This window comes from Streptomyces sp. ISL-66 (genome assembly GCF_018614135.1).
GTDB lineage: Bacteria > Actinomycetota > Actinomycetes > Streptomycetales > Streptomycetaceae > Streptomyces.
Map to the genome: position 1 here is coordinate 1 of NZ_JAGGOW010000014.1, position 56,717 is coordinate 56,717.

The 56,717-nt window shown below is 71.9% G+C and carries 48 protein-coding genes and 2 pseudogenes (1 of these 50 running past the window's edge); 21 read left to right on the top strand and 29 right to left on the bottom strand.

The features are described from left to right. Positions 1-70 precede the first annotated feature (70 nt). Positions 71-2,185, bottom strand: a complete 2,115-nt coding sequence (gene glgX, locus J7E97_RS03370) for a glycogen debranching protein GlgX (protein WP_215022052.1) — start codon at positions 2,183-2,185, stop codon at positions 71-73. Positions 2,186-2,497: 312 nt separating this feature from the next. On the opposite strand from glgX, the gene J7E97_RS03375 reads away from it, so the two are divergent. From J7E97_RS03375 to J7E97_RS03395, 5 genes and pseudogenes are all read left to right on the top strand, one after another. Further along, positions 2,498-3,784, top strand: coding sequence for an SAV2148 family HEPN domain-containing protein (locus tag J7E97_RS03375; protein ID WP_215022054.1), 1,287 nt, complete (start codon positions 2,498-2,500; stop codon positions 3,782-3,784). 105 nt (positions 3,785-3,889) lie between these two features. Further along, on the top strand, positions 3,890-4,609 hold the full coding sequence (locus J7E97_RS03380) for a 3'-5' exonuclease (RefSeq protein ID WP_215022056.1): 720 nt from the start codon (positions 3,890-3,892) through the stop codon (positions 4,607-4,609). A 214-nt stretch (positions 4,610-4,823) separates the two neighbouring features. After that, positions 4,824-5,039, top strand: a pseudogene (locus J7E97_RS03385) (response regulator transcription factor); the annotation flags it as partial. 224 nt (positions 5,040-5,263) lie between these two features. After that, a complete protein-coding gene (locus tag J7E97_RS03390) occupies positions 5,264-5,656 on the top strand; it encodes a hypothetical protein (RefSeq protein ID WP_215022060.1) in 393 nt (130 codons plus the stop codon). Between the two features lie 133 nt (positions 5,657-5,789). Beyond that, entirely contained in the window at positions 5,790-6,170 is a 381-nt protein-coding gene (locus tag J7E97_RS03395) for a hypothetical protein (protein ID WP_215022062.1), read from the top strand. Between the two features lie 71 nt (positions 6,171-6,241). Here the strand turns inward: J7E97_RS03395 and J7E97_RS03400 are convergent, their stop codons facing one another. Next, entirely contained in the window at positions 6,242-7,105 is an 864-nt protein-coding gene (locus J7E97_RS03400) for a phosphotransferase enzyme family protein (RefSeq protein ID WP_215022064.1), read from the bottom strand. Positions 7,106-7,301: 196 nt separating this feature from the next. On the opposite strand from J7E97_RS03400, the gene mgt reads away from it, so the two are divergent. Both mgt and J7E97_RS03410 read left to right on the top strand, forming a co-directional pair. Then, positions 7,302-8,546: a macrolide-inactivating glycosyltransferase gene (mgt, locus tag J7E97_RS03405; RefSeq protein ID WP_215022161.1), complete on the top strand. Its 1,245-nt coding sequence runs from the start codon at positions 7,302-7,304 to the stop codon at positions 8,544-8,546. 52 nt (positions 8,547-8,598) lie between these two features. Beyond that, positions 8,599-9,153 (top strand): DUF1697 domain-containing protein, encoded by a 555-nt coding sequence (locus J7E97_RS03410; RefSeq protein ID WP_215022066.1) that lies wholly within the window; start codon positions 8,599-8,601, stop codon positions 9,151-9,153. Here the strand turns inward: J7E97_RS03410 and J7E97_RS03415 are convergent. Then, positions 9,140-10,015 carry an aldo/keto reductase gene (locus J7E97_RS03415; protein ID WP_215022068.1) on the bottom strand — a complete coding sequence of 292 codons (876 nt, stop codon included), beginning with the start codon at positions 10,013-10,015 and terminating at the stop codon, positions 9,140-9,142. The two genes, J7E97_RS03410 and J7E97_RS03415, sit on opposite strands and share 14 nt — an antisense overlap. 44 nt (positions 10,016-10,059) lie before the next feature. Here J7E97_RS03415 and J7E97_RS03420 point away from each other — a divergent pair, with 44 nt between their 5' ends. Next, a complete protein-coding gene (locus tag J7E97_RS03420; RefSeq protein WP_215022070.1) occupies positions 10,060-11,064 on the top strand; it encodes a ketopantoate reductase family protein in 1,005 nt (334 codons plus the stop codon). 115 nt (positions 11,065-11,179) lie between these two features. Here J7E97_RS03420 and J7E97_RS03425 read toward each other — a convergent pair whose 3' ends face one another. The 14 genes from J7E97_RS03425 to J7E97_RS03485 form a co-directional block, all read right to left on the bottom strand. Beyond that, a complete protein-coding gene (locus J7E97_RS03425; RefSeq protein WP_215022072.1) occupies positions 11,180-11,953 on the bottom strand; it encodes a sirohydrochlorin chelatase in 774 nt (257 codons plus the stop codon). Between the two features lie 5 nt (positions 11,954-11,958). Continuing rightward, the gene (locus J7E97_RS03430; protein ID WP_215022074.1) at positions 11,959-12,855 is read right to left on the bottom strand and encodes an ABC transporter permease; all 897 of its coding nucleotides are present in this window, start codon (positions 12,853-12,855) and stop codon (positions 11,959-11,961) included. Next, positions 12,842-13,648 (bottom strand): ABC transporter ATP-binding protein, encoded by an 807-nt coding sequence (locus J7E97_RS03435; RefSeq protein ID WP_215022076.1) that lies wholly within the window; start codon positions 13,646-13,648, stop codon positions 12,842-12,844. The genes J7E97_RS03430 and J7E97_RS03435 overlap by 14 nt, the downstream gene beginning before the upstream one ends. 24 nt (positions 13,649-13,672) lie before the next feature. Next, the gene (locus tag J7E97_RS03440; protein ID WP_215022078.1) at positions 13,673-14,797 is read right to left on the bottom strand and encodes an aliphatic sulfonate ABC transporter substrate-binding protein; all 1,125 of its coding nucleotides are present in this window, start codon (positions 14,795-14,797) and stop codon (positions 13,673-13,675) included. 214 nt (positions 14,798-15,011) lie between these two features. After that, positions 15,012-16,352 (bottom strand): sulfate adenylyltransferase subunit 1, encoded by a 1,341-nt coding sequence (locus tag J7E97_RS03445; protein WP_215022080.1) that lies wholly within the window; start codon positions 16,350-16,352, stop codon positions 15,012-15,014. Between the two features lie 2 nt (positions 16,353-16,354). Beyond that, on the bottom strand, positions 16,355-17,293 hold the full coding sequence (gene cysD / locus J7E97_RS03450) for a sulfate adenylyltransferase subunit CysD (RefSeq protein ID WP_215022081.1): 939 nt from the start codon (positions 17,291-17,293) through the stop codon (positions 16,355-16,357). Then, entirely contained in the window at positions 17,290-17,835 is a 546-nt protein-coding gene (cysC, locus tag J7E97_RS03455; protein WP_215022083.1) for an adenylyl-sulfate kinase, read from the bottom strand. Before cysC ends, cysD begins: the two co-directional genes overlap by 4 nt. A gap of 41 nt (positions 17,836-17,876) precedes the next feature. After that, complete coding sequence (locus J7E97_RS03460; RefSeq protein ID WP_215022085.1) at positions 17,877-18,590, bottom strand: phosphoadenylyl-sulfate reductase; 714 nt, start codon at positions 18,588-18,590, stop codon at positions 17,877-17,879. After that, positions 18,587-18,766 carry a DpnI domain-containing protein gene (locus tag J7E97_RS03465; RefSeq protein ID WP_214956597.1) on the bottom strand — a complete coding sequence of 60 codons (180 nt, stop codon included), beginning with the start codon at positions 18,764-18,766 and terminating at the stop codon, positions 18,587-18,589. Before J7E97_RS03465 ends, J7E97_RS03460 begins: the two co-directional genes overlap by 4 nt. After that, the gene (locus tag J7E97_RS03470) at positions 18,763-20,472 is read right to left on the bottom strand and encodes a nitrite/sulfite reductase (RefSeq protein WP_215022087.1); all 1,710 of its coding nucleotides are present in this window, start codon (positions 20,470-20,472) and stop codon (positions 18,763-18,765) included. The genes J7E97_RS03465 and J7E97_RS03470 overlap by 4 nt, the downstream gene beginning before the upstream one ends. A gap of 207 nt (positions 20,473-20,679) precedes the next feature. Next, positions 20,680-20,763 (bottom strand): putative leader peptide, encoded by an 84-nt coding sequence (locus tag J7E97_RS36940; protein WP_309550570.1) that lies wholly within the window; start codon positions 20,761-20,763, stop codon positions 20,680-20,682. Positions 20,764-20,988: 225 nt separating this feature from the next. Next, positions 20,989-21,555, bottom strand: coding sequence for a GNAT family N-acetyltransferase (locus J7E97_RS03475; protein WP_215022089.1), 567 nt, complete (start codon positions 21,553-21,555; stop codon positions 20,989-20,991). A gap of 26 nt (positions 21,556-21,581) precedes the next feature. Continuing rightward, positions 21,582-22,856: a GAF domain-containing protein gene (locus J7E97_RS03480; protein ID WP_215022163.1), complete on the bottom strand. Its 1,275-nt coding sequence runs from the start codon at positions 22,854-22,856 to the stop codon at positions 21,582-21,584. 396 nt (positions 22,857-23,252) lie between these two features. Then, the gene (locus tag J7E97_RS03485; protein WP_215022091.1) at positions 23,253-24,896 is read right to left on the bottom strand and encodes an acyl-CoA dehydrogenase family protein; all 1,644 of its coding nucleotides are present in this window, start codon (positions 24,894-24,896) and stop codon (positions 23,253-23,255) included. A gap of 17 nt (positions 24,897-24,913) precedes the next feature. On the opposite strand from J7E97_RS03485, the gene J7E97_RS03490 reads away from it, so the two are divergent. Beyond that, the gene (locus J7E97_RS03490) at positions 24,914-26,029 is read left to right on the top strand and encodes a YihY/virulence factor BrkB family protein (RefSeq protein ID WP_215022093.1); all 1,116 of its coding nucleotides are present in this window, start codon (positions 24,914-24,916) and stop codon (positions 26,027-26,029) included. Positions 26,030-26,148: 119 nt separating this feature from the next. On the opposite strand, the gene J7E97_RS35500 is transcribed toward J7E97_RS03490, so the two are convergent. Both J7E97_RS35500 and J7E97_RS36945 read right to left on the bottom strand, forming a co-directional pair. Then, positions 26,149-26,565, bottom strand: coding sequence for a helix-turn-helix domain-containing protein (locus J7E97_RS35500; protein ID WP_251053743.1), 417 nt, complete (start codon positions 26,563-26,565; stop codon positions 26,149-26,151). A gap of 155 nt (positions 26,566-26,720) precedes the next feature. Further along, a pseudogene (locus J7E97_RS36945) lies at positions 26,721-26,927 on the bottom strand (TetR/AcrR family transcriptional regulator); the annotation flags it as partial. 381 nt (positions 26,928-27,308) lie between these two features. Here J7E97_RS36945 and rsgA point away from each other — a divergent pair. Then, the gene (gene rsgA, locus J7E97_RS03505) at positions 27,309-28,415 is read left to right on the top strand and encodes a ribosome small subunit-dependent GTPase A (RefSeq protein WP_251053745.1); all 1,107 of its coding nucleotides are present in this window, start codon (positions 27,309-27,311) and stop codon (positions 28,413-28,415) included. Positions 28,416-28,683: 268 nt separating this feature from the next. Here the strand turns inward: rsgA and J7E97_RS03510 are convergent, their stop codons facing one another. The 3 genes from J7E97_RS03510 to J7E97_RS03520 form a co-directional block, all read right to left on the bottom strand. Further along, positions 28,684-29,106: a PPOX class F420-dependent oxidoreductase gene (locus J7E97_RS03510; protein ID WP_215022099.1), complete on the bottom strand. Its 423-nt coding sequence runs from the start codon at positions 29,104-29,106 to the stop codon at positions 28,684-28,686. A 107-nt stretch (positions 29,107-29,213) separates the two neighbouring features. After that, positions 29,214-29,696, bottom strand: a complete 483-nt coding sequence (locus J7E97_RS03515; protein ID WP_215022101.1) for a DUF456 domain-containing protein — start codon at positions 29,694-29,696, stop codon at positions 29,214-29,216. Between the two features lie 24 nt (positions 29,697-29,720). Further along, positions 29,721-30,698 (bottom strand): helix-turn-helix domain-containing protein, encoded by a 978-nt coding sequence (locus J7E97_RS03520; RefSeq protein ID WP_215022103.1) that lies wholly within the window; start codon positions 30,696-30,698, stop codon positions 29,721-29,723. Positions 30,699-30,900: 202 nt separating this feature from the next. On the opposite strand from J7E97_RS03520, the gene J7E97_RS03525 reads away from it, so the two are divergent. The 4 genes from J7E97_RS03525 to J7E97_RS03540 all read left to right on the top strand — a co-directional run bounded on the left by J7E97_RS03525 (position 30,901) and on the right by J7E97_RS03540 (position 38,852). Then, positions 30,901-34,707: a S8 family serine peptidase gene (locus J7E97_RS03525; RefSeq protein WP_215022105.1), complete on the top strand. Its 3,807-nt coding sequence runs from the start codon at positions 30,901-30,903 to the stop codon at positions 34,705-34,707. Positions 34,708-34,814: 107 nt separating this feature from the next. Continuing rightward, entirely contained in the window at positions 34,815-36,446 is a 1,632-nt protein-coding gene (locus J7E97_RS03530; RefSeq protein WP_215022107.1) for a protein phosphatase 2C domain-containing protein, read from the top strand. A gap of 67 nt (positions 36,447-36,513) precedes the next feature. Then, the gene (locus J7E97_RS03535) at positions 36,514-38,256 is read left to right on the top strand and encodes a pyruvate dehydrogenase (protein WP_215022109.1); all 1,743 of its coding nucleotides are present in this window, start codon (positions 36,514-36,516) and stop codon (positions 38,254-38,256) included. A 161-nt stretch (positions 38,257-38,417) separates the two neighbouring features. Next, a complete protein-coding gene (locus J7E97_RS03540) occupies positions 38,418-38,852 on the top strand; it encodes an ATP-binding protein (RefSeq protein ID WP_215022112.1) in 435 nt (144 codons plus the stop codon). A gap of 86 nt (positions 38,853-38,938) precedes the next feature. Here J7E97_RS03540 and J7E97_RS03545 read toward each other — a convergent pair whose 3' ends face one another. Together J7E97_RS03545 and J7E97_RS03550 are read right to left on the bottom strand one after the other, a co-directional pair. After that, positions 38,939-40,006, bottom strand: a complete 1,068-nt coding sequence (locus J7E97_RS03545; protein WP_215022113.1) for a DUF2637 domain-containing protein — start codon at positions 40,004-40,006, stop codon at positions 38,939-38,941. Positions 40,007-40,259: 253 nt separating this feature from the next. After that, positions 40,260-41,138 carry a (2Fe-2S)-binding protein gene (locus tag J7E97_RS03550; protein WP_215022115.1) on the bottom strand — a complete coding sequence of 293 codons (879 nt, stop codon included), beginning with the start codon at positions 41,136-41,138 and terminating at the stop codon, positions 40,260-40,262. Positions 41,139-41,246: 108 nt separating this feature from the next. Here J7E97_RS03550 and J7E97_RS03555 point away from each other — a divergent pair, with 108 nt between their 5' ends. Beyond that, positions 41,247-41,912, top strand: a complete 666-nt coding sequence (locus tag J7E97_RS03555; RefSeq protein ID WP_215022117.1) for a GntR family transcriptional regulator — start codon at positions 41,247-41,249, stop codon at positions 41,910-41,912. 362 nt (positions 41,913-42,274) lie between these two features. On the opposite strand, the gene J7E97_RS03560 is transcribed toward J7E97_RS03555, so the two are convergent. Both J7E97_RS03560 and J7E97_RS03565 read right to left on the bottom strand, forming a co-directional pair. After that, entirely contained in the window at positions 42,275-43,042 is a 768-nt protein-coding gene (locus tag J7E97_RS03560) for a hypothetical protein (RefSeq protein WP_215022120.1), read from the bottom strand. A 246-nt stretch (positions 43,043-43,288) separates the two neighbouring features. Then, positions 43,289-44,971 (bottom strand): PucR family transcriptional regulator ligand-binding domain-containing protein, encoded by a 1,683-nt coding sequence (locus tag J7E97_RS03565; RefSeq protein WP_215022122.1) that lies wholly within the window; start codon positions 44,969-44,971, stop codon positions 43,289-43,291. Positions 44,972-45,225: 254 nt separating this feature from the next. Between J7E97_RS03565 and J7E97_RS03570 the strand changes: the two genes are divergently transcribed. From J7E97_RS03570 to J7E97_RS03595, 6 genes are all read left to right on the top strand, one after another. Continuing rightward, positions 45,226-46,122 carry a xanthine dehydrogenase family protein subunit M gene (locus J7E97_RS03570; RefSeq protein ID WP_215022124.1) on the top strand — a complete coding sequence of 299 codons (897 nt, stop codon included), beginning with the start codon at positions 45,226-45,228 and terminating at the stop codon, positions 46,120-46,122. Between the two features lie 2 nt (positions 46,123-46,124). Further along, positions 46,125-46,733 (top strand): (2Fe-2S)-binding protein, encoded by a 609-nt coding sequence (locus J7E97_RS03575; protein WP_215022126.1) that lies wholly within the window; start codon positions 46,125-46,127, stop codon positions 46,731-46,733. 2 nt (positions 46,734-46,735) lie between these two features. Beyond that, positions 46,736-49,141, top strand: coding sequence for a xanthine dehydrogenase subunit D (gene pucD, locus J7E97_RS03580; RefSeq protein ID WP_215022128.1), 2,406 nt, complete (start codon positions 46,736-46,738; stop codon positions 49,139-49,141). 367 nt (positions 49,142-49,508) lie between these two features. Next, positions 49,509-50,972, top strand: a complete 1,464-nt coding sequence (locus tag J7E97_RS03585; protein ID WP_215022130.1) for an NCS2 family permease — start codon at positions 49,509-49,511, stop codon at positions 50,970-50,972. A 93-nt stretch (positions 50,973-51,065) separates the two neighbouring features. Then, entirely contained in the window at positions 51,066-52,229 is a 1,164-nt protein-coding gene (locus tag J7E97_RS03590; protein ID WP_215022132.1) for an XdhC family protein, read from the top strand. Positions 52,230-52,359: 130 nt separating this feature from the next. After that, positions 52,360-53,667: a YncE family protein gene (locus J7E97_RS03595; protein WP_215022134.1), complete on the top strand. Its 1,308-nt coding sequence runs from the start codon at positions 52,360-52,362 to the stop codon at positions 53,665-53,667. A 10-nt stretch (positions 53,668-53,677) separates the two neighbouring features. Here J7E97_RS03595 and J7E97_RS03600 read toward each other — a convergent pair whose 3' ends face one another. The 3 genes from J7E97_RS03600 to J7E97_RS03610 all read right to left on the bottom strand — a co-directional run. Then, the gene (locus tag J7E97_RS03600) at positions 53,678-54,445 is read right to left on the bottom strand and encodes a phospholipase D-like domain-containing protein (protein WP_215022136.1); all 768 of its coding nucleotides are present in this window, start codon (positions 54,443-54,445) and stop codon (positions 53,678-53,680) included. 9 nt (positions 54,446-54,454) lie between these two features. Beyond that, positions 54,455-55,048, bottom strand: a complete 594-nt coding sequence (locus J7E97_RS03605) for a phospholipase D-like domain-containing protein (protein WP_215022138.1) — start codon at positions 55,046-55,048, stop codon at positions 54,455-54,457. 104 nt (positions 55,049-55,152) lie between these two features. Further along, positions 55,153-56,717: the 3' portion of a germacradienol/geosmin synthase gene (locus J7E97_RS03610; protein ID WP_215022140.1), read on the bottom strand. 655 nt of this gene lie beyond the right edge of the window; 1,565 of the gene's 2,220 nt are visible here — the last part of the coding sequence; the start codon falls outside the window, past its right edge; the stop codon is at positions 55,153-55,155.

Here is a 56,717-nt window from a genome sequence, read left to right on the forward strand (position 1 = left end):
GCACCCACGCCCCGCCGGCCGGAACGCCGACGGGCGCGCTCCCCTCCGGCGGCGCCCTGGACGACGCCGCCTACGCCGGGCGCTGAAGCACCACCAGGCTCCGCCCCGCCAACGCCACCCGGTCCCCGGCCGCGTACTGCGGCCCGGTGCCGGGTGCCAGCACGTCCGCCCGAGCCGTGTCCACGACCAGGCGCCACTGCGCGCCGTGACCGGCCGGGACGGTGAAGTCCTGCGGCTCCGCGCCCGCGTTGAACATGAGCAGGAAGGAGTCGTCGGTGATCCGCTCCCCGCGGGTGCCCGGCTCCGAGATCGCCTCCCCGTTGAGGAACACCGCCAGCGCCCGCGCGTGCTGCGCCTGCCAGTCGCGGGCCCGCATCTCCTCGCCGTGCGGCGTGAACCAGGCGATGTCTGACAGCTCGTCGTGCGTCCCCTCCACGGGCCGGCCGTGGAAGAACCGGCGCCGCCGGAACACCGGGTGCTCGCGCCGCAGCCACACCATCTGCCGGGTGAACTCCAGCAGCGCGGGCGCCGGTTTGCCGGGCTCCGGCCAGGACACCCACGACAGCTCGTTGTCCTGGCAGTAGGCGTTGTTGTTGCCGCCCTGGGTACGGGCGAACTCGTCGCCGTGGCTGATCATCGGCACGCCCTGCGAAAGCATCAGGGTGGCGATGAAGTTGCGCATCTGGCGCTCGCGCAGCGCACCGATCTCGGGGTCCTCGGTCGGTCCCTCCACCCCGCAGTTCCAGGACCGGTTGTGCGTCTCGCCGTCCCGATTGCCCTCGCGGTTGGCCTCGTTGTGCTTCTCGTTGTACGAGACCAGGTCGTTCAGGGTGAAACCGTCGTGGCAGGTGGTGAAGTTGATGGAGGCCAGCGGCCGGCGCCCGTCGTCCTGGTAGAGGTCGGAGGAGCCCGTCAGCCGTCCCGCGAACTCCGCGAGGGTGCGCGGCTGCCCGCGCCAGAGGTCCCGTACGGTGTCGCGGTACTTTCCGTTCCACTCGGTCCACAACGGCGGGAAGTTGCCCACCTGGTAGCCGCCCTCGCCCAGGTCCCAGGGCTCCGCGATCAGCTTGACCTGGCTGACCACCGGATCCTGCTGGACCAGGTCGAAGAACGAGGACAGCCGGTCCACCTCGTGGAACTGGCGGGCCAGCGTGGCCGCCAGGTCGAAGCGGAAGCCGTCCACGTGCATTTCGGTGACCCAGTAGCGCAGCGAGTCCATGATCAGCTGGAGCACGTGCGGGGAGCGCATCAGCAGCGAGTTCCCCGTGCCCGTGGTGTCCATGTAGTGCCGGGGGTCGTCGGCGAGCCGGTAGTACGAGGCGTTGTCGAGGCCGCGGAAGGACAGCGTCGGGCCCAGGTGGTTGCCCTCGGCGGTGTGGTTGTAGACCACGTCGAGGATCACCTCGATGCCGGCCTCGTGCAGCGCCCGGACGGCCGACTTGAACTCCAGCACCTGCTGGCCGCGGTCGCCCGAGGCGTAGCCGTTGTGCGGGGCGAAGAAGCCGATGGTGTTGTAGCCCCAGTAGTTGCTGAGCCCGTCGTCGACCAGGCGGTGGTCATTGACGAACTGGTGGACCGGCATCAGCTCCAGCGCCGTCACGCCGAGCTTGGTGAGGTGCCCGATGACCGCCGGGTGCGCGAGCGCCCCGTACGTGCCGCGCAGCTCCTCGGGAAGGTCCGGGTGGCGCATGGTCAGGCCCTTCACGTGGGCCTCGTAGAGCACGGTGTGGTGGTACTCGTGGCGCGGCGGCCGGTCGTTGGCCCAGTCGAAGTAGGGGTTCACCACCACCGAGCTCATGCTCTTGGGGGCCGAGTCCAGGTCGTTGCGGGAATCGGGGCGGCCGAAGTGGTAGCCGTACACCTCCTCGCCCCAGTCGACGCTGCCGGCGACGGCCCGCGCGTAAGGGTCCAGGAGCAGCTTCGCCGCGTTGCAGCGGCGGCCGCGCTCGGGCTCGTACGGGCCGTGCACCCGGAACCCGTAGCGCTGACCCGGCATGACGCCGGGCAGATAAGCGTGCCGGACGAAGGCGTCGGTCTCGCGGAGTTCGACCGCGGTCTCCGACCCGTCGTCGTGGAGCAGACACAGCTCGATGCGTCGGGCGGCTTCCGAATAGACCGCGAAATTGGTGCCGGCGCCGTCGTACGTGGCGCCGAGCGGATAAGCCTGTCCCGGCCAGACCTGCATAGATAACGACTCTTCCGTTCTGCGTCGGGGTGATCCGGCATGGACCGTGTCACTGCCAGATCTTCCCCGAAAGAGGGGTCTCACGCGGGGACTTGGAAGGGTGCTACCGGGTGACCCGGACAACTGATAGGAGGGTCAGGGGACAATGGGGAGGTCAGATGATGTGTGCATCGGATAATGCGTCAACGGACGGCCGGTGAGCGGGCCGTCGCTCCACACGGCGGCCGCATCGGGCTGCAGGGGGTCGTGCGCGCGGAGTACCCTTCCGTGATCACTGGAGACGGGCGTCCAGACGCGGGAGGCGGTGCACGGGTGAGCTCGGGAGGTCTGGAGCTGCCCCCTGGTGACGGCGGTCACGAGGGCGGCCCGGCGGACGCCGTGGGCGCGGCTCCCGGCGGGATGCCCGCCGGAGCGGTGTCGCTGGCCCCGCCGGAGGCCGGCAGGGCCGGGAAGGCGCCGGCCGGATCCGGAGCCGAGCTGGACTGGGGCGCGGACGCCTGGAGCGAGGTCCGCGTACGGGCCCAGCGCGCCGGCCGCGCGTACATCTGGCTGAATCTCGTCGAACAGCGGCTGCGGGCCGTCGTCGGAGCCGTGCTCCGCCCGGTCTACGAACCCGTGCACTCCGGAGACGACTGGGTCGTCGCGGCCGCCGGACCCGCCGGCCAGGAGTGGGTGCAGCGCGCGGTCGCCGTACGGGAGGTCAGCCGGCGCAAGGGCTACCTGCTGGACTCGGCCGACGACAACGTGCTCAGCTTCCTCACTCTGCCGCAGCTTCGCGAGCTGATGGTCCAGCACTGGCCCTGCTTCGAGCCGTACTTCGACGACCGGCGCGACATCGAACAGGCGCTGGACGAGCTGGAGGTCACCCGCAACGTCGTCTCGCGCAACCGGGCCCTGTCGCGGGCCGTCCTGGAACAGGCGGAGCGGGCTTCGGCGCGGCTGCTGGAAGTACTGGGCGGCGGCGCGGGCTCGCCCTCCGCCGACCGGCTGCCGATCGACGCCGTCGAGGACCTGGTCGGCGACCGGTACGCGGACGTCATCTCCGTCCACCCGGACCGGGTGCGGCTGCAGCGCCAGCTCCCCGCGGAGGACCTCTTCGGCGGAGCGCGGCGCCTCGACGCCATCGGCATAGGCCTCAACCTGCTGGTCCAGAACTTCTCGGGGCGAAGACTCGTACGCCTCGCGGAGGCCGGCTGCCGGGTACGGCTGCTGTTCCTCAACCCGGCGAGCAGCGCGGTCAAGCGGCGCGAGCGCGAGCTCGGGCTGCGCAAGGGCGAGCTGAGCCGGTCGGTCGAGATGAACATCCTGCACGTGCGGCGGGTGCGGGCCGGGCTGCGGGACGCCTCGGGCTTCGAGATCCACGTCTTCGACGAGACCCCGCGCTTCACGGCCTACCTGGTGGAGGGCGAGACCTCGGGCATCGCGGTGGTCCAGTCGTACCTGCGCCGGGCACGGGGCATGGAGGCGCCGGTCCTGGTCCTGCGGGGCGGCGGACGCGGCGCGTCCCGGGAGGCCTCCCGGGACGCGGACCACGGGCTGTTCCCGACGTACCGGGAGGAATTCGAATCGATCTGGCAGGACTCCCGGCCGGTGTCCTGAAGGACGGGAGCGCACCGCGCGGCGGCCCCGGGGGCCCGGCTGTCAGTGGCCCGTGGCAGGCTGAAAGCCGTTGACCGAAGGTACGGGTAGGGGTGGGGGCGCGTGATGGGGGACTGGCACGGCGGTGTGCTGATCGGGTTCGACCTGGAGACGACCGGCACGGAGCCGGGGGAGTCGCGGATCGTGACGGCCGCGGTCGTCGAGGTACGGGACGGCGCGGTGCGCGGACGGCGGGGCTGGCTCGCGGACCCGGGGATACCGATCCCGCGACAGGCCTCCGCCATCCACGGCATCAGCACGGAGCGGGCGGTCGCCGAAGGCCGCCCGGTGCGCGAGGTCGCGGACGAGGTCGCGGAGGCCCTGGTGGACCACTGGCGGGCGGGCGCGATCGTCGTCGCCTACAACGCGGCCTTCGACCTGACGCTGCTCTCGGCCGAACTCGCCCGGCACGGACTGCCTTCCCTCGCCGACCGGTTGGGCGGAGCGGAGACCGGCCCCGTCGTGGACCCGCTGACCATCGACCGCGCCGTCGACCGCTACCGGCGCGGCAAGCGCACGCTGGAGGCGGTCTGCGGCGTCTACGGGGTCACCCTCGAAGCCGCGCACGACGCCGGAGCGGACGCGCTGGCCGCGGTCGGCGTGGCCCGTGCGATAGCCGCCCGCCACCCGGAGGTCGCCGCCCTCACCCCGGCCGCGCTGCACGCCCGCCAGGGCGCCTGGCACGAACGCTGGGCCCGCGACTTCCAGGCGTACCTGCGCGGGCAGGGCACCCCGGACGCGGTGATCGACACGGCGTGGCCGCTGCGGGGGCTCGTGGCGGCGTAGGGGCGCCCGGGTCCGGCATCCGGTGGGGACTCCGGTGGGCGCCTCCGGTGGATGCCTTTCGACACGCCGCAGATCCGTAGGAGGGAGTTGCGGGCGTCTGGCCGTCGTACAACATGGGGGGCCTCGAAGTGAGGTGGCCCGGTCACGACCTGGGGGGTCTGTGCCGGGAGGCGGCCGTTTTCCGGGGCGGGTTCCAGGAAGTGAGCGTTCGCGCATGCCCATCAGCGTGGTGATTGCAGATGACCAGGAATTGGTGCGCACGGGATTCAAGATGATCCTGGAGAACAGTCCCGGCATCGAGGTGGTGGCCGACGTCGCTGACGGCAAGGAGGCGCTGGAGGCCAGCCGCCGACTCCACCCGGACGTGCTGCTGGCCGACATCCGCATGCCGGGCCTCGACGGCCTCGAAGTCACGCGTCTGCTCTGCGGAGACCGGGACCAGCCGGCCCCCGACCAGCCGGGCCCCGAGACTGGTGCCCCGCTGCCTGCCGACGGCTGAAGCAGGGTTCGACAGGCGGTCTGACCAGGTAAAACGATCCTGCCGTCACCCGTATGGCCCACACCGAAGGTTGCTCCGTCCGGGTGGTCCTAGGGTCGGAAGCGTGGGCCGGCTCACTGCGGCGCACGAGCGTACGGCGTACGAGGGAGGCCGACATGGTGGGCTTCATCAGCAGAGCAGTCCTACTGGTAGCAGGTGGCGCCGTGCTGGCGGGTCTGACGGTCCCGGCCGGAGCCGCCGGCCGGGATCCCGCGGTCGCACCCCGGGCGGCGGCCAGCCCCTCGGCCGCCCCGTGGACCTACTGCGGCGTCGAACGGGGCGGAGGTTTGGCGGTCCATGCGAAAGGCAAGCCCGCCTGTCCCACCGCCTTGAAGGTGGCGCAGGAGTTCTACCGGGCGTCGCGGCGGGATCCCGCCACCGAGCGGCCGGTGACCGTGAAAGTCGACGGGGTGCCTTGGAAGTGCGAGAGCCGCGAGGGATCCCCCAACCCGTACATCGCATGCGTCAACCAGAACGACCGGAGCAATGAGTTCCAGCTGAACAGCTGATCCTGACTGACCGGGTGGAGGTCACGATCTCCACCCCTGGCACCGCCGCGGGCCGGCGTGACGACATGAGTGGAACCCCCACCTCCACGCCGGCCCGCGTTCCGCACCGCGCACCGAGAAGAGGAGCCCTGTGATGCGTACGTCCCCTCGGCAGCTGGCAGCCGCCGCCCTGCTGGGCACCCTCCTGGCCGCCGCACCCGCCGTTACCGCGGCCGCGGCGCCGTCGCCGACGCCTTCGCCCAAGTACGAGGTCGGCACCGTCTTCTCTGGAAACATCGAGGGCATGCCGTACTGCGGAGTCGGATACGGCTCGGTGATCATCGATCAGGACCAAGCCGTACTCGTCGCCGGCAGCGGAGACTTCATCAATGCCGTGCTCCGTCGCGGCCAGACGATGAAGGACGCGAGGGACGGCACGCTCACCTTCAACAAGGACGGCAAGAGCATCACTTACAACGACTACGAACACCACGGAGGCAAGCGCGTCACCGAAGTCTGCACACCCTACGAGTAGGCGACACGTCGTCGCGTCCCGAGCAGCCGTTCTTCTCGTCGCTAGCAACTGATCACGACATCAGACAGGCGCTAGAACGGGTGCCATCGCGATTCCGCGTCGCCCTCGCGCAGGGACGTGACCCGGCGGCGGAATTCGGCCAGGGCCTTCGGGTTGACCGGGGCGTGCTGGGAGACCCAGGCGCAGCTGGCCGTCTCGCGGGCGCCGCGCAGGACCGCGCAGCCCTCCCAGTCGCGCACGTCCCAGCCGTACGCCGTCGCGAACGCCTCGTAGGACTCGCAGGGCAGCCCGTAGCGGTCGCGGGAGAGCGCCATCACCACGAGGTCGTGCTCGCGCAGGTCGCACGAGACCGTTTCCAGGTCGACCAGCACGGGCCCCTCCGGGCCCACGTGGACGTTGCGGGGCAGCGCGTCGCCGTGGATCGGGCCCGGTGCGAGGTGCGGGGTGAGGGCGGCGACCTGGCCGGCGTACCCGTCGCGGCGGGCCCGCAGGTACGCCGCGTCCGCCGGGTCGATCGCGTCGCCCGCCAGCCGGAGCCAGCGCTCGACCCCGCCCAGCACGTCACGCGGGGGAAGTGCGAAGGGTGGCGCCGGCAGGGCGTGGATCCGGCGCAGCAGCGCCGCGAGGTCCTGGGGCCCGGCCGGGCGGACCGCCTGCGGGAGCCGGTGCCACAGCGTCACCGGGTGCCCGTCCACCAGCCGGGGCTCCGGCTCGGCCGCGCGGACCGCCGGCACCCCGGACTCGGCGAGCCAGCCCGCCACCGCGAGTTCCAGCTCGGCGCGGGGGAGCAGCGCGGCCTCCCGGCCGACCTTGGCGACGAGGCCGTCGCCGAGCGCGAAGACGGCGTTTTCGCCGAGGGCCAGCAGCTCGGGAGTCCCGGCCCGGTCGACGAGGCCCGCCGCCGTCAGCGCTCGCCTGGCCCGTGCCTCGTCCATGCCGTCCCCGTCCCCGCAGTCGTCCTTCCGCCCCGGTGCGTGCCGTGCGCGCCCGGGGCGGGCTGGTGATCGTGATCCCGCCAAGTCTCGCACCGGTCCGGTGGTGCACGCGCTATACCGGTTGCACGAGACGTATCGTCTCGTTATCGTCCATGGCGTGACCTCAGCCTCCCGAACCCCCGCCGCCCACATCGCCATGTTCTCGATCGCCGCCGCCGGCCACGTGAACCCGAGCATCGAAGTGATCCGCGAACTGGTCGCCCGCGGCCACCGCGTCAGCTACGCCATCCCCGCCGCCTACGCCGACAAGATCGCCGAGACCGGCGCCACCCCGGTGACCTGGGACTCCACCCTCCCCACGGAGGACGACCCCGACGCGTGGGGCACCGAGCTCATCGACAACATCGAGCCCTTCCTCGCCGACGCCGTCCAGGCCCTCCCGCAGCTCGCGGCCGCCTTCGAGGGCGATGAGCCGGACCTCGTCATCCACGACATCACCTCCTACCCCGCGATCGTCCTCGCCCACCGCTGGGGCGTACCCGCCGTCTCCCTCTCCCCGAACCTGGTCGCCTGGACCGGCTACGAGGAAGAGGTCGCCGAGCCGATGACCGCCGCGCTGCGCGCATCCGAGCGCGGGCGCGCGTACTACGCCCGCTTCCGGGCCTGGCTCGACGAGAACGGCATCGAGGAGGACAGCGACCGCTTCGTGGGCCGCCCCCGCCGCAGCATCGTGCTCATCCCGCGCGCCCTCCAGCCGCACGCCGACCGGGTCGACGAAGCCGTGTACACCTTCGTGGGCGCCTGCCAGGGCGAGCGCAGCGCCGCCCAGGGGACCTGGCGGCCCCCGGCGGACGCGGAGGCGGCCGGGAAGAAGGTCCTCCTGGTCTCCCTCGGCTCCACCTTCACCAAGCAGCCGGCCTTCTACCGGGCCTGCGCCGAGGCCTTCGGGGACCTGCCCGACTGGCACGTGGTGGTCCAGATCGGTAAGTTCACCGACGAGGCGGAGCTCGGCCCGATCCCCGCCAACGTCGAAGTCCACCGTTGGGTTCCCCAATTGGACATCCTGCGCCGGGCCGACGCGTTCATCACCCACGCGGGCGCGGGCGGCAGCCAGGAGGGACTGGCCACCGGCACCCCGATGGTCGCGGTCCCGCAGGCCGTCGACCAGTTCGCCAACGCCGACATGCTGGCCTCCCTCGGAGTCGCCCGGCACGTCCCGATGGCCGAGGCCGACGCCGAGACCCTGCGCGAGGCCGTGCTCGCCCTGGTCGCGGACCCGGAGGTGGCCGCCCGCGCGCGGGCCGTCCGCGCGGAGATGGCCACCGAGGGCGGCACGCGGCGGGCCGCGGACCTGATCGAGGCCGAACTGCCGGCTCCGGCCGGCCCCGCCGCCCCGAGCGCGCGGAGCGCCCCGTGCGTGCCGGGCGCCCCGACGGCCTGACCACCCCGATCACCTCGGCCGGAATGTCAGTGGACGGTCCTATTGTTCGGACATGACCAATCGGAAGTACGCGGCGCTCCTGCGGGGCATCAACGTCGGCGGGAGCAAGAAGGTCCCGATGGCCGAACTGCGCCAGGTCCTGCACGACCTCGGCCACGACGGCGTGCAGACCTACCTGCAGAGCGGCAACGCCGTCTTCGCCAGCGCCACGGACAAGGCCCCGGCGGTCCTGGCCCGCGAGCTAGAAGCCGCCATCGAAGCCCACTTCGGCTTCCGGGTCCCCTGCCTGGTGGTCGACGCCGCCTACCTGCGCGCCGTCGCCGAAGCCTGCCCCTTCCCGGCCGCCGAGCTGGAGGGCAGGCAGCTCCACGCCACCTTCTGCTCCGAGCTGCCCGCCGGGTCCCGGCTCGCCTCGATCGACGGGCCCTCGTACCTCCCGGAGGAGTACCGCCTCGGTGACCGCGTCATCTACCTCTACGCCCCGAACGGCCTGGGCCGCTCGAAGCTGGCGGAGGCCCTGGCGAAACCGGCCGTCGTCAAGGGCCTCGACGTGACCACCCGCAACTGGAACACGGTCGCCAAGCTCGTCGAGCTCACCCGGGACTGACGCGCGGGCCCGCCAGCCCGTCCAGCAGGGCGCTCTCGCGCGGAGTCAGCCGTACGGTGGCCGCGTCCAGGTTCTCCGCCAGGTGGGCCGGGGAGCCCGTGCCCGGCGAGGGGCACAGGACCGGGGAGTGGTGGAGCAGCCAGGCCAGGGCGATCTGGCCGGTGGTCGCGCCGTGTTCGGCGGCCACCGCCGTCAGCGCGGCCGCGCTCTCGCGGGTCAGGGCGCCGCTGCCCAGCGGGTAGTAGGGGAGGAAGGCGATGCCGTGCTCCCCGCACAGCGCCAGCAGGTCCGCCGAGGAGCGGTCCAGCAGGTTGTACGGGTTCTGGACCGAGGCCACCGGGACGAGGGGCAGGGCCTCCCGCAGCTGGTCGGCCGTCACCGTGTTCAGCCCGATGTGGCGGATCTTGCCCTCGGCGCGGAGCTCGGCCAGCGTGCCCAGTTGCTCCGCCATCGGCAGGGCCGGGTCGAAGCGGTGCAGCTGGTAGAGGTCGATCCGCTCGAGCCGCAGCCTGCGCAAGCTCGCCTCGCACATGGCCCGCAACTGCTCCGGCCGCCCCGCGGCGTGCCACCGGTCGGGCCCGGTGCGCACCACCCCGCCCTTGGTGGCGACCACGAGCCCCTCCCCGTACGGGTGGAGGGCCTCGGCGACCAGCTCCTCGGCGAGGGCAGGGCCGTAGTTGTCGGCGGTGTCGATCAGGGTGACCCCCCGCTCGACGGCGGTCCGCAGCAGCGCACGGGCCTGCGAACGGCTGCCGCGCGGGCCCCAGTAGCCGGCGCCGACCAGGCCGCCCGTGCCGAGCCCGAGGCGGCGTACGGGCAGGTCCCCGCCGAGGAGGAGGACGGCGTCAGTGTGAACAGACATGGCCCGACCGTAACCCGGTACCGAGGATGTGCCAGTCTCGGGGCATGCGTTACATCATCATCGGCGCCGGGGCGATCGGCGCGACCATCGGCGGACGGCTCGCGGAGTCGGGCCACGAGGTCGTCCTCGTCGCGCGCGGCGACCACGCGCAGGCCCTCCGGGCGGACGGGCTGCGGCTCACCACGGCGGACGGGGAGCGCGTCCACCGGCTGCCCGTGGCCGGCGGCCCGGCCGAGCTCGGCGAACTGCGCCCCGACGACGTGCTGGTGCTGACGGTCAAGACCCAGGACGCGATCGCCGCGCTCGACGCGTGGGGCGACGCGGAGGTCGCGGGCGGCGGCACGGCCGCGCAGCGGCTGCCGGTGCTGTGCGCCCAGAACGGCGTGGAGAGCGAACGGCTCGCCCTACGGCGCTTCGCGCGCGTGTACGGGGTCTGCGTCTGGCTTCCGGCGACGTTCCTGGAGCCGGGAGCGGTCTGCGCGCTGTGCGCGCCGCTGACCGGGATCCTGCACGTCGGCCTGGCCGCCGGGGGCTCGGACGCGCGGGCCCGGCGGATCGCCGCCGACCTGGAGGAGTCCGGCTTCGGGGCGCCGGTCGTCGAGGACGTGATGCGCTGGAAGCACGCGAAGCTGCTGGGCAACCTGGGCAACGCGATCCAGGCCACGACCGGCCCCGAGCCGGACCCGGCCAAGGCGGCGCTGCTGCTGCGGGCGATCCGCGAGGCGAAGGCCGCCTTCGAGGCCGCCGGGATCGGGTACGCCTCGGAGGCCGAGCAGACGGCGGCGCGGGACGGCATGGTGGAACAGCCGGCCGGCGGCGTGCGGGGCGGTTCGTCCTGGCAGAGCCTGGCCCGCGGGACGGGATCGATCGAAGCGGACTACCTGAACGGTGAGATCGCGCTGCTGGGCCGGCTGCACGGGGTGGCGACGCCGGTGAACGACACCTTGCGGCACGCGGCGAACATCTTCGCCCGCGAGGGCCTCCCGCCGGGCGCGATGACCATCGGGGACCTGACCGCCCTGGCCGACGAGGCCGCGGCGCGGGCGTAGCCGCCGGGTTCGGGCGGCCGCTGCGCGGAGCCTTCCCCACCCCGCCCCTTCCCGAAACCGGGCTCCGCCCGGACCCGGTCCTCAAACGCCGGACGGGCTGGAAGATCCAGCCCCGTCAGACCGTCAGGGCCGGGACGCGGGCCGGGGTCAGTGCCGCCGCGTCGAACCGGCGAAGCAGCAGGCGGGCCAGTTCCGGGGAGGGGCCCAGGACGGCGGCCACCACGTCGGCGCCGGCGGCCGCCGCGCCCGCCGCGATGCGGTCCGGGAGCCGGCCGGGGGCGATCACGTACGGGGCCACCGCGATCCGGCGGACGCCCTGCGCGCGCAGGGCCCGTACGGCGTCCTCCGTCCGGGGGAGAACAGCGGAGGCGAACGCATGCCGCACGGCGCACCAACCGGTGTGCCGCCACTCCCGCGCGGTTTCAGCGATCACTGCGATCGCCTCCGGGTCTGAGGAACCGGCGGCCGCGAGCACCACACCGGTGGTGGCGCGGTCCGCCGGGGTGAGGCCGGCCTCCCACAGGCGGCGTTCGAGGTTCGCCAGCAGCAGCGGGGACGGGCCGAGTACGTCCGCGGTCCGGACCGAGAGGCCCGGCAGATGGGACGCGGCCGCCGCGAGGACGGCCGGGACGTCGGACTTGGCATGGAACGCCCGCGTCAGCAGGAGCGGGAGGGCCACGACTTCCCGTACGCCCGCGAGGTAGAGGGAGGCGACCGCCTGGTCGACGGCCGGGCCGTCGAAGTCCAGGAAGGCCGTCTCCACCCGCAGCTCCGGCCGCAGCGCCCGTACCCGCCGGGTCAGGGCGTGCACGGTCGCCGCGTGCCGCGGGTCGCGGCTGCCGTGGGCTATGACCAGCAGGGCGGGGGAAGCGGGGGAGTGCGCGTACACGGGGATCAGCTCTTGACCAGCAGGCCGCGGGTGCGCAGCACCCAGCGCTCGACCGGGCTGAAGATCAGCAGGTCGATGGCGATGCCGACCACGAGGATCAGCAGGATCGCGAGGAACACGCCGGGCAGGTCGATGTTGTTGCGGCCGTTCTCCAGCAGCTGGCCCAGGCCCAGGCCCAGGTCCGGGGAGCTGGCGATGATCTCGGCGGCCATCAGCGAGCGCCAGGAGAAGGCCCAGCCCTGCTTGAGGCCGGCCAGGTAGCCGGGGAGCGCGGCGGGCATGACCACGTGCCGGGCGCCGCTCAGTCCGGTGGCGCCCAGGGTGCGCCCGGCGCGCAGGAACAGCGGCGGGATCTGGTCGATGCCGGACACCAGGCCGTTGGCGATGGACGGGACGGCGCCGAGCAGGATCACCGTGTACATCATGGCGTCGTCGAGGCCGAACCAGAGGACCGCCGGCGGCACCCAGGCCACCGAGGGCAGGGACTGCAGGCCCTGCAGGATCGGGCCTATGGCGGCGCGGACGAACTTCACCCGCGCGACGAGGAGTCCGAGCGGGGTGCCGATGGCGAGGGCCAGCAGGAAGCCGAGCAGACCGCGGGAGACGCTGGTCCAGATGACTTCCACCAGGGTGCCCTTGAGCCACATGCCGGACAGGCTGTCCCAGACCGCGGACGGGGCGGGCAGCTTGGTCTCGTCGGTGACCTCCGCCGCGACGAGGACCTGCCACACGATCAGCACGAGGCCGACGGCCAGCAGCGGGGGCAGCACCTTCTGGGTGAAGACCTCGCGCAGCGAGGCGCGGTGGGTCTGGACCGCGTCGAGGGCGTCCAGCCCGGCTTCCAGGCCGGCCAGGTCGTCGTTCTTGGCCGAGGCCTTGGGAGTGGTGTCAGTGCTGGCCATGGCGGCGGATCTCCCCACGCAGGTGTTCAGTGATCTCAAGGGACAGCTCCGCGACGTCCGCGTCCTCGATGCGGCGCGGCTGCGGGATGCCCACGGTCCACTCCTTGGCGACCCGGCCGGGGCGCGAGGAGAGCAGGACCACGCGCTGGGCGAGCCGGACGGCCTCGCGCACGTTGTGCGTGACGAAGAGGACGGACAGCCCCGTCTCGGCCCAGATGCGGGTGAGTTCGCCGTGCAGCACGTCGCGGGTGATGGCGTCGAGGGCGGCGAAGGGCTCGTCCATGAGCAGCAGCCGGCTGTCCTGGGCGAGGGCCCTGGCCAGGGCCACGCGCTGGCGCATGCCGCCGGACAGCTCGTGGACGCGCTTGCCGTACGCACCCCCGAGCCGGACCAGCTCCAGCAGCCGCTCCGCCTCGGGCTTGCGCTCGGCCTTGGCGACCCCGCGCAGGCGCAGGGCCAGTTCGATGTTCTTGCCCGCGGTCAGCCACGGGAAGAGGGCGTGCTCCTGGAACATGAGGGCCGGCCGGCCGCCGGGGGTCCGGATCGACCCCACGGACGGCTCGTCCAGTCCCGCGACCAGGTTGAGCAGGGTGGACTTGCCGCAACCGGAGGCCCCCAGGATGGTGACGAACTCGCCGGGAGCGACATCGAGGCTGATGTCGTCCAGGACGAGCTGCGTTCCGGCCGGGCCGGAGAAGGACTTCGAGACGTGCTCGATGCGCGCGGCGTGCTGGTGCTGCTCCGCTGCGATGCCCTCGGCAGCCTTGGCGAGCGTGGTGGCCATGGTCGTCACCTCCTGGGTTGCTGGGTTACGGAGTTACTTGGCGCCGAGGCCGGCGTCGGAGACTTCGGGCTTGCCGGCGGCCTTGAGGACCTTGTTCAGGAGCGACAGGTCGTAGATGCCCGCGAGTTCGGGCTGTGCGATGAGCTTGGCTTTGACGGCCCAGTCGGATTCGGTCTTCAGAGTGGAGGCCAGCGGGTCGTCGGTGACGAGGATGGACTGCCAGGCCGGGTCGATGACCTGCGCGTCGAGGGGCTTGCCGCCCTCGGCGGCCAGCTTCGCGTTGGCGGAGGCCTTTGCCTCGTCGGGGTTGGCGTTGATCCACTCGTTGGTCTTGACCGTGCCCTTGAGGACGGCCTCGACCACGTCGGGGTGCTCCTTGAGGAACTTCTGGGACACGATGACGTTCGTGATCACGAACTTCTTGTCGGGCCACAGGGAGGTTTCGTCGAGGAGGACGGCGCCGCCTTCGGTGACGAGCTTGGAGGCCGTGGGCTCGGGTACCCAGGCGCCGTCGATGGAGCCCTGCTTGAAGGCGTCGGGGGTGACCTTGTTGTCGGTGCGGACGACGGAGACGTCGCCCTTGCCGGACTCGGGGTCGACCGACCAGCCCTTCTCGGCGATCCAGTTGAGGAACGCGACGTCCTGGGTGTTCCCCTTCTGCGGGGTGGCGATCTTCTTGCCCTTGAGGTCGTCGAGCGTCTTGATCTTGTCCGGGTTCACGACCAGCTTGACGCCGCCGGAGGCGGAGCCGGAGATGATGCGGAGGTTCTTGCCCTTGGACTTGACGTAGGCGTTGATCGACGGCGAGGGGCCGATGAAGCCGATGTCGAGAGAGCCGCCGTTGAGGGCTTCGATCTCGGAGGGGCCGGCGTTGAAGGCCTGCGGCTTGATCGTGGTGGAGCCGAGTTCCTTGGCGATCAGGCCTTCCTGGAGACCGACCAGCGCGGTGGCGTGCGTCAGGTTCGGGAAGTAGCCGATGCGGACCTCGGAGGCCGACAGCTTCTTGCCGGCGTCGGCGGTGTTCACCTTCGGAGCGTCGTCCTTCTCGGCCTCGGAACCGTAGCCGCAGGAGGCGAGCGCGCCGATCAGGAGCGGCAGGGCGGCAGCGGCGACGATGCTGCGGCGAAGAGTGTTACGGGTGGTACCGGTGGCAGGCACGGGAGGACTTCCTCTCGAAGCGCCGTGAGGTTACGACGCAGGTCTTCGTCTGTGGAGCAAGGGCAGGTACAGCTCGCGGGGGGTGTGGGCGCGCATGCGGTGCGCGTACGTCGTCACGCACATCGCCCCACACCTCCCTGACCGCTGCCGAGGGAGCCGCTGCCTACGCGGCCGCCCTCCTTCGCGAAGGTGGAGTAGATATCGGCAAGCATGATCAGAAGTCCCACCCTTCCTCATCAGCCTGAACGGTGGTCGCGGCCTTGGAGGCGAAGGATTCGCCGACCATGCCGGCCGCCAAGGTCGTGCCGTCCGCCGGGTCGATCAGCAGGAAGGACCCGGTGCGGCGCGAGTCGGCGTACGAGTCGAGCGCGAGCGGCTCGGCGGTACGGACGACGACCCGGCCGATGTCGTTGGCCACGAGCTGCCCGGGGTTCGGGTGTTGGGACAGGTCGTCCAGGGTCAGCCGCGAGGGGATCTCCTTGACGATCGCCTTCACCGTGCGCGTGGTGTGCTTGATCAGCACCCGGGCGCCCACGGCGAGGGGCTGGTCCGCCACGTGGCAGACCGTCGCCACGACGTCCTGCGTGGTGGCGGGGGAGCTCGACGACGGCGCGATCAGGTCGCCGCGCGAGATGTCGATGTCGTCCTTGAGCCGAAGGGTCACCGACTGCGGGGCCCACGCGATGTCGACGCTCTCGCCGAGCGCGTCGATGCCCTCGATGACCGAGGTGCGGCCCGACGGCAGGACGGTGACGGCCTCGCCGACGCGCAGCACGCCGGAGGCGATCTGGCCGGCGTAGCCCCGGTAGTCGGGGTGCTCGGCGGTCTGCGGACGGATCACGTACTGCACCGGGAAACGCGCCGGGCAGGCGGTGAGGTCGTGGCTGACCGGGACGGTCTCCAGGTGCTCCAGCACCGTGGGGCCGCCGTACCAGTCCATGTTGGCGGAGGGCTCCACCACGTTGTCGCCGGCCAGGGCCGAGATCGGGATCGCGGTGATCTCCGGGACGCCCAGGCCCGTGGCGTACGCGGTGAACTCCTCGGCGATCGATGCGAAGACGGACTCCTCGTAGCCGACGAGGTCCATCTTGTTGACGGCCAGGACCACGTGGGGGACCCGCAGCAGGGCCGCGACGGCGGCGTGCCGGCGGGTCTGCTCGATCACGCCGTTGCGGGCGTCGACCAGCACCACGGCGAGGTCGGCGGTGGAGGCGCCGGTGACCATGTTGCGGGTGTACTGCACGTGCCCGGGGGTGTCGGCCAGGATGAACCGGCGCCGGGCGGTCGCGAAGTAGCGGTAGGCCACGTCGATGGTGATGCCCTGCTCCCGCTCGGCCCGCAGGCCGTCGGTCAGCAGCGCCAGGTCCGGGGTGTCCTGACCGCGGCTGGCCGAGACCCGCTCCACGGCTTCGAGCTGGTCGGTGAGGACCGACTTGGAGTCGTGCAGGAGACGGCCGACCAGGGTGGACTTGCCGTCGTCGACAGAACCCGCGGTCGCGAAGCGCAGCAGCGTGGTCGCCGACAGGTCGGCGAACTGCTCGGTGGTGGAGGTCATGGTTAGAAGTACCCTTCGCGCTTGCGGTCTTCCATCGCGGCCTCGGACAGCTTGTCGTCGGCGCGGGTCGCACCCCGCTCGGTGAGCCGGGAGGCGGCGATTTCGGTGATCACGGCGTCCAGCGTGGTGGCGTCGGAGTCGACGGCACCGGTGCAGGACATGTCACCGACGGTGCGGTAGCGGATCAGGCGGGTCTCGGTGGTCTCGCCGTCCTTGGCGCCGCCCCATTCGCCGGCCGTCAGCCACATGCCGCCCCGCTGGAAGACCTCGCGCTCGTGGGCGAAGTAGATCTCCGGCAGTTCGATCTCCTCGCGGGCGATGTACTGCCACACGTCCAGCTCGGTCCAGTTGGAGAGCGGGAAGACGCGCACGTGCTCGCCCGGTGCGTGGCGGCCGTTGTAGAGCTGCCACAGCTCGGGGCGCTGGCGGCGCGGGTCCCACTGGGAGAACTCGTCGCGCAGGGAGAAGACGCGCTCCTTGGCGCGGGCCTTCTCCTCGTCGCGGCGGCCGCCGCCGAAGACGGCGTCGAACTTCAGGTTCTGGATCGCCTCGGTGAGCGGGACGGTCTGCAGTGGGTTGCGGACGCCGTCGGGACGCTCGCGGAGCTTGCCGGCGTCGATGTACTCCTGGACGGAAGCCACGTGCAGGCGCAGGCCGTGCTTGGCGACCGCGCGGTCGCGGTAGTCCAGGACCTCGGGGAAGTTGTGACCGGTGTCCACGTGGAGCAGCGTGAACGGCACCGGCGCCGGCGCGAACGCCTTCAGCGCCAGGTGCAGCATGACGATCGAGTCCTTGCCGCCGGAGAAGAGGATCACCGGCTTCTCGAACTCGCCGGCCACCTCGCGGAAGATGTGCACGGCCTCGGATTCGAGGGCGTCGAGGTGCGACAGCGCGTAGGGCGCGTCCGTCCCTTCGTGGACGTGTGCGACGGTGGCGGTCATGCCAGGCCCCTCTCGGTGAGCAGCGCGTGCAGGGCCGAAGCCGACTCCCGCACGGTCTGCGTGTGCGACTCGATACGCAGGTCCGGGGACTCCGGTGCCTCGTACGGGTCGTCGACCCCGGTCAGACCGGAGATCTCGCCCGCCGCCTGCTTGGCGTACAGGCCCTTCACGTCACGCTCGGAGCAGACCTCGACCGGGGTGGCCACGTGGACCTCCAGGTACGAGGTGCCCTCGGCGGCGTGCCGCTTGCGGACGGCCTCACGGCTGTCCGCGAACGGCGCGATCACCGGTACGAGGGCCTTGACGCCGTTGCTCGCGAGGAGTTCGGCGACGAAGCCGATCCGCTGCACGTTGGTGTGCCGGTCCTCGCGGCCGAACCCGAGGCCGGCGGAGAGGAACTCCCGGATCTCGTCGCCGTCGAGGACCTCCACGCGGTGGCCGTCGGCGCGCAGCCGCTCGGCCAGCGCGTAGGCGATGGTGGTCTTGCCCGCGCTCGGCAGCCCGGTCAGCCACACGGTGGCGCCCTGGTCGCTCACGCTCATCTGCTTCGTCTCCGTCGGTTCCGTTCGAGGTGTGTCTGTCATCAGCCGTGCAGTCCGCACTCGGTCTTGCCGCGCCCGGCCCAGCGGCCGGCCCGGGCGTCCTCGCCCGCCGCCACCCGGCGGGTGCAGGGGGCGCAGCCGACGGAGGCATAACCGTCCATCAGCAGCGGGTTGGTGAGGACGCCGTGCTCCAGTACGTACGCGTCCACGTCGTCCTGGGTCCAGCGGGCGATCGGCGAGACCTTGACCTTCTGCCGCTTCTCGTCCCAGCCGACGACGGGGGTGTTCGCCCGGGTCGGGGACTCGTCGCGGCGCAGGCCCGTCGCCCACGCGTCGTACGCCGTCAGGCCCTCTTCGAGGGGCTTGACCTTGCGCAGCGCGCAGCACAGGTCGGGGTCGCGGTCGTGCAGCTTCGGGCCGTACTCCGCGTCCTGCTCGGCGACCGTGCGGCGCGGGGTCAGCGTGATGACGTTGACGTCCATCACGGCCTCGACCGCGTCACGGGTGCCGATGGTCTCCTCGAAGTGGTAGCCCGTGTCGAGGAAGACCACGTCCACGCCGGGGAAGGCGCGGGAGGCGAGGTGGGCGACCACCGCGTCCTCCATGGAGGAGGTCACGGCGAACTTCTTGCCGAAGGTCTCGGCCGCCCAGGTGAGGATCTCCAGCGGGGTGGCGTCTTCGAGGTCGCGGCCCGCCTGCTCGGCCAGCGCCTTCAGACTGCCGGCCTTGAGACCGGCGTCCTGAATGGTGGTCATATCTCGTCCCCTCCAGCGTCATTGGACTGAACACCCCGGGCCAGCAGCCCGAGGTACTTCAGCTGGAAGGCTCGGTTGCAGGCCCTGCATTCCCACGCGCCGTGGCCGGTTTCGTTCGGGAACAGGTCCTCGTCGCCGCAGTACGGGCAGTAGAACGGTGCGGCGCGCTCGCTCACGAGAGGTCCTCGTCCTTGGCACGGGTCACCCAGGCGGCGAAGCGCTCGCCGCCCTCGCGCTGGTCCTCGAAGCGCGTGACGACCCGCTCGACGTAGTCCGGCAGCCCGGCCGCGGTGACCTTGAGGCCGCGGACCTTGCGGCCGAATCCGGCCTCCAGGCCGAGCGCGCCGCCCAGGTGGACCTGGTAGCCCTCGACCTGGTTGCCGTCGTCGTCCAGGACCAGCTGGCCCTTGAGACCGATGTCCGCCACCTGGATACGGGCGCAGGCGTTCGGGCAGCCGTTGATGTTGATGGTGAGCGGCTCCGCGAACTCCGGCAGGCGGCGCTCCAGCTCGTCGATCAGCGAGGCGCCGCGCGCCTTCGTCTCGACGATGGCCAGCTTGCAGAACTCGATGCCGGTGCAGGCCATCGTGCCGCGGCGGAACGGCGACGGCTTGACCCGCAGGTCCAGCGCCTCCAGGGCCGCGACGACCGAGTCGACCTTGTCCGCCTCGATGTCGAGCACGATCATCTTCTGCTCGGCGGTGGTGCGCAGCCGCCCGGAGCCGTGGCTCTCGGCGACGTCCGCGATCTTGGTCAGGGTGGCGCCGTCGACACGGCCCACGCGGGGCGCGAAGCCCACGTAGAAGCGGCCGTCCTGCTGCTGGTGGACGCCGACGTGGTCGCGCCACTGGCCGCTGGGCTGCTCGGGCGCCGGGCCATCGGTGAGCTCGCGCTTCAGGTACTCGTCCTCGAGGACCTGGCGGAACTTGGCCGGGCCCCAGTCGGCGACGAGGAACTTCAGACGGGCGCGGGTGCGCAGCCGGCGGTAGCCGTAGTCGCGGAAGATCGAGATGACGCCCTCGTAGACGTCCGGGACCTCGTCCAGCGAGACCCAGGTGCCCAGGCGCACGCCGAGCTTGGGGTTGGTGGAGAGGCCGCCGCCGACCCAGACGTCGAAGCCGGGGCCGTGCTCGGGGTGGTTCACGCCGACGAAGGCGATGTCGTTGATCTCGTGCGCCACGTCGAGCAGCGGCGAGCCGGAGACCGCGGACTTGAACTTGCGGGGCAGGTTGGAGAAGGCCGGGTTGCCCACGATGCGGCGCTGGATCTCGTCGATGGCGGGGGAGCCGTCGATGATCTCGTCCTGCGCGATGCCGGCGACGGGCGAGCCGAGGATGACGCGGGGGGTGTCACCGCAGGCCTCGGTGGTCGAGAGTCCGACGGCCTCCAGACGGCGCCAGATCTCCGGGACGTCCTCGATGCGGATCCAGTGGTACTGCACGTTCTGCCGGTCCGTGAGGTCGGCGGTGCCGCGCGCGAACTCCTGGGAGATCTCGCCGATGACGCGCAGCTGCTCGACGGTCAGCCGACCGCCGTCGATGCGCACGCGCAGCATGAAGTACTTGTCGTCCAGCTCCTCCGGCTCCAGGATCGCGGTCTTGCCGCCGTCGATCCCGGGCTTGCGCTGGGTGTACAGGCCCCACCAGCGCATGCGGCCGCGGAGGTCGTTGGGGTCGATCGAGTCGAAGCCCGCCTTGGAGTAGATGTTCTCGATGCGTGTCCGCACATTGAGACCGTCGTCGTCCTTTTTGAACTGCTCGTTGCCGTTGAGGGGCGTGTGGTGTCCGACGGCCCACTGGCCCTCGCCGCGGTGACGGCCGGTCTTGCGGCGCGCGGCGGCGGCGGGCGCGGCGGCGGCGGTCGTTTCGGGGGTGGCGGCCATGGCGGTACGTCCTTCTTCGGCGGCTCAAGGCATGGGCAGGGGGAGCGGCGGCGTGACCCCTGGCGCACATGGAGCGGGTGTGGCTGATCGCCGCCTTTTTGGGGCGGTGAGCGGCCTACAGGGGACTGCGGTGGTGGGGTGACGTCCTACGGCGGGCGCGGCGGCTGCGCGCGGTGCGCCGTACGTCGTGCGGCGGTGCTGGTTCCCTCAGCTCGCCGGACAGATGGCGCTGGACATGCGGCCGAGGTCGACGTGCCGCCGACTCACCAAGGCAATTCCAGCTCCGTTCATGGCGGAAGCGTGGCATGGGGCGATTGGAGGAGTCCACTACTGTCCACGATGCGGACGAAGTCGTCTCGTATCGCGAGATACCGTGACGGGGGTCACCTCGCGCACCCCTCCGGTCCCTCGGCTACCGGCCCCAGGGAGCGGGGCCGGGCGGGGGTGCGGGGGTCGCGCCCCGGGGGCGAAACCGGGCTCAGGAGGGGGCTCAGGCGTCGGGCCGGGGCGTCGGGATCAGGCGCCGGGCCAGGAGCCCGGGGTCGGGGTCGGCTCGTACGGCTCGGTCTCCTCGCGGAAGACCTTGAAGCCGCGCCGGACGTAGTTCGGCATCGCCGCCGGCCCGTCCAGGCTGCACGTATGCAGCCAGACCCGGCGCGTCGGCGACAGCTCGGGCCAGCGCTCCGCCAGGGACCACGCCTTCTCGATGCCCACCGTCAGCAGGTGACCCCCGATCCGGCGCCCCCGGAACTCCGGGACGAGGCCGAAGTAGATGATCTCCACCACACCGTCGGGCTGCGGGTCGAGCTCCACGTACCCGGCCGGGGTGCCCCGGTCGTAGATCACCCACGTCTCCACGCCGGGACGGCCCAGCAACTGCGCCCACTGCGCGCGGGTCAGGCCCAGCCGGTCCGTCCAGTGGATGTCGCCGCCCACCGCGGTGTAGAGGAAGCGGCTGAACTCCGGGGACGGGACCTCGGACCGGACGATCCGGATCTCCGGACCGGGGACGCCCACCGAGGGGACGAGATCGGTCGGCGAGGTCATTTCCAGGGACCAGGTGGTCAGCGTCGTGGTGCTCATGCAGGTCAGGGAATCACATCCTCCGGTCACGGCCCGGAGGTCCCCCACGGATCCGTCCGGCCCAGCCGGGCCCCGACCACGGCCGGGGCGGTGGAGTGCGGCAGCAGGGCGGCCGGGTTCCCGGGCCGGATCAGTTCGACCTCCACGCCCTGCGCGAAGCGGTACGGGCGGTGCGTGAGCACGCCCGCGAGGTTGCGCCGGACCCGGGACATCTCGGCCCGGACCGTCACCGTGCGCGTCGGGTCCCCGAACAGTTCCTGCGCGAGCTCCGCCGCCGAGCGCCCCCGGGGCGACTCCGCCAGCAGGAACAGCAGCTCCGCGTGGCGCGGGCTCAGCTCCTGCGACCAGCTCCCCGAAGCCCCGTAGACGGTGACCAGACAGGCCTCCGGCCGGCTGAGGTCCAGGACGACCCGGGCGGCGGCGGCCTGCGCCCCGGCGGGCGTTTGCGCGACGCTCAGCAGCCAGCCGCCGGGCAGCGGCTCCACCAGGCAGTCGCCCAGCTGCGGCACCCACACCCGGCCCGGCCCGAACGGCTTCGGCAGTGCGATCCGCTCCGTCGGCGCCAGGCCCGCGACGGCCGCCGTCCAGCCGTGGCCGTCGACGGCCACGGCCCGGCCCGGCTGCCGGGCCAGCAGCGGGGCCGCCACCGAGCGCAGCCGTTCCAGCGACTCCAGGTGCCGGATCCGCAGCTCCCGCTCCGCCAGCCGGGCCACCGAGCTCACCCACGCCAGGGTCGCCGGGTGCATGGTGGCCAGCGGTCCGCTGACGTCGATCACGCCGAGCAGCTGCCCGTCCCGGGGATCGCGTACGGGGGCTCCCGCGCAGGTCCAGTCGTGGTGGCTGGAGACGAAGTGCTCCGCGGAGAAGACCTGGACGGGCCGCCGGGTCACCAGGGCGGTCCCCACCCCGTTGGTGCCGACGACGGCCTCGTCCCAGTCGGCGCCGACGGCGAAGCCGAGCCGGTCGGCCTTGCGCAGGATGGAGGTGTGGCCCTCCCGCCAGAGCAGCCGGCCGTCGGCGTCGGCGACGACCATGATGTGCAGGGCCTCGTCCAGCGAGGGCAGCAGCCCCTCGCGCAGGACGGGCAGCAGGTCCCGCAGGGGGGAGACCTGCCGCCGTTCCTCGGTCTCGGCGGCGGACAGCACCCGGGAGCGGGTGTCGCGGTCCGGGTGGACCCCGCCCGCCAGCATCCGGCGCCAGGACTCGGCTATCTCCGGGCGGGGCGCGGTCGGCGGCCTGTCCCCGGCCAGCGCGGCCGACCGTACGCCCTTGAGCAGACGCGCGGCCTCACGCGCGTCCATGGCCGAAATGCGGGACGCACCGATCGCGCCGCCTGTGGTGTGGGCCACCGGAACCTCCCCGTGTGGAACGGACGTACGACGGACACCGCCCGGGTGCGCACGGCGCGTGCGCCTTCCCGGGGCACGCGGTACGCCCCCAGCGCGGGCGGTTCCGATTCAAAGGTTGCAACGTCATGCAACTCTCGCCAAGTCCCGGTCGCTCGATCGAAACTGTGCGGACGTCGCCCAGCGACGTGAAGGCTCCTTCCTCGGGGCTTCTCGGATCAGGGGTGGTGCCGAGTCGGCGCGGCGCCATCCCTCGTCCAGGTCAACGGGCCCGGATCCACGCCCGCCGTGCTTCGTGAAGGGTTGGGGCCCTCGCGCAAGCCCGCGATCAGAAGGGTTGGGGCCCTTCTGTCAGCCCGGGATCCGGGCCCGTTCGACGACGGCCCGAAGGTCGAGACTGTGGGGCAGCGTGCCGAAGGCCGCGCCCCAGTCGCCGCCCAGCCGCGAGGCGCAGAAGGCGTCGGCCACCTCCGGCGGGGCCCAACGCACCAGCAGGGATCCTTGCAGCACCAGCGCCATGCGCTCCACGACGCGGCGGGCCCGCGCCTCGATGCCCTCGAGATCGGCGAGCTCGGTCAGCAGGTCCTTGATGGCCGAATCCAGCCGGTGGTCCGCCCCGCGCGCCAGGCCGACCTCCTGGAGGAAGGCGCCCAGCGCCAGCGGCTCGCGCTGGAGCGCGCGCAGCACGTCGAGGGCCTGTACGTTGCCCGATCCCTCCCAGATGGAGTTCAGCGGGGACTCGCGCAGCAGCCGCGGCAGCCCGGACTCCTCGACGTAGCCGTTTCCGCCCAGACACTCCAGGGCCTCCGCCACCATCGGCGTACAGCGCTTGGTCACCCAGTACTTCGCGACGGGCACCGCGATGCGCAGGAAGGCCCGCTCCTGATCGGTGTCGGCGTCGTAGGCGGCGGCCAGGCGCAGCGTGAGCGTGGTGGCCGCCTCGGACTCCAGGGCGAGGTCCGCGAGCACGTTGCGCATCAACGGCTGGTCGATGAGCAGTGATCCGAAAGCAGAGCGGTGCTCCGCATGGTGAGCGGCCTGCGTCAGTGCCTGCCGCATCAGCGAGGCGGACCCGATCACACAGTCCAGCCGGGTCGCCGCGACCATCTCGATGATGGTCCGCACCCCGCGGCCCTCCTCGCCCACCCGGCGCGCCCACGTCCCATCGAACTCCACCTCGCTCGACGCGTTCGACCGGTTCCCCAGCTTGTCCTTCAGCCGCTGGATCGCGAACACGTTCCGCGTCCCGTCCGGCAGTACCCGCGGCACCAGGAAGCACGTCAGGCCGCCCGGAGCCTGCGCCAGCACGAGGAACCCGTCGCACATCGGCGCCGAGCAGAACCACTTGTGCCCCGTCAGCAGGTATTCGCCGGACGCGTCCAGCGCCACCGCCGTCGTCGTGTTCGCCCGTACGTCGCTGCCGCCCTGCTTCTCCGTCATCCCCATCCCGAAGAGCACCCCGGCCTTCTGCCCGGCCGGCCGCAGCCCCTCCTCGTACACGTGCGAGGTCAACCGCGGCTCCCACTCGGCGGCGAGCTCCGGATCGGTGCGCAGCGCCGGTACCGCCGCGTGCGTCATGGAGACCGGGCACCCGTGCCCCGACTCCGCCTGCGACCACACGAAGAACCCGGCCGCGCGCCGCAGGTGCCCCGCCGGGCGGCCCCACGCGTCGGTGAGCCCGGCGCCCACCGCTTGCCCGAGCAGCCGGTGCCACGAGGGGTGGAACTCCACCTCGTCGATCCGGTTCCCGTACCGGTCGTGGGTGCGCAGCTTCGGCGGGTTCTCGTTCGCCTGAGTGCCCCATTCCTGGGCCTGCCGGGACCCGGCGGCCCGGCCCAGACCGGTGAGCTCTTCCCGTACCTCAGCGGCGAGTTCGGGCGCCGCGCCCGCGAGATGCCGTTCCATGCCCTCGCTCAGGACCCGGTCGCTGCCGTAGACGTCGTAGCCCGTGAGGAGCGGGGCCTGGTTGCTGACTGTGTGGGTGGTGGCTGCCATGCGGATACCGTAAGGACGTGCAGCCAGCAAAAGAAACACCCGAGTGGATTCCCGGAAGGCTCCACCGGGCCCGCGCCCTCTACCGCAACGTCTCCAAGCGCAAGATGGCGTGGCTGCTGCTCAAAGACACCGTGAACTCGTGCATCGAGTACCGCATCCTCGGACTCGCGGCCGAGGCGGCCTTCTTCACCCTGCTCTCGCTGCCCCCCCTCTTCCTCGGCCTGCTCGGTCTGCTGGGGTACGTGGACGGCTGGTCGGGCGGCACCACCGTCGCCAGCATCGAGGAGAACATCCTGCGGGCGGTCGGCACCGTCCTGTCGGACCGGGGCGTCAACGACATCGCCAGGCCGATGCTCGACGACGTCACCAACCGGGGCCGCCCCGACCTCATCTCCCTCGGTTTCGCCTTCGCCCTGTGGTCGGGTTCGCGCGCCGTCAACGTCTTCATCGACACCATCACCGTCATGTACGGGCTCGACGGACATCGCGGCATCGTCAAGACCCGGCTCCTGGCCTTCCTCCTCTACGTCATCGCCCTGCTGATCGGCGCCATCGTGCTGCCGCTGATGGTCGTGGGCCCGGACGCGGTGGTGCGGCTGGTGCCGTGGAGCACGGAAGTGATCGCGGTCCTGTACTGGCCCGTCGTCACCCTGCTCTGCATCGCCTTCCTGACGACGCTCTACCACGTCTCCGTCCCCGTCCGCTCGCCCTGGATCGAGGACGTCCCCGGCTCGCTCGTCGCCCTCGCCATGTGGGTGGTCGGCTCCTTCCTGCTGCGGATCTACCTCACCAACACCGTCGAGGGCCCCACGATCTACGGGTCCCTCGCGGCCCCCGTCGCGATCCTGCTCTGGATCGGCATCTCCGCCTTCGCGGTCCTCGTCGGCGCGGCCGTCAACGCCGCGATCGACCGCGTCTGGCCCTCGGTGGCCACGGCGGCGGCGCGCGAGGCGAACGAGCGGGCCCGCGAGGCGGAGGCGGCCCAGTTCGTCGCGCGGGCGGCCGCCTGGCGGGCGATGGCCGAGGGGGAGTCGGAGGACGACGAGGACGACGACATGCCGTCGGAATTCCCGGAGCGCTGGTCGAGGTTCCTGCCTCCCGAGGACTACCACTCGCGCCTGCGCAAGCACTGAGCGCCGGGCCCGCCGCGCAATGGGCCCCCGGCGTCGTTCCGGCCAGGAAGCCCCGGGGGGGGCCGGCAGGGTCGGCGTCGGAGACGATGACGCCGATCATGTCGAGCTAATCGGGCACGTCACTCGCCGTCCTCCTCCTGCGGGAGGTGGCGGTAGACCGTGGCCCGGGAGACGCCGAGTCTGGCGGCGATCGCGGTCGCCCCGCTGCCCGCCGCGTGCATCCGGCGGGCGGCCTCGATCATGGCCGGGCTCATGGCGACGGGCCGGCCGCGCCGGCCGCCGGGCGCGGGCAGCGTGCCGGAGGCGGGCCCGGCGGGCTCGTCCAGGAGGCGTCGTACGCCGTCCAGGACGGCCGCGCGCAGGGCGGGGACCGGTGCGTCCGCGAAGAGCGCCACCGGGTCGGAGAGCATCGCGACGGCCTGCGCGGCCCGCACCCGCTCCGCGAAACCCGGATCGGCGCCCGCCACCAGGGTGCTCGCGCGGAGCATGGCGTCGCGCAGACGGGCGAAGGCCGCGTCGGGGGTGGTCGGGGCCATGTCGTGGAGGTTGAGCCGGAGCAGGTGACGTGCTTCAGCCGGACGTCGAGGACGCCCTCGATCGCGGCCCACCGCTCCTCGGCGGGACCGGCGGCCGCGGCGCGGGCCAGGGCCGCGGCCAGATCGCGGAGCATCGGCTCCACGAGGGCGGCGAGGATGTCGGCCTTGCCGGGGAAGTGGTAGAGCACCGCCGGCTTGGAGACGCCTACCCGTTCGGCGATCTCCCGCAGCGAGGTGTCGTGGAAACCGCGTGCGCCGAACAGCTCCATGGACACCCGCAGGATCTGTCTCCTGGTGTCGGAATGCGCCTCGGAAGACGTCTCGTAAAGCGTCTCGGAATCTGCGGTTTTGCCGGTTTTCATGAGGAACAGCTTAATATCGGACAGGAGTTGAGGCGAGGTACTTATGGGCCGCTCCTGACCATCGGTAAGCCGCGGCAAGCCCGGACATCGCGCGGCGCCAGCGGACGCCCGGAGTCCTCCGGGCAGCGGGAAAAATAACTGGCGCGCGCCTGAACGGGCTTGTTACGGTGGGGACGTTCCCGCCGATCGGTGCGGGACCGCAGGTTTCAGCACGTCGTACGACCCGGAGGTGAGTTCATTGATGACTGTCATGGCGCAGGGCGCTGCCCGCACTCAGAAGACCATCAATGTCACTTCCGTGGTCTCCGGCTGACCTCAACACCTCTCTCGCGCGCCGTCGCGGCGCGCGCACTGCCGGGGCCACCCTGTGAAGGGTTTCCCTTGTCTCTTCCTTCTTTCTCGCAGGCTTCTCCCTCGCACGCCCTCGGCCCCTACGGCTGGGACGACGCATGGGAGGACGAATTCACCCCGTACACCGATCAGGGCCTCGTGCCCGGCCGGGTCGTACGGGTCGACCGCGGCCAGTGCGACGTCATGACGGCGGACGGAATCGTCCGCGCCGACACCGCCTTCGTCACCCCGCACGACCCGCTCCGGGTCATTTGCACCGGCGACTGGGCGGTGTTGGAGGCGCGCGGCAACCCGCGGTACGTCAGGACGTACCTGCCGCGCCGGACCGCCTTCGTACGGTCCACCTCCTCGCAGCGGTCCGAGGGTCAGATCCTCGCCGCGAACGTCGACCACGCGATCATCGCGGTGTCGCTGGCCGTCGAACTGGACCTCGGCCGCATCGAACGGTTCCTCGCGCTCGCCTGGGAATCGGGGGCGCAGCCACTGGTCGTCCTGACCAAGGCGGACGTCGTCCCGGACCCCGCGTCCCTCGGGTACCTCGTCCAGGACGTCGAGACGGCGGCGCCCGGCGTCCAGGTCCTCACCGTATCCTCGCTGACCGGAGCGGGCACGGACGTGCTCGCCGCGGTGGTCGCGGGCGGTACGAGCGTCCTCCTCGGCATCTCCGGCGCCGGCAAGTCCACGCTGGCCAACGCGCTGCTCGGGTCCGAGGTGATGGAGGTCCAGGAGACGCGCGACGTGGACGGCAAGGGCCGCCACACGACCACGACGCGCAACCTGCTGGCGCTGCCGGGCGGCGGCGTCCTGATCGACACCCCCGGGCTGCGGGGCGTGGGGCTCTTCGACGCCGAGACCGGGGTCGGGCAGGTCTTCTCGGAGATCGAGGAGTACGCGCGGCAGTGCCGGTTCCACGACTGCGCGCACGAGGCGGAGCCGGGGTGCGCGGTGCGGGCCGCCGTGGCCTCGGGCGAGCTGCCGGAGCGGCGGCTGGCCAGCTACCGCAAGCTGCTGCGGGAGAACCAGCGGATCGTCGCGAAGACGGACGCGAGGCTCCGGTCGGAGTTGAGGCGGGACTGGCGGCTGCGGTCCGCGGAGGGCCGCGCGAACTACGCCGCGAAGCGCACCGGCCGCGCCTGACGCTCCCGCGTCGCCTCTTCCCCCCGGGGCTTGCGCCCCGGGCCCCGCAGCCCCGTTCGGCACCCGCCGGGCGGGGCTGCGGGTATTGCGCTGCGCGGGGCCGGTCCCCTACCCACCCTTCCACCGTTCCCCGGAGCTTCGCCCCGGACCCCGAAGACCTGGGGCTCCGCCCCAGACCCCGCGCCTCAAACGCCGGCGGGGCTGTCTTGGCCGGCGGAGCTTCGCCCCGGACCCCGAAGACCTGGGGCTCCGCCCCGGGCCCCGCGCCTCAATCGTCGGCGGGGCTGTCTTGGTCCAGCCCCCACGACAGCACCCTCGCGGGGTGGATGCGGATGACTTCCGGGCTGAAGTGGGGGCCCAGGGAGTGCGGGCCGACTTCCAGCGTCGCGGTACCGCGGACCTCCACGCCGCGGACCGTCCACGGGCGGGTGCTGACGAGGTCGTCCACGACCAGGGACAGGCGGGGGTTGCCCGCGAGGTTGCGCCACTTCTTCGTCGTGCCCATCGCCAGGCCGCCCACCAGGATCGTCCCGTCGTCCTGCGGGAAGAAGCCCACCGGGTTCGCCTGTGGCTGCCCGGCCGCGTCCACCGTCGCGAGCCGCCCCAGGGGCTGCGATCGCAGGTAGGTCAGTTCCGGCTCGCTGAAACCCTTGAACTCCGTCAAGCCCGTCACCTCCTTCGAGTCCCTCATGGGGGAGACGATCCCAGCTCCGGCCACCCACCGCATCGGGCCGGGGGCCTACGCCCCCGGCCTACGCCCCCGGCGCCGAAGCGACGGTCCGACGGCTTGGGCCGGGCTCAGGTCCACAGCAGTGTTCCCACCCACGCCCCCACCACCAGAAGGCATGCGAGCAGTTCCACCAGCACGCTCGTCCCGACCGCCCGCATCACCGCCCGGACGGAAGTCCTCGCCTCCCCGTCGGAGCCCAGCCGCAGCCGCTCGCACAGGTAGATCCCGCCCACGAACCCCGGGACCGCCCCCACCACCGGCAGCAGCACGAAGCCCAGTACCGCCCCGGCGCCCGCGTACGCCGTCATCCGGCGGGTGACCCCCACTCCCCGGAGCCGGCGCGGTGGCAGCTGCCACTTCACCACCTGCACCACCAGCAGCAGGGCCGTGGTGGCGACCAACAGGGTCCACGCCGCGGCCGACCGCTCGTGCAGGGCCCACCACAGCACCCCCGCCCAGACCAGCCAGGTCCCCGGGACGCCCGGGACCAGCACCCCGGCGACTCCGAGCAACAGCACCAGCCCCATGAGGAGCAGCTGAGGCAGATCCATCTGCTCAGCCTGCCTGACCTGGGGCTATCGGGCCACCCAGCCCCGTTCGTACGCGTGCCAGCCCAGCTGGAGTCGGGTCGTGACCCCGGAGAGCTCCATCAGGCCCTTGACCCGCCGCTGGACCGTCCGCAGGCCCAGCTCCAGGTGCTTGGCCACGCTCGCGTCCGTCATCCCCGCCAGGAGCAGCGTGAGGATCTCCAGGTCCGTGGCGTCCGGACCCCCGTCGCCCTCCTCCGGGGAACCCGTGGAGCCCAGCCGCAGCGGCAGCGCCTCCCGCCAGACCGCCTGGAAGAGGCCCATCAGGGATTCCAGCAGCCCCGACGCGTGCACGACCAGGGCCGCCGGCTCCGCTCCGCGCGCGGTCAGCGGGACCATCGCGAGCGCCCGGTCGGCGATCACCAGCTTGGTCGGCACCTGGGCCGTCACCCGGATGTGTTCGCCGCGCGCCAGCGCCGTCGAGGCCTCCCGGATCCCGCCGGGCTGGGTGAGCACCTCCCGTTCGATGACGACCCGGTACGCGACGCCCCGTACGGAGGCCCGGTCCTCCGCCTCGTTGTCCGTGGCGGCGACGACCTGCGGCCTGCCGGTGACCAGCGCGCACACCTCCTCGGTCGCGCCCAGCTGGAGCTGGTGGAAGCGGTGGGCCACCGCGCTCGCACCCGTCACCACCTCCACCAGGTCGTGCACGGCCGGCTCGGCGGCCTCCGCCCGGTACTCCTCCGCCAGCAGTACCGCCGCCAGCTCCGCCTGCTCCAGTTCGTGCCGCTGCTGGGTGAGCAGCGCGCCCAGCGCCACCCCCGGCGGGGCGGCCACCCACCGGCCGGGCCGGGCGGAGGACTGGGCGGCGAGCCCCTGTCGTTCCAGGTGGCGCAGGGCCCGTTCGGTCTGCTGCACGGGCAGCGTCAACCGGTGCGCGAGATCGGGTACTTCCGCCGCTCCCAGCGCCACCAGCGCGCGGTAGGCGGACTCCTGTCCCTCGTCGAGACCTATCGCTCCCAGCATCCCGTACACCCCAACCCTCTCGGCGCCGTTCCTGGCGGGAAGCGGCCACGGCGCAAACCCGCCCGCGACATCATCGCCGTACCCCGCGCCCCTCTGCCAAGGTGACGCCACCGCAGCACCAATATCCGCTGGCCAGAAGGCATTTACGCGGCGGTTTCGCCGTGCATTGAAGCAATTGGCCGGAATTCACCTGGGGAGAGCGATGCGCCCGATATCGCGTACGGCACTGGGAGCGGCCATCGCGGCCGCCCTGGCCGTCACCGCCGTGGGCCCGTCCACGGCACGGCCGAGGGACGGAGCGCCCGGAGCGGGTACCGGAACGGCGAACAGGCCCCTCACGGGGAGCCGGGCGGCCTCCGAGCAGCCCACCGGCCCCGTCACCGTGACCCTGGTCACCGGGGACCGGGTCCTGGTCTCCACCGACGCGGCCGGCCGCACCGCCGCCACCGCGATGCCCCGCGAGGACGGCTCGCAGCCGGTCGTCCAGACCCGCCAGTCCGACAAGGACTTCTACGTCTACCCCGAGAGCGCGGTCAAGGCGCTCGCCGCGGGCAAGGCCGACGAGGAACTCTTCAACGTCACCGGCCTGATCCGCCAGGGCTACGACGACGCGCACGCCAAGAAGCTCCCGCTCATCGCGGTCTACGAGGGCTCCCCGACCCTCGCGCGCAGCGCCCCGCCGGTGCCGCGGGGCGCCGAGCAGTCGCTGGTCCTCGGCTCCATCGGCGGCGTCGCGCTCGCCGCCGACAAGGCCAAGGCCGCCGACTTCTGGGCCGACGTCACGGGCAGCGCCACCAACGCCCACTCCCGGTCCACCGCCTCCGCCCCGCTGAAGAAGCTGTGGCTGGACGGCAAGGTCCAGGCGAACCTGGAGCGTTCCACCCGGCAGGTGAACGCGACCGCCGCCTGGGCCGCCGGCTACGACGGCACCGGCACCAAGGTCGCCGTCCTCGACACCGGCACCGACCTCGGACACCCCGACCTCAAGGGCCGGGTCGCCGAGGCGAAGAACTTCACCGACTCGGACACGGCCGAGGACCGCCAGGGCCACGGCACCCACACCATCTCCACCGTCGGCGGCTCCGGCGCCGAGAGCGATGGAGCGAAGAAGGGCGTCGCCCCCGGCGCCCAGCTGCTCAGCGGCAAGGTCCTCAACGACTCCGGCTACGGCCTGGACTCGTGGATCATCGCGGGCATGCAGTGGGCCGTGGACAGCAAGGCCGACGTGATCTCCATGAGCCTCGGCGACCCCTCCCAGCTGTCCTGCGACGACCCGATGGCCGCCGCCACCGAGGCCCTGGCCCAGAGCGGCGGCGCCCTCTTCGTCATCGCCGCCGGCAACTCCGGCCCCGGCAACAACACGGTCTCCTCGCCCGGTTGCGCGCCCAGCGTGCTGACCGTCGGGGCCGTCGACCGCGACGACACGACCGCCCTCTTCTCCAGCCGCGGCCCGGCCGGACCGCAGCACACCCTCAAGCCCGAGATCGCCGCCCCCGGCGTAGGGATCTCCGCCGCCAGCATGGGCGGCCGCGGGGTGTACGCGTACCAGTCCATGTCGGGCACCTCGATGGCCACCCCGCACGTCGCGGGCGCCGCGGCCGTCGTCAAGCAGCGCCACCCCGACTGGACCCCGCAGCAGATCAAGGCCGCGCTGGTCGGTTCCGCGAACACCGCGGTCCCGGGTGACGTGCGGGAGACCGGCGGTGGTCGGCTCGACGTCAAGGCCGCCATCGACACCACGGTCACCGGCGCCCCCTCGCTCCAGGGCGGCGCGTACCACTGGCCGCAGGACCGCGGCGACCGCACCGGCATCTCGGTCCCGTACACCAACACGGGCAGCGAGTCCGTCACGCTGAACCTCTCCGTCGAGAAGGTCACCGGCAACGACGGCTCGGCCGTCCGCGGCCAGGTCGCCCGCCTCGACCAGCGCACCGTGACCGTCCCGGCCGGCGCCACCGTCAAGGTGCCGCTCGCCCTGGACCCCTCCGCGAAGCTGGAGCGCTCCCAGTACGGGGACGTCGCCGGCCGCGTCGTCGCAACGGCGAACGGCGTGCACGTCTCCACCCCCTTCTCCCTCTACGTGGAGCCGCAGACGGTCACCCTGCGCGTCAAGCTCATCGACCGCACCGGCCGGCCGGCCGGCGGCCCGTCCTCCCTGGACGTGATCGGCACCGACGACGCCAGCGGCGAGCGCCGCTTCAACGACGGCTCGGTCGACCAGGTCTACCGGGTCCGCCCGGGCGCGTACTTCCTCTCCGCCTTCGTCGCCACCCCCGACGCCGGTGAGAACGCGACGATGACCGACTCGCTCACCTACCTCGGCCGTCCGCAGACGGAGATCAAGAAGGACACGGTGATCGTGCTGGACGCCCGCAAGGCGGCCCGGCTGAGCATCGAAAACGACCGGCCCACCGAGGCGCGCGCCACCACGCTCGCCTTCTCCCGCTCCTGGGACGAGGCCTGGCTGCACGCGGGCACCGCCATGGGCGGCCGGACCATCCGCGGCTACTACGCCTCCGTCGAGGGCAAGGCCAAGGACGGCGCGTACGAGTTCGGCAGTTACTGGCGGGCGGCCGCGCCGCTGCTCTCCGAGCTGAAGGTGAACGGCGGCCCGGTGCTGCACCCGCTCACCGCCTCCACGGGCAGCGACAACCTCGACGGCACGGGCAGCGCCCCGCTCGTCAACGCGGGCGCGGGCACGGCCGAGGAGCTCGCCGCCGTCGCCGCCAAGGACGCGATCGTGCTGGTCAGGACGGACGATCCCGCGCTGTACGAGATCGCGGGCAACGCGAAGGCGGCCGGCGCCAAGGCCGTCCTCGCCTACCGCGACGCACCCGGCCGCTGGCAGGCCTTCACCGGCTACGCGGGCGGCTCGCTCCCGGCCCTGTCCATCGAGTCCGCCGAGGGGCGGCCACTGGCGGCGCAGCTCGCCGAGGCCCCCCGGGGCAAGGTGACGCTGAGCTGGAAGGCCAACGCGAAGAGCCCGTACGTTTACAACCTCGCCCAGATCGAGAAGGGTTCGGTCCAGGGCGACCGCACCTACCGGGTGCGCGACCGCGAGCTCGGCACCGTCGAATCGGCCTACCAGTCGATGGGCGTCGCATCCGGCTTCATCGACATGGCCGGCGCCTACCGCCCGCTCGGCACCGCCGTGTACTTCGGAGGTTTCGACACCGTCGCGGTACCGGGCAAGCGCACCGAGTTCTACTCCGCCGGGGACACGGCCTGGGACCACGTGCTCTCCAGCAGCTTCCCCTGGGGCGAGTTCATGACCGACCGGCAGCGCACGTACGAGGCGGGCTCCCAGCGCGCGGAGAGCTGGTACGACGGGGTCATCGGCCCGGTGGCGCCGCGCGACACCACGGGCAAGGAGCAGCTGGCCGCCGAGCGGCAGGGCAACCTGATCGGCTTCGCCTCCGCGATGTGGGGCGACGGCGGGCACTACGCGCAGCAGGGGAGCTTCGGCGACGTCGGCAACGTCTCGCTCAAGCGCGACGGCGAGCCGCTGGGCGACAGCGGTTACCCGTCCGGGGTCTTCGAGGTACCGGCCGCGGAGGGCACGTACGAACTGACCCAGCAGCTGGCGAAGATCGGGCAGCCGGCCCGCACCTGGCAGCGCTCCTCCGAGATCCAGACCTCTTGGACCTTCCGCTCGAAGCTGGACGCCACGCGGTACTCGCAGCCGCTGCCGATCCTCTTCCCGCGGATCTCCGCCCCGCTGGACGGGATGAAGACGCTGGCCGCGGCCAACGGCCAGAAGATCACCCTCGGGGTCAGCGGGCACGCGGGCTACGCGCCCGGCGCGCTCAAGTCGGCCAAGCTGTCGTACTCGTACGACGAGGGCGGCAGCTGGACCGAGGCGAAGGTGAGCGAGCGCGGCGGGCAGTGGGCGGCGACCGTCGACCACGCCGGGGCCGCGGGCAAGCAGGTCATGCTCAAGGTCCAGCTGACCGACACGAACGGCGCTGCTGTCACCCAGACGGTCGCGCGGGCGTACGACATTCGTTAGGTCGTACGGCTGATAGGGGGAGGGTCCATCGGACGGCGGTCCGATGGGCCCTCCTTTTTCGTGAGTTCGCCGGATTCCGTCCCGTCCGGAGCCCGAGAATGAGGGCCATGAGTCAGCAGGGTACGGATGCGGGCGCGGATGACTGGTGGCAGAAGCTCTACGAGGACCCCGAGACGGGACCGGAACCGGATCCCCGGGACACGCTGGACCACCGCTTCCGCTCGGCGGCGGTCATGGTCACCGAACCGCCCCCCCGGCCACCGGATCCGGAGCCGGTGGCCGAGTACGCCGAGTCGCTGCTGCCGCCGCCGCGGGACCCGCGGGAGGGCGGGCAGACCTGGTACGCGCTGGGGGACGTGGCCGTCCCGCCCGCGCTGCCGCCCGAGGAGCCGGAGGAGCCGGAGGGACTGCCCGTCTGGCGCCGGCGGCTACGCGGCGATGCCGCCGCGGGGGCATCGATCCCGGAGCAGGCCCCGGCCGGTCCCCCTCCGGACTCCGCCCCCGGAGCTCGGACGGCCGGTGGGGGCGGGCCGGGCGAGGCGGCCGGGCCGGGCGATCGGACAGGTCGGGCCGATCAGTCCGGACCGGGCGGTCTCAGGGGGCCCACCGGACCGGGCGGTCAGGGAGAACCGGGCGGTGACGGCGGACCGGGCGGACTGGGTGGGCTGGGTGGGCTGAGCGGCCTCGGCGGGGCAGGCGGCCTCGGCGGGGCGGCCGGATCCGGCGGGGACGGTGAGACCCGATCCGCGGCCGGGACCCGATCCGCGGCCGGGACCCGGTCCGGGGCCGGGACCGGAGCCGCGGCCGGGACGGCGGGGGCAGGCGGGGTCGTCCCCGAGCCGGGGGCGGCAACCGGGGGCCCGGCGGGCTCCCGGGGGCCCGGTGGTCCCCCGCGGCCCGTGGTCACGCATCTCGGGGACCGGCCCCCGACCTACGCCGCCGAGCCCGTCGCGCTGCCCGCCGCCGATCCGGCCGGACTCGACGCGCTGACCCCCGACACCGTGCTGGAAGGGGCCCAGTACGGCGGCTACACCCTGCGCGCCGCCTCGCTGCGCGGGGACTCGGCCCGGTTCCGCGGCGAGGCCCGGCGGGACTTCCTGCTCACCGCCCGCTTCGGCGCCGGGCCCGACGCCCTCGTCCTGGTCGTGCTCGCCGGCGGGGACCGGGCCGCGTCCGGAGCCGGCGCGGCCGCGGCCGAAGTGTGCCGCCTGGTCGCGGGCGCCGTCGGGCGCAGCCAGGAGCGGCTGGCCGAGGACATCCGCGCCGGGCGGCGCGACGCCCTGCGCTCGGGACTGCAGCGGCTCACCGACCGGGGCTACGGCAGGCTGCGCGCCCGCGCCGCCGAGCTGGGGCTCGCGGAGGACGCGTACACGGCCGGGCTGCGGGGGCTGCTGCTGCCGGTCGATCCCGAGTGCCACACCCGGGTCTGCTTCGGCGCGGGCGCGGGCGGTCTGTTCCGGCTCCGCGAGGGCCAGTGGCGCGATCTGGAGGAGGCCGCGCCGACGGCGGAGACCGGGTTCCGCTTCCGGGCCTCGGTGGCCCGCCCCGGCGACACCCTGCTCCTGTGCTCCGGCGGCCTCGCCGAGCCGATGCGCGAGGAGCGGCCCCTGTCCACCGAGCTCGCATCCCGCTGGTCCGAGGGGCCCCCGCCGGGCCTCGCGGCCTTCCTCGCCGACACCCAGCTCCGCCTCAAGGGCTACGCCGACGACCGGACGGCCGCCGCGGTCTGGGAGGCGTGAGCGGGCGAACCGTGCATGGATGGAAGGCGCACACGGAAAGCGCCGAACCGGAAAGGGCACCCCCTCCATGGCCAAGCAGAACGTGGCGGAGCAATTCGTCGACATCCTCGTGCGCGCCGGCGTGCGGCGGATGTACGGAGTCGTCGGGGACAGCCTGAACCCCGTCGTGGACGCGATCCGCCGTACGGGCGGCATCGAGTGGATCCAGGTCCGCCACGAGGAGACCGCCGCCTTCGCGGCCGGCGCCGAGGCCCAGATCACCGGAACCCTCGCCGCGTGCGCCGGTTCCTGCGGCCCCGGCAACCTCCACCTCATCAACGGCCTCTACGACGCCCACCGCTCGATGGCCCCGGTCCTCGCGCTGGCCTCCCACATCCCCTCCAGTGAGATCGGCCTCGGCTACTTCCAGGAGACCCACCCCGACCGGCTGTTCACCGAATGCAGCCACTACAGCGAGCTGATCTCCAACCCCCAGCAGATGCCGCGGGTCCTGCAGAGCGCCATCCAGCACGCGGTGGGCCGCAGCGGGGTCGGCGTGATCTCCCTGCCGGGAGACATCGCCTCGCTGCCCGCTCCCGAGAAGAGCGTCGAACACGCCCTGGTGACCGCCCGGCCGACGGTGCGGCCCGGCGACGGGGAGATCGAGAAGCTGGTCCGGCTCGTCGACGAGGCGGACAAGGTCACGCTGTTCTGCGGCAGCGGCACCGCCGGTGCGCACGCCGAGGTGATGGAGTTCGCCGACCGGGTCAAGGCCCCGGTCGGACACGCCCTGCGGGGCAAGGAGTGGATCCAGTACGACAATCCGTACGACGTCGGCATGAGCGGGCTGCTCGGCTACGGCGCGGCCTACGAGGCCACCCACGAGTGCGATCTGCTGGTCCTGCTCGGCACGGACTTCCCGTACAACGCCTTCCTCCCCGACGACGTGAAGATCGTCCAGGTGGACATCAGGCCCGAACACCTCGGCCGCCGCTCCAAGCTGGACCTCGCGGTCTGGGGCGACGTACGGGAGACCCTGCGCGCGCTGAACAGCCGGGTGAAGGCCAAGACGGACCGCCGCTTCCTCGACCGGATGCTGAAGAAGCACGCGGACGCGCTGGAAGGAGTGGTGAAGGCCTACACGCGGAAGGTGGAGAAGCACACCCCCATCCATCCCGAGTACGTCGCCTCCGTCCTGGACGAACTCGCCGACGACGACGCCGTGTTCACCGTCGACACGGGCATGTGCAACGTCTGGGCGGCGCGCTATCTTTCGCCGAACGGCAAACGCCGCATCATCGGCTCCTTCAGTCACGGGTCGATGGCCAACGCCCTCCCGCAGGCCATCGGCGCACAGTTCACCGATCGCGGACGTCAAGTGGTGTCGATGTCGGGCGACGGCGGCTTCTCCATGCTGATGGGAGATTTCCTCACGCTGGTGCAGTACGACCTCCCCGTCAAAGTGGTCCTCTTCAACAATTCCTCGCTCGGAATGGTTGAGCTGGAGATGCTGGTTTCCGGCCTGCCCTCGTACGGAACGACGAACAAGAACCCCGACTTCGCGGCGATCGCCCGCGCGGCCGGCGCGTACGGGGTCCGCGTGGAGAAGCCCAAGCAGCTCAACCAGGCTTTGAAGGACGCTTTCAAGCACAAGGGACCCGCCCTGGTGGACGTGGTCACGGACCCCAACGCGCTGTCCATTCCACCGAAGATCAGCGCCGAGATGGTGACCGGATTCGCACTGTCCGCCAGCAAGATCGTGCTGGACGGAGGGGTCGGCCGGATGGTCCAGATGGCTCGGTCCAACCTCAGGAACGTGCCGCGCCCCTGACCCCGCATGCGTGCGGATTTCCTCAGAGGGCATGCATCCCGTAGGCCTGTTCGAGAGGCGGGCCGTCCGGCAGCGGGGCATACGGGAGGTACATCGCGGTGCGGGTGGGGGCGAAGTCCGGGAAGGTGCGGAAGAGGGGGCGGCCGGTAACGCGTGAACCGGTGGCCGGGAACGGGGGAGCGGTGGACCCGCCGGGGATCACCCGCAGCGTGCGCCGGGCGGACCTCAAGGCGGTGGGCGAAGTCCGTGAGGCCCTGAGGGAGTTGATGCGCCACCGGTGCCGGGTGGACGCCGCCGACGTGGCCGAGCTGCTGGTCACCGAGCTGGTCACCAACGCCCTCGTCCACACCGATCAGGGCGCTGAGGTGTCCGCGACCCTGGCCCGCGCCCGCCTGCGGGTGGAGGTCCGGGACTACGCCGCCCGCCGGCCCCGGCCGCACGTACCGTCCGCCGACGACGGTACGCACGGCAGGGGGCTGGTGCTGGTCCAGGCACTCGCCGACGCCTGGGGCGTGGACGCGCTGACCGCGGCGCTGGGCGGGGGCAAGGTGGTGTGGTTCGAACTGGACGGACGCCACGACGCGGGACCCGCCTGACGCTTCGGGCGGGTCCCGCGTCGGGGAGCGCGGCCGCCGTGGCTCCGGCCGACCGCCGCTCCGGTCCCCCTGTGTCGGGGGTCAGGTCAGCCGAACTGCTGCTCCAGGTCCTTCAGTTTGCGCTCCAGCGAGTCGAGTCGCGGAAGCGTCTGGGTGTCGTCCTCGGCGGTGAGGTCCACCGTCCGGGGGCCACCCGCCGCCTCAGCGGAGTCGGTTCCGTTCACGGCCTGCAGGGAGGGCCGGCGTCGTAGTGGCAGTTGCCCCGCATCCGCTATGGCCGGCTCCGCGCCGACCGGCGCGGAGCCCGATCCGGGGGCCAGCCCCGGCATGTCGACCTGACGGGCGCGGGCCAGGCGCCCGAACGCCCGGTTCTGCCGGCCGAGCGCCTTGATGTGCGCCCGGTCCAGGCGGTGTTGCTCCCGCCTGCGGTGCCGGTCCTGCTCCTTCTCCTTCTTGTCCTCGCGCACCTCGTCCACGGCCTCATCGAGGGTGCGCACCCCCTCCAGCAGCATCAGCGACCAGGCGCCGAAGGTCTCCCGGGGGGCCCGCAGCCAGCGGACCATCCGGATCTGGGGCAACGGCCTTGGAATCAGGCCCTGTTCGCGCAGTGCGGCCCGGCGGGTCTGCTTCAGCGCGCGGTCGAAGAGCACGGCCGCGGAGAGGGACATGCCGGAGAAGAACTGCGGCGCCCCGTCGTGGCCGATGCCGCGCGGAGCGTGCACCCAGTTGAACCAGGCGGCCGCGCCCGCGAACAGCCAGACCAGCATGCGCGAGCCGAGTGCGGCATCGCCGTGGCTGGCCTCGCGGACGGCGAGCACCGAGCAGAACATGGCGGCGCCGTCGAGGCCGAAGGGGACCAAGTACTCCCAGCCGCCGGAAAGGTTGAGGTTCTGCCGGCCGAAGCCGACCAGCCCGTGGAAGGAGAGAGCGGCGGCGACCGCCGCGCAGCAGAACAGCAGGACGTAGGAGGCGGTCCCGTAGACGGCCTCCTTGCGCCGCCGGCGCTCCTCGCTGCGCTCCCAGCTGTCCTCGGCCGCCGCGGCCTTCTCGCCTTCGCGCTTGCCCCGGGCCAGTACCGCCACTGCCGCAAGTACGCCCAGGATCAGCAGGCTGCCGGGCAGCAGCCAGTCCAGCGATATGTCGGTCAGTCTCATGCGGATGTCCTTGCCTCGCGTATGCGGCTGTTCGGCTTGTGGCCGGTGCGGCTTTCCGGGCGCCATAGTGGCGCAGCCGGTCCGCCGTACACGCGGGTTTCGGGTCAAGTGGACGCCATCGGGGGGCGGAGCCCGCCGGATAGGGTGTCGCGGCTCGAACAGTCGCTCGTGGAGACGGGGTTGGGTTCGATTCCCGGTCAGCCGGACGGGTGGCTTCGGACGACGGAGACGAACGTGCCGCGGCTGCGCCGGATCAGGCGGCGGTGGCGGCCTCGGCCGTCAGGCGCGCCACTCGGTCCGCGTCGCAGGTGCGGGGGCAGGTGACGCAGGTGTCCTCGGGGCGGATCGTGTAGAAGAAGCAGCAGCTCGCCCGGTCGCGGGTGGGCAGCGTTCGGCCGTCCGGGGCTTCGAGGCCGCGGAAACCGGCGCCGCCCGTGTACGGGGCGGTCGTGCCGGGGAGCAGCAGCTCCAGTTCGCGTACGGCCCGCCGCTCCTCGGCCTCGCCGAGGAGGTGGCCGATGTACCAGAGGCTTTCGACGACCTCGTCGGTCGCCATGCCCCACAGGGCCCGCCGGCCGCGCCGCAGGCGGCGGCCGAAACCTTCGAGCACCGGCCCGAGGTGCCGGGCCACCATGGCCCGCACCTCCTCGCGCAGCGCCTCCTCGTCGGGCACGACCCGCGCCCCGGGGAGGACGGCCGCCGGGTCGTCGGGCAGGCAGGCGAAGGACTCGACGCGGACGGCCATCCGCCCCTGGGCCCGGTGGAAGGACACGCCGTCCGGGGGCAGCAGGGGCACGCGGCGGTCCAGGAACCAGGGCGCCGTGATCAGCAGGCACGCGGGCCACGCGTACCGGTGCAGTCCGAAGCTCGCCACCACATCGGGCCGGGCCCGGCGCCCGTAGTCACGCAGCACCTGGGCGTCGTCCCAGGCCAGGAAGGCGTCCACGGCCTCCCCGCCCGCCGCGAGCTCGTCCGCGCCGACCCACCCCGCACCGCGAGGGGAGGGCTCGTGCGCGGCGAGCTCGGTGACGTGCAGTCCGCCGTAGGCACGGGTCAGCCGTGCATAGGCGTCCGCCACGGGAGAGCCGTCCGGGGCGGGCGCACGGACGGGCTTGACGGCCGTGACGGTCATGGAGGGACCACCGAATCGCGCGATCGTTGACAGGTAAGGCTTACCTTATCTGACCTCGGACCGGTTCGGGATATTCTCTGGTCAGGTCTGGACCCGTAGGAGGACCGAGTGCGTGACACGGCCCGATCCCGGGTCCCGGAACAGCAGACGCGGAAGGTCTCCCGCCATTCGGTGCGCGGACAGATCCTCGACGCGCTGCGCGCGGCGCTGTTCGACGGCGCACTCGTGCCGGGGGAGATCTACTCCGGCCCCGCCCTGGGGGAGCGGTTCGGGGTCTCCGCGACGCCCGTGCGCGAAGCGATGCAGCAGCTGGCGCTGGAGGGCGCGGTCGAATGCCTCCCGAACCGCGGCTTCCGGGTCCTGGCCCGGACCCCGGTCGAGCTCGCGGAACTGGCCGAGGTCAGGGCGCTGGTCGAGGTCCCGGTGATGCTGCGGCTGGCCCGTACGGTCGATCCGGCGCAGTGGTCCGCGCTGCCGCTGCGCGCGGCGGCGGAGGCGACCGTGGAGGCGGCCGCCTCCGGTGACCGGGCCTGGTACGCGGAGACGGACCGGGCGTTTCACCGTGCGGTGCTGGGGCTGGCGGGCAACGCGCAGCTCCTGCTCGTGGCGGCCGATCTCCACCGCCGCTCCCAATGGCCCGTCCCGGGCCCCTCGAAGCCCCGCGCCTCCGCCCTGGCCGCGGACGCGGCGCAGCACGTGGCCCTGCTCGACGCCCTCGCCGAGGGGAACCTCCCCTTGGCGGAATCCCTGATCCACGGCCATCTGGCCTCTTGACGCGTCCGCCGGTGCGGGTGAGTGTGCCGCTGCGCGGGGCTGGTCCCCTACCCGCCCTTCCACCGTTCCCCGGGCTCCGCCCGGACCCTCCTGGGGCTCCGCCCCAGACCCCGCGCCTCAAACGCCGGCGGGGCTGAATTCGACAGGCTGCCGTTACAGCCGCGCAAGGGCCCCTCCCAGCGATAGCTGGAGGAGCTTGAGGCGCGGGGGTGCGGGGGCTGGCCCCCGGCAGCTGCATCGCATCCTGCGACGGGTCCGGGGCGGAGCCCCGGGGAACGGTGGAAGGGCGGGTAGGGGACCAGCCCCGCGCCGCGGCGCGTCCGCCCGCACCCGCAGCGGTCCCCGCGCTGCGCGGAAGCGCGTCAAGAAGGGGCGGCCGGGGTCGGGTGGAGTTGGTCGGCCAGCCAGGTGGGGATGCCGCCCAGGAGGTGGAACAGGCGGCGGGCCTCCGCCCGCAGGCGGGCCGCCTCCGGCTCCGGCTCCGCTTCGGCCAGGGCCGCCAGCGCCGGCGCCGTGCCCACCAGGAACCCCAGGTCCTCCCGGATGCGGAGGGACTCCGCGAAGCCCTTGCGGGCCTCGGCCACCTCCCCGTCCCGCAGGGCCAGCGCGGCCAGGTGCCGCCAGGTGAAGGACAGCAGCAGGGTGTCCCCGTGGGCGAGCGCCCCCGCGTGGGCCCGCCGGTAGGCGGGCAGCGCGGACTGCGGGGCGTCCGCGAGGTGCTCGGCGACCAGGCCGCGCCGGAAGTCCAGCAGCGGCCGGGTCCGGGACCCCGGGGTCAGCAGCGCCGCCGCCCGCCCCAGCGCGGAGCGGGCCTCGTCGGCCCGGTCCCGTACGCCCAGTACGGTCGCGGCGTACGCCAGGTGACCCCGCTCGCACGCGGCCGCACCCCGGTCGTCGTCGTCCTGGGCCACCGCCTCGGCGACCCGCAGCGCGTCCTCCGCCTCGGCCCAGCCCTGGCCGGTGAACAGGCTGCGCTCGACCAGCAGTCCGGTCCGCTGTACGGCGGCTCCGGCATCGTGCACGTGCGGCGTCAGCAGGGCCGCCGCGTCGGTCCAACAGCCGCGCGAGCGCAGTCGCCATATCGCCCGCTGGAGGGGGTCGTCTCCCCCGGTAGTTCCGGCACCGGACATGGCGGTATCCGCCACATTGCCCTCCCCAAAGCAACCAAGCAGCACGTCGTTGAGCCCTGGGGCGAAATGAGAGCACGGATCGGCAGGTTCGGCCAAGGGGTCGGGTGAACTCTTTCACAAAGTCCGGACGGATCATCAGCCGCCCCCGCTCGGTCCGGCTCGGCCCCGACCGGCCGCCGACCCGTCCCCCACCCGCCCCCCACCCGTCCCCGACCGGCCCCCCGGCCGGTCAGGAGGCGCGACGCCTCAGCTCATCCGCAGTGCCAGGAAGAAGTCGAGCTTGTCCTCCAGCCGGGAAAGGTCCCGCCCCGTCAACTGCTCGATTCGCCCGACCCGGTACCTCAGCGTGTTGACGTGCAGGTGCAGCCGCGTCGCGCAGCGGGTCCACGAGCCGTCGCAGTCCAGGAACGCCTCGAGCGTGGGAATGAGCTCCGCCCGGTGGCGGCGGTCGTAGTCCCGCAGCGGGTCCAGCAGCCGGGCCGTGAAGGCGCGGCGGACGTCGTCCGGGACGAACGGGAGCAGCAGGACGTGCGAGGCCAGCTCGTGGTGTCCGGCCGCGCAGACCCGGCCCGGACGGGCCGCCGCGACCCGGCGGGCGTGCCGGGCCTCTTCCAGGGCTCCCCGGAGCCCCTCGGCGGAGTGCACGGCTGCGCTGACGCCCAGCGTGAGGCGGCCGTCGTCGGCGAGTCCGGCCGCCAGGGGTTCCCGTACGGACGCGAGCAGCGTCTCCGCGTGCAGGGCGGTGTCGGGGCCCTTCTCCTCGCCGGGCTCCCCGGCCGGGGCGGGCAGCGGTACGAGGGCGATCGCCTCGTCCCCGGCGTGCGCGACCGCGATCCGGTCGGAGGGCTCCGGACCGGAGATCGAGGGGTCCACGAGGATCTCCTCGAGCAGCGACTGGGCGACGGGTCCGCCGGAGATGTCCCCGCCGTCCCAGTCCACCCGGGCCACGACGACCTGCCAGTGCGGCGCGGAGCCCAGGCCCGGCAGGAGCACCGGGGCGGCCACCCGCAGGCGGGCGGCGATCTCGGCGGGCGGGGCGCCCGTCTGGACCAGCTCCAGCACTTCCTGGGCGAGGCGGCGGCGCACCGTACGGGCCGCGTCGCGGCGGTCGCGCTCGACGGCGATCAGCTGGGTGACGCCCTGGAGCAGGTCGAGCCGCTCGGCGGGCCAGTCGCCCGCGTCGGCCTCGACGGCCAGCAGCCAGTCGGAGAGCACGCTCTCGCGCACGTCCCGGGCCGCGGCCTGGCCCGCCGCGCCCCGCCCGTGTCCCCTGATCGGGAACAGGGAGTAGGTAATACCCTGGATGGAAATCCGGTGCGGGCCCCGGCGGCCCGTCCGGACCGCCGCGAGGTGTTCGCTCGCCAGTGCCGCGCAGATGCCCGGCGCCAGCGGCTCGCCCGCTCCGGCGATCTGCCGGCCCGTGGGAGCGAGCACCCAAGCCCGGAGATCGAGGTCGGTGGTGAGCAGATCGAGCACCACATCGGGACCCCCACCGGTGGGTCCGGAGGTCATCAGGCGGCGGTGGCGGTCCACGACGGCGGCGAGATCGCCGGCCCGTTCTCCCGAGACCTGGCGCACCACGTACTCGGTGATCGTGGCGAATGCAACGTCTTCGTTCACAGCGAACAGCGGCAGACGGTTGCGCAGACACGCCGAGACGAGATCGTCGGGAATGTCCCCCAGCTCAGCCTCGCCCGCCGCGAGCCCGGCCACGCCGGCGCTCGCGAGGATTCGTACGAATGGCTCGGAGTCGGCTGAATTTCGTCTCCATGCCAGGCCAGTGAGGACGAGCTCGCCCCCGGAGAGGTATCGGCTGGGATCACGCAGGTCGGTCGTCATGACCCCGCGGACCGTCCGGTCGAGTTCTTCCTGGCCGCCGAGCAGCCGCAGCCCCAGCGCCTCGGTTTCCAGCAGTGCGCGCAGCCGCATGATGTCGCCGCCGATCTGTCTCGAATGTTGCCCTTGGAAATCGGGCAGGTCGTCGCATCCTGCCTTTCATACGAATCTACAAGACGAGGGAGGCCGTCAGCCAACTCCTTCATGGTTTCGGTGACTGCACCCGGGGGACGAGCGGCCGGTGTACTGAGTCCACACCGCGTTAACAGCACGTGAACGACCAGTCGAGGGCCTAGGGGCCTCCTGGCTTGAAGTGAACGACCCGATTGAGAAGAAGAGAGCCACACATGGACTTCCTTCGCCCCGCCAGCTGGGAGGAGGCGCTCGCCGCTAAGGCCGAGTTCCCCACAGCTGTGCCGATTGCGGGTGGCACCGATGTGATGGTCGAGATCAACTTCGACCACCGTCGGCCGGAGTACCTCCTGGACCTGAACCGCATCGGTCTCCTGCGGGAATGGGAGGTCGGCGAGGACGTGGTTCGTCTGGGCGCCTCCGTCCCGTACACGCAGATCATGGAGAACCTCCGCACGGAGCTTCCGGGACTCGCGCTCGCCTCGCACACGGTCGCGTCCCCGCAGATTCGCAACCGCGGCGGTGTCGGCGGCAACCTCGGTTGCGCCTCGCCGGCCGGTGACTCGCACCCCGCGCTCCTCGCGGCGGGCGCCGAGGTGGAGGTGGAGTCCGTACGCGGCTCTCGCCTGATCCCGATCGACGAGTTCTACACGGGCGTGAAGCGCAACGCGCTCGCCCCCGACGAGCTCATCAAGACCGTCCACATCAAGAAGGCGGACGGCCCCCAGCAGTACTCCAAGGTGGGCTCCCGCAACGCGATGGTCATCGCGGTGTGCGCGTTCGGTCTGGCGCTGCACCCGCAGACCCGTACGGTCCGCACCGGCATCGGTTCGGCCGCGCCGACCCCGATCCGGGCGAAGGCCGCCGAGGAGTTCTTGAACGCCGCGCTCGAAGAGGGCGGCTTCTGGGAGTCCGGCAAGGTCATCACCCCGTCGATCGCCAAGCAGTTCGGTGACCTCGCCTCCGGCGCGGCCAACCCGATCGACGACGTCCGCGGCACGGCGAAGTACCGCCGCCACGCGGTCGGCATCATGGCTCGCCGCCAGCTCGTCTGGACGTGGGAGCAGTACCGCGGTTCGAACAACGGCCGCTCGCTCGAAGGGGCTGCGTAATCATGCGCGTCAATTTCACTGTCAACGGCCGTCAGCAGGAAGCCGACGACGTCTGGGAGGGCGAGTCCCTCCTCTACGTCCTGCGCGAGCGCCTCGGCCTGCCGGGTTCGAAGAACGCCTGCGAGCAGGGCGAGTGCGGTTCCTGCACCGTCCGCCTCGACGGCGTGCCGGTCTGTTCCTGTCTGGTCGCGGCCGGTCAGGTCGAGGGCCGCGACGTCGTGACCGTCGAGGGCCTGGCGGAGTTCGCCAAGCAGCGCGACGAGCACGGCCACGGCGGTGCCTGCGGCACCGGCGGCGGCTGCGGCGGCAAGGGCGGCGTCTCCCTGGACGCTGCCAAGCAGTGGTCCGCGAAGGGTGCCGACTCGCAGACCGGCGAGGGCGTGGAGCTCTCCAACATCCAGCAGGCGTTCATCGACGCCGGCGCGGTCCAGTGCGGTTTCTGCACCCCGGGCCTCCTGGTCCAGGCGGACGCGCTGCTGGAGGAGAACGCCTCCCCGTCCGACCAGGACATCCGCGAGGCCCTCTCCGGCAACCTCTGCCGCTGCACGGGCTACGAGAAGATCCTCGACGCGGTCCGCCTCGCGGCCGCCCGTCAGTCAGAGGCGGTCTGACCATGGCTCAGAACACGCGCACGGTTCCGGCCGGTACGCCGACCAACGTCACGCAGAAGCACAACAAGGGCGGCATCGGCGAGTCCACGCTGCGCCCTGACGGCACCCTCAAGGTCACCGGTGAGTTCGCGTACTCCTCGGACATGTGGCACGAGGACATGCTGTGGGGCCAGACGCTGCGCAGCACCGTGGCCCACGCCGAGATCGTCTCGATCGACATCTCCGAGGCCCTGGCGATGCCGGGCGTCTACTCGGTGCTGACGTACGACGACCTGCCCGCCGAGATGAAGAACTACGGCCTGGAGATCCAGGACACCCCGGTTCTCGCCAACGGCCGGGTACGTCACCACGGTGAGCCGGTCGCCCTCGTGGCCGCCGACCACCCGGAGACCGCCCGCCGCGCGGCCGCCAAGATCAAGATCGACTACAAGGAGCTGCCGCTCGTCACGGACGAGGCCTCCGCCCTCGCCCCCGGCGCGCCGCTGATCCACGAGGGCCGCGACGACCACCACATCGGTCACGTCCCGCACCCGAACATCGTGCACCGCCAGCCGATCATCCGCGGCAACGTGGAAGAGGCCCGCAAGCGCGCCGACGTCATCGTCGAGGGCGAGTACACCTTCGGCATGCAGGACCAGGCCTTCCTCGGCCCGGAGTCCGGCCTGGCCGTGCCGTCCGAGGACGGCGGGGTGGAGCTGTACGTCGCCACCCAGTGGCTGCACTCCGACCTCAAGCAGATCGCCCCCGTCCTCGGCCTGCCCGAGGAGAAGGTGCGCATGACGCTCTCGGGCGTCGGCGGTGCCTTCGGCGGTCGCGAGGACATCTCGATGCAGATCCACGCGTGCCTCCTGGCGCTGGCCACGGGCAAGCCGGTCAAGATCGTCTACAACCGGTTCGAGTCCTTCTTCGGCCACGTGCACCGCCACCCGGCGAAGCTCTACTACGAGCACGGCGCCACCAAGGACGGCAAGCTCACGCACATGAAGTGCAAGATCGTCCTGGACGGCGGCGCGTACGCGTCCGCTTCCCCGGCGGTCGTGGGCAACGCCTCCTCCCTCTCGGTCGGTCCGTACGTCCTGGAGGACGTGGACATCGAGGCGATCGCGCTCTACACGAACAACCCGCCCTGTGGCGCGATGCGCGGCTTCGGCGCCGTCCAGGCCTGCTTCGCCTACGAGGCCCAGATGGACAAGCTCGCGGCGAAGCTGGGCATGGACCCGGTCGAGTTCCGCCAGCTGAACGCCATGGAGATGGGCACGGTCATGCCCACCGGCCAGGTCGTGGACGCCCCGGCGCCCGTCGCCGAGCTGCTGCGCCGGGTCAAGGCCCGCCCGCTGCCGCCGGAGCGCCAGTGGGAGAGCGCCGGCGAGAGCGCGGACGTCCGCGCGCTGCCCGGTGGCCTTTCGAACACCACCCACGGTGAAGGCGTCGTCCGCGGCGTCGGCTACGCGGTCGGCATCAAGAACGTCGGCTTCTCCGAGGGCTTCGACGACTACTCGACCGCCCGCGTGCGCCTCGAGATCATCAACGGCGAGCCCGTCGCGATGGTCCACACGGCCATGGCGGAGGTCGGCCAGGGCGGCATCACCGTCCACGCGCAGATCGCCCGTACGGAGCTGGGTGTCACGCAGGTGACCATCCACCCGGCCGACACCCAGGTCGGCTCCGCCGGTTCCACGTCGGCCTCGCGGCAGACGTACATGACCGGTGGCGCCGTGAAGAACACCTGTGAGGCCGTGCGCGAGGCCCTGCTGGAGATCGGCCGCCGCAAGAACGGCTCGTACCACCCGGCGTGGGCCACGGCCGAGCTGCTGCTCGAAGGCGGAAAGGTCGTCACCGACGGCGGCGAGGTCCTCGCGGACATCGCCGACATCCTGGAGGGCGAGGACGCGATCGACCTCGAGCTCGAATACCGTCACCACCCGACCGTCCCGTTCGACCTGGTCACCGGTCAGGGCAACGGCCACGTCCAGTACACCTTCGCCGCGCACCGCGCGGTCGTCGAGGTGGACACCGAGCTCGGCCTGGTCAAGGTCGTGGAGCTCGCGACCGCCCAGGACGTAGGCAAGGCGCTCAACATGCTCTCCGTGGTCGGCCAGATCCAGGGTGGTACCACCCAGGGCCTGGGCGTCGCGATCATGGAAGAGATCATCGTGGACCCGAAGACCGCGAAGGTGCGCAACCCCTCCTTCACGGACTACCTGATCCCGACCATCCTCGACACCCCGACCATCCCGGTCGACGTCCTGGAGCTCGCCGACCCGAAGGCCCCGTACGGCCTGCGCGGCATGGGCGAGGCCCCGACCCTCTCGTCCACCCCGGCCGTCCTCGCGGCGATCCGGCAGGCGACCGGTCTGGAGCTCAACAAGACGCCGATCCGTCCGGAAGCCCTCACCGGCACCCTCTAGGACGGCGTGGTCCGGGGGCCGCGAGGCCCCCGGACCCACCCCCAGATTTCCGGGCGGTGCGGCACGGGAACGTCACACTTCCAGCCGTACCGCCCGGAGCACGGAAGTCCGGAGTCATCAGTACCGCACCGCTCGCGGTCAGTTTCACCGGCATTACCCCCCCAGAACCCCGGTAGCACCACACACCCCGGTGTAGCCGGCAGTACCAGGCAGTACCGCAGAACCCACGCAGTACCCGCAGTACACGCAGTGAACATTCGCGTCGCCTCGGGCCGTCACCCCGGGTCGTGCAGCCAACGGCATTTCCCAAATCCCGTGTCTCCAATCTTCATGCGGGTGCCCCTTTGAACCTTGGGAGTTAGGCACCATGACCCAGTCGTCTGTGGAGCCCAAGACCAGTGCGGAAGAGGCCGGCGACGGCTCTCGTCCCCCCGCCGGACGGTCTTGGCTCGATCGGTACTTCCACATATCCCAGCGTGGATCCAACGTCGGAAATGAAATTCGTGGCGGTGTCACGACCTTCATGGCCATGGCGTACATCCTGCTGCTCAACCCGCTGATCCTCTCCGGCAAGGACGTCGCCGGAGACACCATGAGCCAGAAGGCTCTGATCACCGCCACCGCGTTCGCGGCCGCGCTGACCACGCTCCTCATGGGCTTCGTCGGCAAGGTCCCGCTCGCGCTGGCCGCCGGCCTGTCCGTCTCCGGTGTGCTGTCCTCGCAGGTGGCGCCGCAGATGACCTGGCCGCAGGCCATGGGCATGTGCGTGATGTACGGCGTCGTGATCTGTCTCCTGGTCGTCACCGGCCTCCGCGAGATGATCATGAACGCGATCCCGCTCGCGCTCAAGCACGCGATCACCATGGGCATCGGCATGTTCGTCGCCCTGATCGGCCTCGTGAAGGCCGGCTTCGTGGGCAACGGCGGGGAGTTCGCTCCTCCCGTGAGCCTCGGTGCGACCGGCGAGCTCGCCGGCTGGCCCGTCTTCCTCTTCTGCGTGACCCTGCTCGCCATCTTCATGCTGCAGGCCCGCAAGGTCCCCGGCGCGATCCTGATCGGCATCGTCGGCGGAACGGTCCTGGCGGCCATCCTGAACGCCATCGTGGACATCGACCCGAAGGCCTGGAAGAACGGCGCTCCGGAGCTTGCCGGCTCCGCGATCTCGATGCCCGACTTCTCGCTCTTCGGCGACGTCGAGTTCGGCGGCTGGGGCGACGTCGGTGTCATGACGGTCGGCATGATCGTCTTCACCCTGGTGCTCGCCGGCTTCTTCGACGCGATGGCCACCATCATCGGCGTCGGCACCGAGGCCAAGCTCGCCGACGACAAGGGCCGCATGCCGGGCCTGTCCAAGGCCCTGTTCATCGACGGTGCCGGTGGCGCCATCGGTGGCATCGCGGGTGGCTCCGGCCAGACGGTGTTCGTCGAGTCCGCCACCGGCGTCGGAGAGGGTGCCCGCACAGGTCTCGCCTCCGTCGTCACCGGCCTCTTCTTCGCCGCCTGCCTCTTCTTCACCCCGATCACGCAGATCGTCCCGGGTGAGGTCGCCTCCGCGGCCCTGGTCGTCATCGGCGCGATGATGATGCAGAACGCCCGCCACGTGGACTGGTCCGACAGCGCGACCGCCATCCCGGTCTTCCTGACCGTGGCGATCATGCCCTTCACCTACTCGATCACGGCCGGCGTCGCCGCCGGTGTGATCTCCTACGTGGCCATCAAGGTCGCGCAGAGCAAGGTCCGCGAGATCGGTGCCTTCATGTGGGTGCTCACCGTGATCTTCGTGGTGTTCTTCGCCCTCCACCCCATCGAGTCGTGGGTCGGGGTCAAGTAAGCGAATGTGGCCGGCCCGGTCCGACCGGGCCGGCCACTGCTCGAAACGCCCACGCATCCGATACTGGAACCGAACCCCTCCGAGGAGGCCGTAATGCTGGACATCGCCGAAGAACTGAACCGGTGGGTCGAGCAGGGCCGTGACTTCGCCGTCGCCACCGTCGTGGCGGTCGGCGGCAGCGCACCCAGGCAGCCCGGAGCGGCCCTCGCCGTGGACAGCGAGGGCACGGCCATCGGCTCGGTTTCCGGCGGATGCGTGGAGGGCGCGGTCTACGAGCTGTGCCGACAGGCGCTGGAGGACGGCCGGACCGTCCAGGAGCGCTTCGGCTACAGCGACGACGACGCCTTCGCGGTGGGTCTGACCTGCGGCGGGATCATCGACATCCTGGTGACCCCGGTGTGCGTGGGCTCACCCGCACGGGAGGTGTTCGCGGCCGCGCTCACCGCCGCCGCCCGGGGGGAGGCGGCGGCGTTCGCACGGATCGCCGAGGGCCCCGCCGAGCTGATGGGGCGCGCCGTGCTCGTCCGCGGCGAAGGCGGCCACGAGGGCGGATTCGGCGGCCACCCGGAGCTGGACCACGCCATCGCCGAGGAGGCCCGCGCGATGCTCGACGCCGGCCGGACCGGCGTGCTGGAGATCGGCGCCGACGGCCGCCTCTGCGGAGAGCCCCTCAAGGTGCTGGTCGAATCCAGCGTCCCGCCGCCTCGGATGATCGTCTTCGGTGCCATCGACTTCGCCTCCGCCCTGGTGCGGATCGGCAAGTTCCTCGGCTACCGCGTCACGCTGTGTGACGCACGGCCCGTGTTCGCCACGAAGAACCGTTTCCCCGAAGCGGACGAGGTCGTGGTCGACTGGCCGCACCGCTACCTGGAGGAGCAGTCCTCGGCCGGTGTGATCGACGGCCGGACCGTCCTGTGCGTGCTCACCCACGACGCCAAGTTCGACGTCCCGCTCCTCGAACTGGCCCTCAGACTTCCCGTCGCCTACGTCGGCGCCATGGGCTCCCGCCGCACCCACGAGGACCGCAACAAGCGGCTCCGCGAGGTCGGCGTGACCGAGCTCGAACTGGCCCGGCTGCGCTCCCCGATCGGTCTGGACCTCGGCGCCCGCTCCCCGGAGGAGACCGCGCTGTCCATCGCCGCCGAGATCGTCGCCAACCGGCGCGGCGGCACGGGCGTCGCCCTGACCGGCGCCCACATCCCGATCCATCCGGACGCGTCGAAGACGGTGATCAGCCGGATCGGCTCCGTCGCTTGAAGACCGCGGTGACCTGACGGGCCTCGGGCACGATGCGAAAGGGCGCAACTCCCGCGGGGGTTGCGCCCTTTCGGCGTTCGCTCTATCTTACCCGCCGGTAACAGTTCCTCCCCGCAACGGAGCCGATCTGATGTCTGCCGCTTCCTCACGCACCCGCACCCGCCGCCGTGCCGCACCGGCTCCGGCGGCGCTGGCCGTGCTCGCCGCCCTGGCCTCGGCCGCCCTCCTCGCGGCGCCCGTCTCCGCCGCCGGGGCCGAGGGTGCCGGACCGCGGGCCGCCGCCGGCCCGGCGCCGCGCGAGGTGCTGTTCGTGGGGAACAACTGGGAGGGCACCGCCGACGTCCTCGCCTCCACCGGGGACCTCGCCAAGGTGGGCCGGATCGACATCGTCCCCGACAAGGAGGAGCGGCTCCGGGAGATCTACCTCAACCCGGTGAAGCTCGGCTACTTCCTGGGCATCCGGGCCACGGCGGGCGAGGGCCACGACCAGTTCGTGGACGACATGTACACCACCCCGGACGGCTCCGCCGTCGTCGCCTCCCGCCCCAGCTTCGCCGACGTCGTCTCCATCGACGTCCGCAGCGGCCGGATCAACTGGCGCTTCCCCGTCGCCGGTTACCGGGCCGACCACATGGCGCTCTCCCCGGACGGCACCCGCGTCGCGGTCTCCGCCTCCACCGCCAACACCGTGCACGTCCTCGACGTCGCGAGCGGCCGCCAGACCGGCTCCTTCACCACCGGCGACAAACCGCACGAGAACACCTTCACGCGGGACGGCCGGTTCCTGTGGAACAGCTCCATCGGCGACGTGACCTCCGCCCTCGACGCGCCGTGGCTGGACTGGACGAAGGGGGACCGGAAGATCACCGTCGTCGACACGCAGACCTTCCGCACGGTCCGGGTGATCGACATGCGGGCGCGCCTCGACGCCTTCGGCCGCTCCGACCTCTCCGACGCGGTGCGGCCCGTCTCCTTCAGCCCGGACGAGTCGAAGCTCTACTTCCAGGTGTCCTTCTTCAACGGCTTCGTCGAGTACGACGTGGCCGCCGACCGGATCACCCGGATCAAGCCCCTCCCCGAGAACCCGACCACCAGCACGGACCGCACCACCTGGGTCAACGACTCCCGTCACCACGGCATGTCCATGAGCCCGGACGGGACCAAGCTCTGCGTCGCCGGGACCATGGACGACTACGCGACCGTCGTGGACCGGGCCTCCCTCGCGCAGGGTCCGCTCGTACCTGCCGCCAAGCCGTACTGGGCGACCGTCGACGGCGACGGCACCGGCTGCGTGATCTCCGAGAGCGGCGCCGACCAGGTCACGGCCATCGACTTCGCGACCGGGGCCAAGCGGGTGTCCGTGCCCGTCGGGGACCACCCGCAGCGGGTGCGGCTCGGGCACGTGCCGGCCGGCTGGACGGGCCCGGGGGCGCGCTGATCCGGCCGGGCTACACGGCTCCGCCGTACTGGGCCTCCGCGATCGCGGCGGCGCGCTGCTCACGGAAGTTCAGCACGTAGGCGTCGTGCACCGTCGGGCTGTTGTACTTCAACAGCGCCTCGTCGTTGCTGGTGAGGGCCATGCCGGTGTAGGTGTGGCTGCCGGCGAAGACGAGCTTCTGGTCCTTCGCGCCCTTGTACGAGCCTTCGATGAGCAGGTACTTGGTGTGGCTGGCCGTTCCGGAGACCTGGGGGTCGGCCGGGTTCTTCAGGTCGTCGTTGCTCAGACGGTGGAGGGAGATCTTGCCCTTCTCGGTCGTCCTCGTGAGCCAGTAGGCCGTCTCGCGGTGCACGCCCTCCGCTTCGTAATCGGCGAGCTTGCCGTAGACGACGTCGACGAAGCAGCCGGCGTTGGCCAGCTTCCAGAGCTTCTCGGCCACGACGGGCCGGGAGATGTGACCGTTGGCGATGCGGATCACGGTACGGCCGTCGGCCGTGCCGTGGCCGCCGGTGTTCCCGTAGCAGACCGGGGCAGTGGTCCCGTCGGGGTTCGTCACAGGGGTCTCGACCATGCTCAGGATGTTCTCGACGACGTCCGTCTTCGCGGCGGGATCCGTCGAGTTGCGCGGGAAGAAGTAGCCCTTGGCCAGCCCCGCCTCCACGTCGATCGCCAGGTTGTCGACCCGCCCGGAACCGTCCGGCAGCGCCTGGGACGCGGCCATCAGGTCGAAGTAGCGGGTGTAGCCGGCGTGCAGGACCGCGTTGTCGGCGACGGTCATGGCGTCGTTCTAGGCGGACTCGCGGTCCCACGCGGTGAGGTTGCCCGAGGACTGCACGACGACGTTGTCGACCGGCTTGCCCTTGTCGGGAAGGCCGCTGCCGGTGGTCCGGGAGAAGAGGAAGAACTTGTTGTGGTTGACGCCGCCCGTGCCCTTGGCCAGGCACGGCTGGTTCGCGGCGCACACCCTGAACCAGGACTTGCCGTACGTCTCGCCCGAGGGCGGGGTCGCCGCGAAGGCTGCGGTCAGCTTGTCCCTCACCGTCGCACCGGAGCCGGACATCCAGGCGTCGGTGATGCTGTCGTCGTCGACGAGGACCTGCACGTTCACGTTCCTGCGGTGCGCCGCCGCGAGCTGATCCGCGAGCCAGCTCGATCCGAACAGGTACAGCGATATGCGGATGTTCGACCCGCTCTGGGCCCCATTGACGAGGCGGCCGAGCTGGCTGAGGATCGCGCCCTGCTCGGCTGTAGTGCCCTTGGGCTTGTTGAAGACGGGGCCGGTGGTCACGTACGTCGTCGTGTCCTCGGCAGAGGCGGACGGAGCGCCCACCGTCAGGAGGCCCCCGATGAGCAGGGCTGTGAGGATTCTCTTTCTGATCACACGGGCCACTTTATGAGCGCCATACGACGCGTGATGCTCCGGGGGGCCGCGGAGCGGGCGCGGCGGGGGCGGGTACGACCGCCCCCGGCGCGGGATCAGCGCTCTCAGCCGGCGGGCAGTGAGATGCGGGCCGCCGACATGCCGAAAGTGGAGCTGAGGACGCCGGTGGAGATCGTGTCGCCCAGCCGGTGCAGGTCCTCCTCGCGATAACGCACGGTCCTCTGGTGCCAGTTGAGGATTCCGGCGAGCCAGTCCTTCAACTCGCCGACGTAGGCGTCCAGTCCGGCCCTGGCCTCCTCGTTCAGCTTCCAGTCGTCGTACAGCAGCGGGAGCGCGTTCGCGACGATGTGTTCGAACTCCTCGGTGCGCTGCGTCATCAGCGAGTGGCAGATGTGCAGCGCCTCGGGGTAGCCGATGTCGAAGAAGTTGCGGGTGACGAGGACGTAGTTGTGCACCTCGCCCTCGACCTCCACCTCCTTCTGGTAGGAGAAGATGTCGTTCATCAGGCAGGCGGAGTCGGCGGCCGCGTTCTCCAGGGAGCGGATGGTGCCGGAGGCGTAGATCTCGTCGGGAATGCCGCGGCCCGCCTGGCCGAGCCGGCACAGGTACATCGTGAGGTGCGAGCCGAAGGTGTGGCGGCGCATCTCGGCGTAGTCCACCGGGTCGGGGATGCGGTTCTGGATCTGGTTCTCCACCTCCCACAGCCAGCTCTGCAGCATGCTGACGAGCGTGGCCCGAAACTCGGTCCGGACCTCGGGGGACATGTCCTTGGTGGTGCGCACCCACAGGTCGCCGAGGGACCGCTCCATCGCGGTGGCCGGCGCCGGCTGGTCGGCGTGGTCCACCGGGATCATGGCGACCAGCCGGGCGGTGGTGGCCTTCGCGGCCGGCAGGTTCTTGGCCTGGGCGAAGACCACCGGGTAGTAGTCGTCGCCGTACGTGCCCCAGGTCAGCCAGCAGGCGTTGAGGGTCAGCGCCTCCGGCGTGGCGTCGGGGTCGATGCCGGCGGAGCAGATCGCGAAGTCGTAGCCGCGCAGCTTCTCCTCGGTCCAGATCGCCGAGCCGGGGTCGCCGGGCTGCGGATCGAGCAGTCCCATCTCCCTGGCCCAGGTCACGGATTGCTCGCGCGCGTGGGCGTGGTGGGGGCTGAGCGTGAGCGGGAACGGCATGTAGACGTCCGGGACGACGGACGGGCCGGTGTGCTCGAAGGGGACGTGGGTGAAGGAGCGGCGGCGCAGCTCCAGGGCGCGGGGGGCCAGGATCGAGCGGAGGTCGAGGGCGCTGGTGCCCGGACCCGAGGGCATGAAGGGCAGGGTGAGCGGCGCGGTGGCGCGGGCCCCCTGGTTCATGTAGCGGCTGGAGACCATGTGCCATTCGTGGCCGCCGGACTGCCAGTCCTGGAGACCCTTGGCGTAGGCGAGGACGGCGGCGACCTCCGCCGGGTTCATGGCGTGGTCGGTGAAGAGCTGGGGGAGTTCGGCGAGGGCGGTCTGCTCGAACTGCTGCAGCCGGGAGGTGAGGAGGTCGTTGGAGGCTTCGGCGGCCTCCTGGGTGGTGCAGCCGAGGAAGGTCTCCAACACCAGGATCGCGTTGGAGAGTTCGCCCTCGTCGGCGACCTCGCGCTGGTAGGAGAAGATGTCGTTCCTGATGTGCACGGCGTCGGAGAAGG

Excerpts from the sequence above, each read along its gene's own strand:
- glgX (WP_215022052.1), bottom strand. The coding sequence starts at position 2,185 with ATGCAGGTCTGGCCGGGACAGGCTTATCCGCTCGGCGCCACGTACGAC.
- J7E97_RS03380 (WP_215022056.1), top strand. The coding sequence starts at position 3,890 with ATGGGGGACTGGCACGGCGGTGTGCTGATCGGGTTCGACCTGGAGACG.
- J7E97_RS03390 (WP_215022060.1), top strand. The coding sequence starts at position 5,264 with ATGGTGGGCTTCATCAGCAGAGCAGTCCTACTGGTAGCAGGTGGCGCC.
- J7E97_RS03395 (WP_215022062.1), top strand. The coding sequence starts at position 5,790 with ATGCGTACGTCCCCTCGGCAGCTGGCAGCCGCCGCCCTGCTGGGCACC.
- J7E97_RS03400 (WP_215022064.1), bottom strand. The coding sequence starts at position 7,105 with ATGGACGAGGCACGGGCCAGGCGAGCGCTGACGGCGGCGGGCCTCGTC.
- mgt (WP_215022161.1), top strand. The coding sequence starts at position 7,302 with ATGTTCTCGATCGCCGCCGCCGGCCACGTGAACCCGAGCATCGAAGTG.
- J7E97_RS03410 (WP_215022066.1), top strand. The coding sequence starts at position 8,599 with ATGACCAATCGGAAGTACGCGGCGCTCCTGCGGGGCATCAACGTCGGC.
- J7E97_RS03415 (WP_215022068.1), bottom strand. The coding sequence starts at position 10,015 with ATGTCTGTTCACACTGACGCCGTCCTCCTCCTCGGCGGGGACCTGCCC.
- J7E97_RS03420 (WP_215022070.1), top strand. The coding sequence starts at position 10,060 with ATGCGTTACATCATCATCGGCGCCGGGGCGATCGGCGCGACCATCGGC.
- J7E97_RS03430 (WP_215022074.1), bottom strand. The coding sequence starts at position 12,855 with ATGGCCAGCACTGACACCACTCCCAAGGCCTCGGCCAAGAACGACGAC.
- J7E97_RS03445 (WP_215022080.1), bottom strand. The coding sequence starts at position 16,352 with ATGACCTCCACCACCGAGCAGTTCGCCGACCTGTCGGCGACCACGCTG.
- cysD (WP_215022081.1), bottom strand. The coding sequence starts at position 17,293 with ATGACCGCCACCGTCGCACACGTCCACGAAGGGACGGACGCGCCCTAC.
- cysC (WP_215022083.1), bottom strand. The coding sequence starts at position 17,835 with ATGAGCGTGAGCGACCAGGGCGCCACCGTGTGGCTGACCGGGCTGCCG.
- J7E97_RS03460 (WP_215022085.1), bottom strand. The coding sequence starts at position 18,590 with ATGACCACCATTCAGGACGCCGGTCTCAAGGCCGGCAGTCTGAAGGCG.
- J7E97_RS03470 (WP_215022087.1), bottom strand. The coding sequence starts at position 20,472 with ATGGCCGCCACCCCCGAAACGACCGCCGCCGCCGCGCCCGCCGCCGCC.
- J7E97_RS36940 (WP_309550570.1), bottom strand. The coding sequence starts at position 20,763 with ATGAACGGAGCTGGAATTGCCTTGGTGAGTCGGCGGCACGTCGACCTC.
- J7E97_RS03475 (WP_215022089.1), bottom strand. The coding sequence starts at position 21,555 with ATGAGCACCACGACGCTGACCACCTGGTCCCTGGAAATGACCTCGCCG.
- J7E97_RS03480 (WP_215022163.1), bottom strand. The coding sequence starts at position 22,856 with ATGGACGCGCGTGAGGCCGCGCGTCTGCTCAAGGGCGTACGGTCGGCC.
- J7E97_RS03485 (WP_215022091.1), bottom strand. The coding sequence starts at position 24,896 with ATGGCAGCCACCACCCACACAGTCAGCAACCAGGCCCCGCTCCTCACG.
- J7E97_RS35500 (WP_251053743.1), bottom strand. The coding sequence starts at position 26,565 with ATGGCCCCGACCACCCCCGACGCGGCCTTCGCCCGTCTGCGCGACGCC.
- J7E97_RS03510 (WP_215022099.1), bottom strand. The coding sequence starts at position 29,106 with ATGAGGGACTCGAAGGAGGTGACGGGCTTGACGGAGTTCAAGGGTTTC.
- J7E97_RS03515 (WP_215022101.1), bottom strand. The coding sequence starts at position 29,696 with ATGGATCTGCCTCAGCTGCTCCTCATGGGGCTGGTGCTGTTGCTCGGA.
- J7E97_RS03520 (WP_215022103.1), bottom strand. The coding sequence starts at position 30,698 with ATGCTGGGAGCGATAGGTCTCGACGAGGGACAGGAGTCCGCCTACCGC.
- J7E97_RS03525 (WP_215022105.1), top strand. The coding sequence starts at position 30,901 with ATGCGCCCGATATCGCGTACGGCACTGGGAGCGGCCATCGCGGCCGCC.
- J7E97_RS03530 (WP_215022107.1), top strand. The coding sequence starts at position 34,815 with ATGAGTCAGCAGGGTACGGATGCGGGCGCGGATGACTGGTGGCAGAAG.
- J7E97_RS03535 (WP_215022109.1), top strand. The coding sequence starts at position 36,514 with ATGGCCAAGCAGAACGTGGCGGAGCAATTCGTCGACATCCTCGTGCGC.
- J7E97_RS03545 (WP_215022113.1), bottom strand. The coding sequence starts at position 40,006 with ATGAGACTGACCGACATATCGCTGGACTGGCTGCTGCCCGGCAGCCTG.
- J7E97_RS03550 (WP_215022115.1), bottom strand. The coding sequence starts at position 41,138 with ATGACCGTCACGGCCGTCAAGCCCGTCCGTGCGCCCGCCCCGGACGGC.
- J7E97_RS03560 (WP_215022120.1), bottom strand. The coding sequence starts at position 43,042 with ATGTCCGGTGCCGGAACTACCGGGGGAGACGACCCCCTCCAGCGGGCG.
- J7E97_RS03565 (WP_215022122.1), bottom strand. The coding sequence starts at position 44,971 with ATGCGGCTGCGCGCACTGCTGGAAACCGAGGCGCTGGGGCTGCGGCTG.
- J7E97_RS03570 (WP_215022124.1), top strand. The coding sequence starts at position 45,226 with ATGGACTTCCTTCGCCCCGCCAGCTGGGAGGAGGCGCTCGCCGCTAAG.
- J7E97_RS03575 (WP_215022126.1), top strand. The coding sequence starts at position 46,125 with ATGCGCGTCAATTTCACTGTCAACGGCCGTCAGCAGGAAGCCGACGAC.
- pucD (WP_215022128.1), top strand. The coding sequence starts at position 46,736 with ATGGCTCAGAACACGCGCACGGTTCCGGCCGGTACGCCGACCAACGTC.
- J7E97_RS03585 (WP_215022130.1), top strand. The coding sequence starts at position 49,509 with ATGACCCAGTCGTCTGTGGAGCCCAAGACCAGTGCGGAAGAGGCCGGC.
- J7E97_RS03590 (WP_215022132.1), top strand. The coding sequence starts at position 51,066 with ATGCTGGACATCGCCGAAGAACTGAACCGGTGGGTCGAGCAGGGCCGT.
- J7E97_RS03595 (WP_215022134.1), top strand. The coding sequence starts at position 52,360 with ATGTCTGCCGCTTCCTCACGCACCCGCACCCGCCGCCGTGCCGCACCG.
- J7E97_RS03600 (WP_215022136.1), bottom strand. The coding sequence starts at position 54,445 with ATGACCGTCGCCGACAACGCGGTCCTGCACGCCGGCTACACCCGCTAC.